Genomic DNA, 54,201 nt, shown 5'->3' with positions numbered 1-54,201 from the left:
GAAAGCAGTTCAGATACTGTAGAAATTATTGTAAATTCTGTAAATAATCCCCCTGTTGTAGATGCTGGACGTGATATCTTTGCAATCCAATCAATTAATGCAATCAGCATTATTCCTCAAATCACTGATAAAGACGGAGATATCCTCACCTACAAATGGGAACAACTTTCCGGACAACAAGTAAGTTTGTCTTCTGTTACAAAAAAACACCTTACACTTAGACCTGTGCTTTTTGATTTTTCACAAAATGAGCCTTTAACATTTAGAATTACTGTTGATGACGGATTTGGAGGAGTTGTAAGTGATACTGTAAATGTAATATTGTTTTCTAGCCAAATTAATAATAAATCTATTTCAATTGAAGCAGGACCTATACAAACAGTTACTGAAGGTCAGACTGTAAGTCTTGATGTTACTGGAAATACATTGAATAACCAACCAATTAGTTATACCTGGATTCAGTTTATTGGAACTCCTGTTAAACTTAGTTCGTTTAATGGAGATCACATTGAATTTACAGCTCCTGATGTTGGTGATTATGAAGAACTGATGTCCTTTCATGTTACTGGATATTCTCAAGGTAATGGATATGCAAATGATATGGCTCTAGTCAAAGTGATTCCATCAAACCATGCCCCAATAGCTGATGCTGGAAAAGATCAAAATGTGCCTCAAAGAACATTTGTGTATTTAGCAGGTAGCGGTATTGATGCAGATAATGACAATATTAGATTTTCTTGGTCTCAAAAATCTGGAATTCCAACTGAAATTTATGAATATACTCAACCTTCTGCATATTTCATTTCTCCCACAATCACATCTTTATCCGAACCATTGGTGTTTGAGCTCAAAGTAACTGACTCTAAAGGAAATTCTGATATTGACGATGTACAAATTACTGTAAGTACTGTAAACAGTCCTCCACGAGCATATGCTGGTGTTGATAAGCGAGTTCATGGAGGGGATGATGTTTCGATCATGGGCACCGCAATTGATTTGAATAGTGATTCTCTAAAAACAGAATGGAAGCAAATTTTTGGTGATGCTGTTTCTTTTGATAAATCTAATTTGAAATTATCATTTACTGCACCTGAAGTTGCTCCGACCTCTTCTAAGCGATTGGCTTTTGAACTAACTGTTACAGATCCACAAGGCCTAACTGACTCTGATCAGGTTGTAGTGTTTGTATCTCCTGAAAATAGCTCCCCAAAGGCTAATGCTGGTGCTGATTTTACTGTAGATGAAAATACTGTCATCAATTTAATGTGTACTGGAATTGACCCTGATGGTAATAGACTTGCGTATTCATGGAGTACTACTTCAAGATCTGAAATCAAACAAAACGATGACCCTAAAACTATGGTGAAAATTCCAAATGTTGTACGTGATTCTTCAATGACATTTACTTGTACTGTATCTGATGGAACCTATTCTGATTCTGATAGTGTAAATGTTTTAGTTCGAAATACTATCAGTGCCGACATTGTATCTGATGCTGGTCTTGATAAAATAGTTAATGAAAATGTAAAAGTTTCATTAGATGGAAGCAAAAGCAATGATCCTGAAAATCAACAACTATCCTTCAAATGGACTCAACTATCTGGAGAATCAGTTAAACTGTCTTCTGCTTCTAGTATTAATCCATCATTTACTAGCCCAATTGTAAATAACGGTGAAATCAAAGTTCTAACTTTTGAACTCAAAGTTTTCGATGATAATGGACGTTCCAGTAATGATACAGTAGTAATCACTGTTGACCCTGTCAATTCTCCTCCAGAAGCATCTGCATCAGCTAAACAATAGAATTCGATCTTTTTCCTTTTTACACTAATTTTGTGTTCATTTTTGTCCTCGAAATAATGACAAAGTCTATGGTCGTACAGAATTTTTTTGACGCCCTTTTGGTTGCAGGAATCAAATAGTGCCTTTCCATATCTGACACAAAGAGATTCTGAAAAGCTTTTAATCTGTAGAGCAAGTTTTTTTGATCATGAATATCACTGAGAAGATTCTTGCTCGTGGAGCAGGAAAGTCGTCTGTTTCTCCTGATGATGTGGTTTTTGCTAAAGTAGACAAGGTAATGATGCATGATGTATCTGGACCTGGTGTCATTAAGGTATTTGATAAACTCAAAAAACAGGGAATTTCAGTAGACAAACTATGGGATTCTACAAAAGTTTGGGTAGCTGAGGATCATTTTGTTCCATCTGCAGAAAAGGTATCAGCTGAAAATATTGTAAAACTATCAAAATTTACAAAACATTATGGGATTGAAAAACATTTCAAGTATGGGATGGGTCAGTATGGAATTTGCCATACCATATCTCATGAAGAAGCAATGGTGATGCCTGGTGATGTTTATGTTGGTGGGGATTCTCATACTAACACTACTGGTGCATTGGGTGCGTTTGCTTGTGGTTTAGGGCATACTGACATTGCTTATGTTTTACTTAATGGACAAATTTGGTTTAAGGTTCCTGAAACTTATTATTTTAAACTAAATGGAAAATTGCCTGATCATGTGATGGCAAAAGATTTGATTTTAAAAATTATAGGCGAAATAGGAACTGATGGTGGTGCATACCAGACAATGCAGTTTGGTGGAAGTGGTATTGATGCAATGTCTGTTGAAAGCAGATTGACTATGTGTAATATGACTACTGAAGCTGGTGCAAAGAATGGTATTGTAGAACCAGATCAAAAAGTGGTGGACTATCTTACTCAAAGAGGTGCAACTAATATGAATTTGATAAAAGGTGATGACGATGCTGAGTATTCTAAGATTTTTGAATTTGAAAGTTCTGAGATGGAGCCAACTGTGGCAAAACCGTTTTCCCCTGAAAATACTTGTGTTGTGAGGGAAGCACCTTCTGTGGAATTGGATAAATCTTACATTGGCTCTTGTACTGGAGCAAAATACGAAGATTTGGAAGCTGCAGCAAGAATCCTTAAAGGGAGAAAGGTAAAGATTCGAACCGAAATTTTACCTGCAGCAATTTCAATTTATCAGCGAGCCATGGAAAATGGATTGTTGAAAATTTTCTTAGATGCCGGAGCTACTGTTGGACCGCCAACTTGTGGTGCTTGTTGTGGTGCCCATATGGGTGTTTTAGCAAAAGATGAAATTTGTATCAGCACTACAAATAGAAATTTTCCTGGTAGAATGGGCCATGTGGAGTCTCAAACATACCTTGCATCTCCTATGGTGGCAGCAGCATCTGCAGTGACTGGTAAAATTACTGATCCGAGGGATTTGCAATGAAGGGTAACGTCATAAAATATGCTCAAGATAATATCGACACTGATGTCATAATTCCTGGTACCTATCTAAAAATCCATGATTATGCTGAACTTGCAACACATGCTATGGAGGGATTGGATCCTGATTTTCATTCTAAAGTAAAAGAAGGTGATTTTATTTTATCTGGTAAAAATTTTGGATGTGGTTCTTCTCGTGAACATGCTCCAATTGCATTATCTCATTCTGGAATAAAGGCTGTTCTTGCATTGTCTTTTGCAAGAATTTTTTATCGAAATGCCGTAGATGGTGCATTTTTGTTACCTATTGAAATAGGTCAGGACGCATATGATGGAATTTCAGAAAGTGATGAAATAGAAATTGATGTGTCTGCTAATGAAATTAAAAATATTACAAAAAATCAAACATACAAAATGAAACCATTTTCAGAAATTATTGGAAAGATAATTGCTGCTGGTGGACTCTTCAAGTATAAGCCAGATCAGGATTAAAATGGGAAAAACTCTTTTTGAAAAGATTTGGGAATCACATGTTGTTGTTGAAAAACAAAATAATCCATCCTTAATCTATATTGATAGGCATCTTGTTCATGAAGTAACTTCTCCACAAGCTTTTGATGGATTACGTATGAATAACAGAAAAGTTAGACGTCCTGATCTTACTATTGCTACAATGGATCATAATGTCCCGACAACTGATCGTTCTCTTCCAATTTTAGATCAAACATCTTCTATTCAAATTAAAACCCTGGAAAAAAATTGTAAGGATTTTGGAATTAAATTATTTGATATCAACAGTTCCAATCAAGGAATTGTTCACGTTATTGGCCCTCAATTGGGAATAACATTGCCTGGTTCTACAATTGTTTGTGGTGATAGCCATACTTCTACTCATGGGGCTTTTGGGGCATTAGCTTTGGGGATTGGAACTAGTGATGTGGAACACGTTTTAGCATCTCAAACTATGTGGTTGGAAAAACCAAAACCTTTTGAAATTCGAGTTGAAGGAAAACGAAAAAACCCTCATGCAGTAACTGCCAAAGACATCATTCTGTCCATTATCAAGAATATTGGAACTGGTGGAGGCAATGGAACTGTAATTGAATATCGTGGTGAGGGGATTTCTGATCTTTCAATGGAACAACGAATGACTATTTGCAATATGTCTATTGAGGCTGGAGCACGTGCAGGTTTGATTGCACCTGATGAAAAAACATTTGATTATCTAAGAAATAGAGAGTATACTCCAAAGAACTATGAGTCATTAGTCGATTCTTGGAAAGACCATCTTAGAACTGACAATGATGCTAAATTTGAAAAAGAATTCCTTTTACACATTGATGACATTGCTCCACAAGTGAGTTGGGGGACAAATCCTGGCATGACGTGTAATGTCACAGATTCTATCCCTTCACCTGATGAATATTCAAAGGGTGATCCAAATCAAAAGAAGGGAGCTGAAAAGGCACTTGATTACATGGCTCTAAAACCTGGAACTCTAATTGAGGATATCAAAATAGATAGAGTGTTTATTGGTTCATGTACTAATGCTAGATTAGAAGATCTTATTGAAGCATCAAAAGTTATCAAAGGACAGAAAATTTCACCACATGTTAAAGCAATGGTGGTTCCTGGTTCTCAAATGGTAAAGAAACAAGCTGAAGAAATGGGACTGGATAAAATTTTCATTAATGCTAATTTTGAATGGAGAGAATCTGGTTGTAGTATGTGCCTTGGAATGAATCCTGATATTTTATCTCCTGGAGAGCGATGTGCCAGTACATCCAATAGAAATTTTGAAGGTAGACAAGGTACTGGGGGAAGGACCCATTTGGTAAGCCCTGTGATGGCTGCAGCAGCTGCAATCTATGGGCATTTTGTTGATGTAAGGGAGATTGATTTGAGTTAATATGGAATCTTTCAAAAAAGTAACTAGTATTGTAACTCCGCTTGATAAAGTAAATGTTGATACTGATCAAATCGTTCCAAAACAATTCTTGAAACTAGTTCAAAAATCTGGCTTTGGAAAATTCCTGTTCTTTAACTGGAGATATGATGAACAGGATAATGAAAAATCTGATTTTGTCTTGAATAATCCAAAATATGAAAATTCACAAATTCTTGTGGCTGGGGATAATTTTGGTTGTGGTTCTAGCCGTGAACATGCAGTTTGGGCATTGCTTGATTATGGTTTTTCTGTAATTATTGCTCCTTCATTTGCAGATATTTTCTTTAGCAATTGTTTCAAAAATGGTGTTTTACCAATCATCCTCGACCAAAAACTTGTGGAAAAGTTGTTACAAGAAACTGGTATGATTGAAGTGGATTTAGAAAACCAAATTATCAAAACACCATTGGATGAGATATCTTTTGAGATTGATTCATACCAGAAAAAAATTCTTTTAGAGGGGCTAGATGATATTTCGCTTACTTTTCAATATGAAGATAAAATTTTAGAATTTGAAAAACAATCTAAAATCCCATCTGTTTTATAATTTTCTTTACTGTTTTTTCGTTTCTTTCTAACACCATTGGAGATTCAGCATCTATCCATTCTTTTTCACCTATATCATAGGAGCTGATTTTCCCTTCTTTTGACAATTCTTGTAGGATGTCAAATGACAGATTAATTTCCTTTTGTTTTTGTTTTGTTTTAATTTTTTTGATAATTTCTTTTCCTAGCATGTATACTCCTAAACATTCTGATAATTGTAATTTCATTACTGGTTTTTCTTTAAATTCTTTTATGATTCCATTTTCCACTGTGGCAAATCCTGTCTCTTCTTTTCTTTTAGTTCTAGTTGCAATACATGCAAAACTTTTCTTCTCTTTGAAAACTTCTTTCATTTTTTTAAGATCAATTGCACATAAATTATCTACAAACCATAATACAAATTCTGATTCATTTTTGAGATTGTTTGCAATATGCAACAAGTCTCCACCCGTTCCACTATGTGAATCTTGAACAAAAGTAATGTTTTTTTGATTCCCATAATAGTTTTTGATTTGTCCTCCTAACCCATTAAAATCTGATATGATAATTACCTCGTCTACAAAACTAAATGATTTTAGATATTTCACAATGTAATCTATCAATGGCTTCCCGTTAATTGGAGTCATTGCTTTTGGAAAATATTCAGTATATGGTTTACCTCTGGTTCCCTTACCTCCTGCAAGAATTACAGCCTTCACAGCCTAACGGTATGATTTCTGCTTTCTTCTTCTTGCACCAGGTCCACCAAATTTCTTTGGTTCTTTTCTTCTGGCGTCTCCACTGACTAGGTATTTATCAAAATCAGTGATTCTTTTTCTAAGATCTTCTCTAGTTGATTTTGGGAAGGGATGATCTTTTGGTTCTTTTTTAGACTTTGTCCATCCTGTTAATGCTCTTGAGATTGCAGTTGCTGTTGCACTTGCTTGACCCATAAAACCCCCGCCTCTAACTCTTACAGAAATATCTATTTTATCTCTCAAGTCCCCTGTAATTTCTAATGGTGCTAAAATTACTTCACGGGCAGTTTCCTGTGGGATCATTTCTACTGGAACGTTGTTAATTCTAACTTTGCCTTTTCCTTTAGTGATGTACACGTGAGCACTAGCTGTTTTTCTTGTTGCAAAATAAATTTCTGTTTTTGGAGTTGTCATTCAGTCCACCCTATTACTCTGCATAATTCTCCTAATATTGTATAGTTTGATGGAGACTTTCTAATTTTTGCTTTTTCAAATTGAATTTTTTCAAGTGATTTAATTTCTTTAGGTGAACCAATGTATGTTCTAAGTCTTTGATGTGCTTCTTTTCCTGATGGTTTTCTATCATATGGAAGCATTTGACGAATCATTTTTGCCATTAATGTGTCTGGTCTTCTATAGTGTATAGGACCGTGTTTGTAATTGATGACACTGTTAATTTCTAAAAATTCTCTATATTCTTTAATCTGATTACTTCTTGTTCCACTCATCATAATTTTTTCACAATTTACAACTGACACTCTGTTTCCTTGCATTAGTAATTTTGCAACATTTGATGCCAGTCTGCCTGCAATATGATCAGTTGCGTCTACAACAATTGGTCTGTCTGTTCTAACAACGACTTCTTGTTTAGACGTATTTGAATTTCTTCCAGCAGGTCTGTTGATTCTCCCATTAGCCAAGTAGTACTACTCCTTTTCCAGTTGGGTTTTGTTCAATCAAATCTGAATAAGTGATTATTTTTCCACCTTTTTCAATGATTTTGTTTGCTGCAGAATTTGAAATTGAAAATGAGAATAATGTAATTTTATGAGAAATGTTGCCTGTTCCGAGGACTTTGCCTGGAAATACTACAATGTCGTTTTCTTTAGTTAATTGACCGATTCTATTCAAATTGAGATCTCTTCTGGCAGCAGATGGTTTTAATGCATATTCTGCCAATTTGGCCCAAATTGGGGCATCATTCTTAGTAGATGCTTTCCTTAGATCTTTAGCCATGTGAATGACGACTTGATTAGTCATGTGAATAATGCGGTTTGAAACCCAAATATAATGTCTATGCTTAGATTATGCTTCAACTTTGTCAATCATTTCTTTGAATTGACCTATTCTATTGCTGACCTCATCTACCCCTGAAACTATGATTTGTTCTGGTTTTAGGGCTCCTGTTGATTCAACAGTTAACATTTTGACGTCTTCTTTGTCGGTATCTGTAAGTGTTGAAATGTTTGCAGAATTCCATTTTGCGTGTTCAGTTCCACGCCCTAGTCTGGCATAACATTCAATTTTGATCCTTTGACCTGGCGCTAGTTGCACTATTGGAATCTTGTCTGAAACTGGTTTAATTGAATCGTCTTCTGAGGATAATTCATTAGAAAGAACTGTTCTCGTGACATCCGAGTCTCCTGAATCTAAAACTAACATTACTTTGCAATTCGAACATCCTGTCTCACTCTGGCATTCACATTTAGATGGCTCGTTGAATCTACTCAAATCTGTAGTTATTGGAATGAGTCCTAATCTGTGTGCTAAACCCTCATCTGCTAATACGGAAGAATTTTCAATAATATCTACGGTGTCAATTGCAAAAACTGGAACTCCGTTAAGGCATACACGTCTAAGTGCATTTGCATACTGTAATGGAATACCTTTAAGTTTTACAGATATCTTTTGATTATCTTTACTAATTACCTCTAAGGATGACAAATCTTGAAGGAAATCTTCAAAGTCCACATAAAAATCTAGCTAGTTTTACGTATAGATAAATACCAAATTACCATAGATGTAATAGAAATGGCAGACTATACGTTGGTTAGATATTCTTTTGAAGGCGAAAAATTTGAGATTATGGTAAAGCCTGATCCTGCACTTGAATACCGGTTGGGTAAGAAAAAGGATGTTTCCTCAATTTTGGTTTCTGATGAAATCTATACTGACGCTAGTAAAGGTACAAGACCTACGGCTGAAAAATTACAACATGCTTTCAAAACTGAAGATCAATCTGAAATTGCTGAAATTATTCTCAAGAAAGGTGATCTGAATCTTACAACTGAACAAAGACGAAGGATGATTGAAGAGAAGAGGAAACAGATTGTCACATTTATTGCCAAAACTTACGTTGATCCTAGAACTCACTTGCCACATCCCCCAGTTAGAATTGAACAAGCAATGAAAGATGCACGAGTCTCAATTGATCCTCACAAAACAGTCGATGAGCAGGTAAAAGATCTTGTAGAACAACTACGTACTATAATTGCTCTAAAATCTGAGAATCTCAAATTGGAGATCATTATTCCTGCACAGTTTGCATCTCAATCATATGCAGTTCTAAAATCTGTAGGTTCTCTAACTTCAGAAGAATGGCAAAATAATGGTTCATTAAAAGCAATACTTGAAATACCCGCTGCGGCAAGACCAAATGTGATAGACAGATTAGGTTCTATAACTAAGGGCTCTGCTTCAGTTGAGGTAGTTCAATAATGGATAATAAAAGAAAATACGTTATTCCAGGCGATGTTGTAACTACAGGCCCGTTTAGACCTGAACAAAATGTAGTCTTAGAAGGCAATAAAATAATTTCCACAACTGTTGGCATATCTGAAATTTATGAAGACTCTGTTAGAGTTATCCCATTAACTGGAAAATATATTCCTAAAATAGATGATCTTGTAATTGGCAAAGTACTTTCTCATACATCCTTATCTTGGGAATTAGATATCAATTCGTGCTATGTTGGATTCTTACCTGCTCAAGATGTTTTTGGACGAGATTTTTCTGCTCATGCCGATGAACTTGCAACTAAACTAAAATCAGGTGATCTAGTGGCAGCAAGAATAGCCAATTTTGATAGAACAAGAGATCCACTGGTTACAATTTCTGATAGGGATTTAGGTCACATCGATTCTGGTGACTTGGTAAAAATCTCTCCAAGTAAGGTTCCACGTCTAATTGGAAAAAGAGGTAGTATGATTCAGATGATAGAAATGGCAACAAATGCTGCAGTAACCATTGGTCAGAATGGCTGGGTGGTTGTTTCCTGTGAATCTCCAGAGGGATTATTAAAGGCTAAAAAAGCAATTGAAATGGTTAATGAAAAGGCACACGTTGCCAATTTGACTGACCAAATTAAAGAAATGTTAGAAATGAAGGATGAATCATAATGGGCGGACGAGACGCAACAATGGTCCTATTGGACGAGAATGGTATTCGTTGTGATGGTCGTAAAATAGATGAGCATCGACGAATTATGATTAGAGCTGGTGGACTAAAAAACGCTGATGGTTCTGCTTACATTGAATTTGGTGATAACAAAATACTAGTTGGTGTTTTTGGTCCAAGAGATGTTCATCCAAAACATATGTCCAATACTGATACTGGAATTTTAAGAGTTAGATATCATATGGAACCATTCTCCGTTGGCGAAAGAAAAAATCCTGCACCATCAAGAAGAGAAATTGAAATTTCCAAAGTAATCAAAGAAGCTTTAGAACCTGCAGTGATGTTGGAGAAATTCCCAAGAACTGCCGTTGATGTATTTATTGAAGTGTTACAAGCCGATGGTGGAACAAGATGTGCTGCATTAACTGCGGCATCTGTTGCATTAGCTGATGCCGGAATTCCAATGAGGGATATGGTTGCCGCAATAGCTGCTGGCAAAGTTGCAGATACTATCGTCCTTGATGTTAACAATGAAGAAGATCAAGCAGGTCAAGCAGATATGCCAATTGGATACATGCCAAGTCTTGAAAAAATTACACTGTTACAATTAGATGGAGTTTTGACTCCAGAAGAATATAAAAAATGTGTAGATGTTGGAGTACAAGGTTGTAAACTTGTTTACGAATTACAAAAGAAAGCGCTTACTGACAAATACTTTGGAAAAGGAGGGGATTAAAATTGACATCTGTTTCTGTTATTGATGGATTAAAGAAAGCACAAATTCTTGAATTATTAGAACAAGGAAAACGTGTTGATGGGCGTGCACTAGATGAGTCTCGTGAAATTATTATTGAAACTAATGCAATCCCTAAAGCAAATGGTTCAGCAAGAATTCGTCTTGGTGACACTGAAGTGATATGCGGAGTAAAAATTCAACCAGATAGACCTTTCCCGGATACTGGTGACAAAGGTCTTTTCATTTGTACAGCTGAACTCTTACCGTTATCACATTCTACTGTGGAGACTGGTCCTCCACAACCACATGTAATTGAATTGGCAAGAGTTGTTGATAGAGGTATTAGAGAAAGTCACATGATTGATGTTTCTCAATTAGTTATAGAGAAAGACAAATCCGTAATTGGCGTATTTGCTGATAACGTTGTTGTTGATTATGATGGAAATCTTTTTGATGCATGCTCTTATGCAGCTACTGCCGCATTGCTTACTACGAAATCCCCAAAATGGAATTGGATTGATGACAAACCAACCCTTGCTGAAGGTGAAGAGACTGCATTACCGATTTCTACAATTCCTGTATCTGTAACCATGGGAAAAATTGGCAGTCATATCCTAGTTGATCCAAATGGAGATGAATGGGATAGTATGGATGCCCGTATTACAATTACAAGTGATTCTGATGGAAATATTTGTGCTCTACAAAAAGGTGGCAGTGATGGATTCACACAAGATGAAATTAATCAATGTGGTGAAATATCTGTAAGAGTAGGCGCAAAAATAAGAGAAAAATTAAAAGCAGCCCAAAACGGAAGTCAATAAAATGGTCAAACACTCTAAAGCAAAAAAAGCCCTTAAGGGATTGGGTGCTCGTTACGGAATTAAACTTAGAAAACAATATTCAAAAGTTCATTTCACTTTAAAAGAAAAAAGAACTTGTCCTGAATGTGGTTCAGAAAAATTTGGACGTGACGCAGTTGGAATTTGGTCTTGTAAAAAATGCAGCTATAAAGTAGCCGGAACTGCATATGACATTAAACTTTAGTGCAAAAATTATAGTTGATGCAAAAGACAAGTCAAAAGCAATTTTTGATTCTGTAAACACTGATAATGAATTTTATCCTGAAAATCCTGTAAATACTAAGATAATTTTTGATAAAAAAATTATCATTACATCTGAAACTGAACAATTGGCCCATCTTAGAGCGAACTTGAATTCTACACTACGATTAATTCAAGCAAGTTATGATTCAATTGAATCGGTAAAGATATAACGAAACAAATTTTTTGATTAATCATGTCAGCAGGACAAATGCCACCATGGCTTCAAGAACAGCTAATGAAAATGCAACAATCCCAACAGAATTTACAATCAATTATGACTCAAAAACAACATCTTGATATTGAAAAAGCAGAAACTGAAAAAGCTCTTGAAGAATTAAGAAAAGTTGCTGATGGCGATACAGTTTTCAAACAAGCTGGTACTATTTTGATTAAATCAAAAAAACAGGAATTAATTGATGAATTAGAAGAGCGAATTGAGCTTACTAAAACACGTTCAACAGTTCTTGAAAAACAAGAAACACGTCTTAAAGAAACTCTCAAGGAACAGGAAATAAAAATCACTGAAATGATGAAAGGCGGATCTGCAAATGCTCCTCCAAATTCTCCTCCTGTGGAAGACAATCCTAGAAAATAATTCGTTAGACTAATTTCATATAAGATATTAACAATTCTTTCCAGATGATATTGTGAATTTAGAAAATCTTCGAATAATTGTAGATGAACGAGAAAGAAAAAGTGGAATTCCTGATCTACTCAAATCAATTGGAATGAACATCGAAATGAAAACACTTCCTATTGGTGATTATATTGTTGCACCTGAAACAATTGTAGAGAGAAAAAGCATTCGTGATCTTATGGCTTCTGTTTTTGATGGTCGACTTTTTGATCAATGCACTAGGCTAAAGGAACATTTTGAACATCCTATTGTTCTCATGGAGGGAAACGTTGATGAAATTGAAGAGATTACTGAAAACCCACTAATCTTTTACGGTGCCCTTTCTACTGTTGTTTTAGATTTTAAAATTCCTGTAATTCCTACTCCTAGTGCTGCTCATACTGCAAAATTGTTAGTGTCTATGTGTTCTAGAACAGATGCTCCAAAAGGACCCTATTTGAAAAAGATCAAAAAATCTTCTGATTTGGAAAAACAACAACTTTCAGTTCTCTGCAGCTTGCCTGGAATTGGTGAGAAATTTGCAGTTAGAATGTTGACAAAATTTGGAACTCCTTTGAAAGTTTTTAGTGCTACTGTTTCTGAATTGTCAAAAGTTGAAGGTCTGGGTGAATCTCGTGCAAAAAAAATCAAAAAAACTCTTGATACTAAAAGTAAATTCCTTAAAGCATCAAATCAAAAAACCTTACATGATTCATGATTTTTAATTTAAATTCAAAATTATTTTATCAACTAAAGATCCACTTTATGGCATTAAGTTAAACTGAAACTGATTTCTCTTTGAGTAATTTTCTTTTTAATGGTGTTCCGCACATGGGACATTCTTTTCCTGTAGTGTGATTAGTTCTGCAACCGGGGCAATAGTGAATCCACTTGCCTACATCCTCGATTCCTTTAGTCATGATTGAACGTATTTCCAAACCTAGATTCTTTGCAACATTTGAAATCGCAAAATCGTCTGTAATTATTTGACCTTTCACTTCAATACCTAGAGCAATAATTGAAATATCTTGCTTTGATAATTGAGGAAAATCCCCTGTATCCTTTGATGCTCTAATTGCAGTTTTTGTAGATTCTGAATCTGGCTCTCTAATTTTTAATCTGTTAGTTTCAAGCAAGGTTCCTAATGCATCATGATTTTTCTTTATGTGTTTAATTTCATCATAAACTAATGATGTTGTGTAACAATCTTCTGATGATCTAAATGGAACTCCTGCATAAAATGCACTAGCGTCTAAAATTCTAAAATCCAAGTTTACTCATCTGTCTCAGTCCTCGTTTCTTTAATCTTAAAAAGACTGCATGCTTTTTGTATTTTTTGATAATGATTGGTTCTTCATATCCTACTGCTTTGACAACCTGTGCATCCATTGCAATGTTACAATCATGAGAACAAACAATTTCAATTTTTTCATCTGGAACAACCAGTGATGCTAATCGATATACTGGTGCAACAGGTGTTATGATTAAGACATCTAGGCTTTCATGTAAAATTGGGCCTCCTAATGAAAATGAGTGCCCTGTAGATCCACTTGGAGTGGCAATGATTACTCCGTCCATTTTTTGTTTGACTGTATCGTCTTGAAATTTAATCTTAATCTCGGCAGTTTTAGTCAAGTTTGTTCTAGTGATGTAAATTTCATTTAGAGCTGGCGGAAATTCTTTCCCTCCGCAAGATGCAACAACTCTAGTTCTCTTGTCTAAAAAGAAATTATCTTTTAAAATTTGGTTTATTGCTTCATCAATTTCTTCAATTGTAATTTCTGCTAAAATCCCTCTGTTTCCCCCTACATTGATAGTTAGAATTGGTGTTTCATTTTCCAAGTTTCTAAATACTCTAAGTGTTGTACCGTCTCCTCCCAGTGTTATTACTAAATCTAATTTTTCCTTTTTTAATTCCTCTAATGTATCAATTTGTTTTGCACCTTCAACTTGAATTGGTGAAATTGTAAATACTGTTGATTTTATTGCTAAAAGCTTTTTTGTGACATCTTTTGCAGCCTGCTCTGAATCCTTGGATCCTACTTTGCTAACAACTGCTACTTTTTGTAGTTTCAAGCAGTTCTTCTGAACTGTGTTTACTTAAAAATGATATTTTTCTTACTCTTTGGAAAAACAAATAAGTATGAAAACAAATCCGTACAAATTATGAGTTACGCTCACCCTGAAGTTTTAGTAGATACAGAATGGGTATCACAAAATCCCCCTAATGAAAAAAGGAAATTAGTTGAGGTTGATTATGACCCTGTAAATGGATATCAAAAAGGTCACATTAAGGGCGCTAGTTTAATTTGGTGGAAACGTGACATCAATGATCCTGTTACCCGGGATATTATTAGTAAAAAAGAATTTGAAGCATTAATGGCCAAAAATGGAATAACTGCAGATACTGAAGTAATTCTTTATGGTGATTTTAATAATTGGTTTGCTGCATTTGTTTTCTGGGTTTTCAAAATTTACGGTCATGAAAATCTAAAAATTATGAATGGCGGAAGAAAAAAATGGGAATTAGAAAATAAAGAATACACTACTGACGAACCACAACTATCTCCATCAACTTATGTTGGACAGCCTCCAGATGAAGGACTGCGCGCATATCTTTTTGATGTAAGTAGATCATTAGGAAAAGAAGACACTGTTCTAGTTGATGTACGATCTCCTGCAGAATTCACTGGCCAAATTACCGCCCCTCCAGAATATCCTATGGAGCATGCACAAAGAGGAGGTCATATTCCTGATGCAAATAATATTCCTTGGGCAACTGCAGTAAACGATGCTGATGGAACTTTCAAAGCAGTTGAAGAATTAAGACAAAATTATGAACCCAAAGGAGTTACTCCGGACAAAGATGTAATTTGTTATTGTAGAATTGGTGAACGTTCTTCACACAGTTGGTTTGTATTAAAATATCTACTTGGATATCCAAAAGTCAGAAACTATGATGGTTCCTGGACTGAATGGGGAAACATGATAGGAAATCCTGTGGAAAAATAAATTGCTTTTAGATCTCCCTGTTCTTAAGACGGGTACTTTCTATTTTATCAAAGACGGTGAATCTGATATTATACTTGAGGATAAAACAAAACGTGGTCTTGAAATTAAAGAAACATCTCTTGATGAAAAAATTAATGTCAAAGCCGATAAAGGGATGATTCATGATATGGATGGAATAGGGCATTGGGTTCCAATTAGGTGGTATTTTGAAAAGGATTCTTTTGATCTGTCACAAGTACTGGTTCATGCCGAAGCAATGGAAAAAAAATACACTGAACTTAGAGAACTCACATGTCCTGATGACGACTGATAACCTTTTTAAATAAAATCAAATCACTACAGACAGATGTCTTTACTCCTTAAAGATCGAGTATGGTCAATGGAGGCTCCAACTGCAAAACGCGGTGTTTACCCATTACATGGATTCAAACTTGGACTTTACAGATTGCCAATCAAACTCGAAGAACCTACTGAACTAAAATCTGTTCACGATGGTCTCAAAAAGGCATTTGAAATGGATATGTATGCTGATAGGATTTTTGCAACATATCGTTGGAAAGAGCAAAACATGGATGATCCTGATGCAAAAGGATACGAGGAAGTTGATTTGTCAGTTACAGTAGAAATTGTCACTGGTGAAGTTGTAGATATTATTTATCAAATTTTTCCAATTGAAAAATTTGGAGACCCTAATTGGGTAAAAGATTATAGAAAAAAGGCTGATCATTTTGCTAAAATGGTCATTGACACTATTTTACGAAATACAATTTTAGCTGACAAAATGGTTTCACATTTTGTTAAATCTGAAAAGATTTCTGAAGTTGCTGCAATTCAAAAACTGGAAGAATTAACGCCTCTTGCAAAAATTGTTCTTGGTGCAAAACCAAAACCAGTTGAGGCAAAAGAAGATGATGAAGAAGGAGAAGATGATGATTCAATTGAAATTCCTGATGGGGCAAAACCTGGTCCGATTGATGTTGATTATAAATCCAAAATGAAACAGACTGCAGCATATGAAGCTCCTGAACACACAATCAAAACTTGGGGAAGACGAGGTACAAGTAATGGTATCATGGGTGTATGGGGTGAATTCGTTTCAGTGGATTATGATATTTGTATTGCAGATGGTGGATGTATTGAAGCATGCCCTGTTGGTGTATACGAATGGTTTGACTCTCCTGGAAATCCTGCATCAGATAAAAAACCATTAATGTCAAAAGAGCCTGATTGCATTTTCTGTCTTGCATGCGAAGGTGTATGCCCTCCACAAGCAATCAAAATTTATGAGCAAAAATAATTTTAATTTCTTTCAATTTAAATAACAACTAGTAATTCTGTCGAATTAGGGATATGGCAATCAACCCTTTCACTTCATTTGTATTTGATCTGTTTATTTTATCTGCTATAATTATTACAGCTTATACTGTTAATTTCTATTATCTAGCATTTCTTTCAAGAACTAGAAAAGAACCTCATCCTACTGTTGATTGGGGAACTCCTACTGTTACTATTCAATTACCGATTTACAATGAAAAATATGTTGCAAAACGGTTAGTTGATGCAGTTTGTCATTTGGATTATCCGAAAGACAAAATGAAGATAATGGTTTGTGATGATTCTGACGATGACACTGTTGAATTACTTGAGGATGTGGTTAATGATTACAAGAAACAAGGATTTCAAATTGAACATATAAGACGTGGAACAAGAAAGGGCTACAAAGCTGGTGCTTTGAAACATGCAATGAAAACAACCGATTCTGAACTTGTTGCAATATTTGATGCTGATTTTATCCCTCCAACTTGGTTTCTTAAACGAGCAATACCTCATTTTGCAACATCTGATATTGGTTTAGTTCAATGCAGATGGGGACATGTTAATGAAAATTATTCTACAATAACTCAAGTGCAAGCACTCAGTATTGATTTTCATTTTCTTGTGGAACAAAAAGCAAAAAGCAATTCTCATCTTTTTATGAATTTTAATGGTACTGCGGGAATCTGGAAACGTGAGTGTATTGAAGATGCTGGAGGTTGGCATACAGCTACCCTTGTAGAAGATCTTGATCTTAGTTATCGGGCTCAAATGAAAGGTTGGAAATGTTTGTTTTTACCTGATATTGTAGTTGATGCTGAATTACCTGCCCAAATGAATGGGGCTAAACGTCAACAATTCCGTTGGGCAAAAGGATCAATACAATGTGCAATAAAATTACTTTCTGATGTTGCACTGAAAAGGAATGTTGCAATTGAAGCAAAAGTTCAGGCCTTTATCCAACTAACTCGTCACATTGTTTATCCGTTAGTGTTGATACAATTTTTGGCATTGCCTATACTGTTGGCAGGACAAGTTAATCTCTATGTGGTAAGTGTTTTACCTGCATTGACAATTGCAACATATCTTGCCATGGGGCCTGGTGCATATGTGATAGTTATACAGGGTATGTATAACAAGTCATGGAAATCAAAAGCAAAATTACTTCCAGCATTGCTTGTTTATAATGCTGGTATGTCTGTCAATAACACGGTTGCAGTTTTTGATGCAATTCTTGGTAAAAAAAATGAATTTCATCGAACTCCAAAATATGGTATTGTAACAAAAAAAGATGATTGGAGAGATAAAGCATATAATTTACCATTTACACAAACAACTCTTTTGGAAATATTTTTTGGAGTCTATGGGATAATGGGAATTTTCATTGCGATATTCTCAAACAATCCTGTGTTTGTACCAATAATTGCTCTTCAAGCAATTGGATTTTTTTACATTGCATACATGAGTTTGTCTCATGCTCGATTTAAAAGAAATAAATCAAGTGATAATCGACCAAGAACTAAGAAGGAAAAAATGGCAAATACTGTTTACAAACTTTCCATGATTGGAATACTTGGAATAATTATTTTTGGAGGATACATGGCAATTTCTGGATATAATTCTGATATTTACCCTCTTGACCGAATTAGAGGAAATCTCGATGGAATCGTATCTTCCTCAGATCCTATTTTAATTCGTGAACATTTGATAGCAATTCAATCCGATTTGGATATCGTCATGTCCAATCTACCTGAAACGTTCGATTCTGAAGGTAAAATTATTTCAAAAAATCCTGTTTGGATATTTGGAACAGAATCTACTAATTTTATTAGAATTCAAAATAACATAGATGCCATGTTTGCAGGAGTTGATGAAATTTCAAATATTCCTAAAGATAACTCTGCATACCACACTGGCATGCTGGATATCAATGAACGTGCATTGCTGTTGAAAATCAACATCATGGATGCAACTCCATACATGTATGTCAGTCCTGCAAATATGATGTTTAGTGCTATTTGGATTGCTGCAATTATTGGAATCTTTGCTATATTAAAACGAAAGAAAGAACAGCTTCAAAAAGAAGATGAAACAGGCGTTTAAGAAATATTTAGATCTTTTCTAATTTCATCTACTGCTCTAATCCCATAGATGTCTCTTACTTGCTGAACTCTAATTGCTTCTTTTAACATGTCTCTGCCAATTGCATTTGTTAAAATCGAATAAACATCGCTAAATCTTACTTCCCACTTGTCTGCACAATCTAGGATTTTACTTACGGCCCACTGTCTAACTTCATGAGGTAATGGGATTTTTTCTCCAGATTCTATTGAAATTCTGTCAAACAGGTTTACAATGGCTGCTGTCTGTGATGCCATTTTCTCGATATCTTTCACTACGCCATATTTTGACTCTGCATTCATTCTGATGTTTGATTGGTATTCAGAAAGTTTTAACAAAGCCATCATTTCTTTTGATGAATCACTAGATGCCTTGCTGGTGACCTGTCTGATTGTTTGTACCTCTTGAAAGAGTTTATCTGATTTTTTGTGAAATTCTATTGTTGATTCATCTTGTCTTTTTAGAGTATCTGATACTGATGATATTTTTTGTTCTATGCTGTTTGTTTTATCAAATACATTTTGTTTGAAATTGGAAACTTCTTCCTGGACTGATTTCAGCCCTTCCCCAACAAACGCTGTGGAATCTGCTCTTTGAGCTAGTGCACTAATTTCAGTCTCTATTTTATCGATTTTACCTCCTAGTTCTTTGATAGATTCTAGGCTCAAATTATCTACTGAATTTGCTTTTGATGCTATGGAATCAAATTGTTGTTTTAGACCGTCAATTACTCCTCCTAATGAATCAATTTTTGATGCTTTAGATGAAATTGCATCGATTGTAATTTTAATCGCATCTAATTCCGCATGAAGATTTGAACTAGATGAGACTCCTTCAGAAATTCTCCCTAGTTCCTGTTTGAGGCTTTCAATAATTTGAGAACCTGTATCTAATTTTGCAGTTTTTCCTGAAATTTCATTAATGGTGTTTTTTAGACTGTCCATTTCAGAACCAATTTCTAAAAATGAATCTGTTTTTCCAGACACTTTTCTCAAATCATCTCTTACTTCATCAATTCTTTGAGCAATTTTGATAATCATTTGAGAGTTATTTTGAATTGAATTTATGCTATCTTCAACTTGCTGTGATAATTCTTGCGGCTTTGATGATTTTTGTAATTCTGAAATTCTGCTGATTTCTTTTTCTAATTTGGATGTCTGGTCATTAATTTTATTTACTAAATTTGATTGTGATCTGACTTGATTTAACCCTGCGTATAGTTTTTGGGTATCATCCTCTATTATGTTGATTTGTTTTGATTGTTTTTGAATGTGCTCTAATGTTGATGTTAATGTGTCAATCATCCCTTTCATAGAAACTAATACTTTTTGGTTTTCTCCAAAGATTTTTGACATAATTTTGATCTCTTTTTGTAATGCTTTGTTTGAATCTGAGACTGATGCTACTTTTTTTAATAATATTGACGGATTAGGCTCTTTTTTTACCTTGACTGTAGTTTTCTTCTTTGTAACTTTGGCAGCCATATACAATCATTTAAAATTTAAAGATAAAAAAGTTGGGTGTAAAATAAAAAATGTAAAGAGTTACTTGTTTACAACTTCTGGTTCATGAAGTAATTCATGAAATGTCTTTTCAGCCAATCCATTTGCTGTTTCAATAAACCCTCTTGGACAATATTCACATTGAATCATATAGTACGGTATGGTACCGTACTATTAATAGAATGGTGATTACAAAGTAACCAATTATGCAGTCAGATACCCCAGGTCATATCTCTTCATTTTATTCAGTAGACCTAATCATCACTCTGCACATCGATTATGATATTTGGGCTTAAAGAGGTTAAAGATTTTGAAAATAAATGAGCCTGACCTTGAGGGGTGAACATTTCCAAATATATAATTCACAATCGTTTTTAAACAAATTCGTTTACTGACAACATGCAAAACATTCTGCTTCAGCTAGATTCTAGTGGAATTCAAAACTCACTTAACAATACTGTAACTAGTTTAATAGAACAAATTACTCCTGAACTACCTCACACAACTTTTGTTACCGATTTGGCATTTATCATGATTATTGGCGCTGTTGTAACTCTTGCTTTTTTCAAAATTAAACAACCCTTGATCATTGGTTATCTTTTTGCTGGGATGCTGATTGGACCTCTATCTCCATTTTGGTCTTGGGTGTTGCCTGATGGAGGTCCGCCGACTGATGTTTTAGAAGGTGTTGGAATTTTATCTGATATTTCGGCATTGAATCTTTTTGCTGAAATTGGTGTCATTTTACTTCTTTTTGTAATTGGCATTGAATTCCCATATGCAAAAATTAAAAGTATTGGCAGGGTTGCTATCGGTGTTGGAACTATAGGCTTATTTTCAACGTTAGGCGTATTGTTCTACACTGCTACTGCACTTGGATTGAACTTCATGGATGCTCTGTTTATTTCAGCCGCATTGTCTGTGTCCAGTACTGCAATTATAGTAAAATTATTGGAAGAGATGGGCAAAATAAAAAAAGAATCCTCCATCATGGTTCTTGGTGTTTTGATTGTAGAGGATGTAATAGCTGTTATTTTGATTTCTTCATTACAGTCTATCGCTTTGGTGGGAACTGTATCTATTGAATCCATCATTGTTGTTGTATTGGTTGCAACTGGTTTGATTGTAGGTACATTCGCTATTGGAACTCGTGTAATTCCTCCTCTTATCGATAGAGTTGCAGCTGCTGAAAATCGTGAAATTTTACTTCTTAGTGTACTTGGTGTTTGTTTTGGTTATGCCTTATTTGCAAATATTGTGGGCTTGTCTGTGGCAATTGGAGCATTTCTGGCAGGGGTTTTGGTTGCCGAGTCCAAATCTGCAGAGGTTGCAAAATTACTTTCTAGTCCAATCAAAGACATGTTTGTTGCAATATTCTTTATTTCTGTTGGAGCCTTGATGGATGTTTCACGACTTGAAAATTATATTTTTGTAGCAATTGCTTTGATTGCAGTTGCGACTGGAATGAAATTTGGAGGTAACATGATTGGAAACTTTATTTTCAGACAGAAACGTGGTAAGGCACTTCGTACTGCCTTTACTTTGGCTGCACCTAGAGGTGAATTTTCAATTGTAATAATTAAGGTGGGTGTAGACATAGGTGCCGTTAGTGCTTTCTTGTTTCCTTTAGTTGGTATAATTTCAATTATTACTGCATTCATTTCTCCCCTGCTGATGAAGGCAGGTGACAGAGTAATTCCAGTATTGGAAAAAAAAGAAAATGTCTGATGAACTCAAGCGATTCCTAGATCAAGTACACACTGGAATCACTACTTTTGATTTTGAAGGAAATGAGACTCCTTGTATTGAATTAGATGAGAAAAAATATGATGAGATGTTATCAAAAGTCGCTGGACAATCTTTGTCCATTAATACTGATTTGAATATTTTACACGATGGATTGGGCAATGTGTTTGTTGAAGTGAAATTGACTTTTTCAAAAGGTAATATCGTTGAAACATTCCTTGTAGATGCAAAAACCAATCTTGCTTTTTTTCAATCTCTTGCAAACACCTCGATGCTTGCTCTCACTTCTCCAAAATCTAATTATGGTAAAGACAATGTGTTTATGATTCAATTACCTCGTCCAGAAAAAGCCCATGATGCCTTGGAGATTATTCAGGATGCATTGATTCCAAAGAATAAGTGAAAAGTGGTGCAGTTACCGGGATTTGAACCCGGGTCACGTACTTGGCAAGCACGAGTACTAACCAGACTGTACTATAACTGCAACAACCCTCAGGGCTGAATTTGGATATTAAACTGTTTTTAACTATTTCGATTAAGAATCATCGTGGATGAAACGCTTCTAAAGAAAATAGAGCAAAAAATTCAAGACTCTATATCAAACAAAGATGAAATCAAACAATTAATTCAATCACTTTCAAATATTGATGATTCAAAATCTTTTGCTTTGGGTATTGTTGTAGGTCGAATTTATAATGCGTTTTATTATCAATCTAAAAGAATTCTAGATAGAGAGCCCACAAAACAAGAATTTGAAGAATTTTTAGAACTGGTTAAAAATAAGAAATCTGATTTTGATAATTTATGGTGATACTTTGTTCCAGTCAATCACTTTGATTAGTGGTGTTCCTGGTAATTTCACACATGAGCCATGAAGTGCTTTTTTTGCAGCTGTTAAATGAGCATCGCCGTTTACATATAATTCCATTATGCATTGTCCTTGTTTTACTCTGGCCCCTAAACTGGTTGCTTTGCCCCATGATCTTCTCATTCCTTCTGAAACTCTATCTGCACCTGCAGTTGCAATCTGTTTATTTTCTCTAAGAAGATTATGTGGATAAATTCTAAGTCTTGAATAATACCCTGATTCACCAGTTGTTTTTTCTAGTGTTTTGTTTGCTGCCAATCTTGTAGATTCGATGGCCATATGTCTAATCTGAATTTTTTCATTTAATAATAATTGAACACAATACTGATAGGTTCCTCTCTTGCCACCTTGAAATTTTGCAATTTTGATTTGTGGTTTACCTTTGATGTATTCTTTTCTGGTAAAGACTTGACCTTTTCCATCTCGATAATTTGCACCATGCATGATAATCTCAAGCCAAAACGCCCATATTTTAACGGTTAGCAGGACATCTGCCACATTCTCCAATGCTTATATGGAAATCCTTTGATTTCCACTTCATTATGGAAGATGCCCCATTAGTTTATGGAGAATTAGTTTCAGATCGAACATGTATTTCTGATAAGAATATGGTCCATGAATTAGATTTGAAGGGCTTTGGAGAAATTGAAAAAGAAAAATTATTCCTAAAATCATTTGAAACTCTTTATTTGTTGTATACCAAAAGATTGATTTTAAAAAAGAACAAAAAACAGATTGATTTTGATTTTTTTATGAATTTTTGTCAAAGAACTGATTCTGAAACTCTCACCAAATTTTTAATTTATCGTGATCTTCGAAATAGGGGATATGTTGTGAAAGACGGGTTTGGATTTGGTTCTGATTTTAGAGTTTATGAGCGAGGGCATTACGGTGAAAAAGGAGCAAAATTCCTAATCTTTGGTCTCAATGAAGGCCAACAAGAAAAAATGGGAAATCTCCAAAAAAAAGTTGAAGAAATAACGCAAATGGGAAAAGACCCTATTATTGCAGTAATAGAACGTCGAGGTGAAGTGATTTACTATAAAATCAACAAAATGAATTTTTATGAAAACAAATCTAGACTCGAAGAATCTTTTGATCTTTAATCCTTCATTATCCATTCTGAAGAATATTTTAAAAAATTATTTTCTTCAGCATACATAAAATCATACACTTCCACATGATTTGTTTTATTTTGCCACAAGTCTTCAAAATCTTTTACTTTTCTTTCAACTCTGGATTTATCATTCCATGATGTAAACACATCCACTGATTCAAAATCTCTAGTTTGAGCTGAAAATGATTCTTTCGATGTTCCTGTAAATGCCACTGTTTGATCCTCATCATCTCTAAAAATACCAATCCTTTCTGAAAATGTATCTGCAATTCCTTCTGAATTTGGAATTGCAATTTTTAACTCAACCTGTCCATTATTTACAATGTCTTGAAGTTTTTGAATTTTAGCATCTTTGATTAATTTTCCCTCAAATGACTTTGTATATTTTTCAGAAAAGAGTTTTGTAAATAAATTAAGATCAGCAGTTCTAAATCTGTGCCCTGTGATCATTCTTAATTTTGCTTTTCCTTCTGCAAACCTGTCAAATGCTACAGAAAACGTTGATAGTGTTTGAATTGATAAAAAATCTACACATCTGTCATATTCAATGCAATTACTTAGGCAAGGAAGGAAAAATTCTGAAACAATATCGTCTTTGTCTGAACGGTACTCTTCTTTTAATTTAATTTCTCTTAGGCCCAACAAACTTCAGTAAGAATTTTGTTATTTAAAGAATCAATTTTTGAAACTAAATGCTCCCATCGGGTTTTGTCAGATCAGTTCAACACCCGGCACTTTTGTTTATAAAGAAAAACTAATTTTCATATTTTTCTATATCTATTTTCATCCACAAAATAGTGTTGAATCTGATCTCCTATTCATCCAAGTAAAGATTGGCAAAATTATTTCAATAACAAAAGAATGATTCATTCGCGAGTCTTTTAAGCAAATCTTGTATATCTATGTCATGTCAACCCTAGTACAATACAAACATGATTCAAACCCTGTTTCCCTTGTAGAAACTGAATCTGAAAAACCAATTTCATCTAGAATAACTGCATTGGATATGGTTGGTCTTACGTGGATTTTCAAAACTGAAGAAGAATTACTTGCAGAATTCAGGTAATGATTTTGAGTCATACCATTTACTCTTACAGTATAACATAAGAAATCATCACATGTGTTTTTGAGGCAAAATAACAGTAAATGTTGTGGGGTTATTTGTTACATCTATTTTGCCACCATGTGCCTCTACAATTTGTTTACAACTAACTAAGCCCAAACCTGTACCTTCTTGTTTTGTAGTAAACAAAGGATCAAATATTTTTGAGATTATTTTTTCAGGTATGCTGGGTCCAGAATTCTCAAATGAGATTAAAACATTCTCCGTATCTCGAGTTATTTTGATGTCTATTTTTCCATAATTGTCCATTGCTTGTATCGCATTAAGAATAATATTTACAAAAAGAACACGTATTGATTCAAAATCACAATAAACTGGAACATTGTTTTTGGATTTAGTCACAGATATTTTTTTAGGAATGGTTATTCCTGTAAAAGAGGAATCCAAAATTTCAGATATGTTATTTAAATTAAAATTTAGTTTCTTGGCAGTCACAAATCACAACACGTCATGTATTTGATGCTCGATTCGATTTATTGCAGTATTTATCGCATCAAATTTGAGAGTTTCTTTTTCAAACATTTCAGGATATTTTGATTTTAAAATATCTACTGAGGTTTGTATGACGGTTAAAGGATTCCTAATATCGTGTGCGAATCGAGAAGAAAGTTCTCCAATTGCTTTTAATTTTTCATCTTTGATAATTTTGTCAGTCTTTATTTCATCAATTGGGAAAATTTTGTCACATGTTATGTTGAATTTCATATGATGTTTTTCTATGGATTCTATATTGGGTGCAGAACAAACACAATGCAAAATATCTTCATCTTCATTAAACAACATTTGATGTACCGTAACACCAAATTCGTCTGCCTCATCTTCCAATCCTGTGATTAATTGCTCTCGGGTATGACTTCCCAATTTGTGCATATCTAAGAAAATAGGCATCACTACACACCATGCAAGGGTGTTAAAAAATGCATTCTTAGAAGAGACAATGACAGTAATTATTAGAATATCTCTATTTTCTAACATCTAAAGTTACTATAATTTCAGTTTCATCGGTATCGAGATTATCCTCCAACGTAATTTTTTTTTCTACAAGTTTGAATTCTTCAATTAAAGAACCATCCTCGTTAAATGTTCTAACCAGTCTACTTTTTGGGAGAACTGATACATCACTAGCATCGTGATATACTTTGATTGATTCATCATTCTTTATTATTATCTTCATTCTATTCATCTAGGTAAAATCAGATAATAAAAAGTAAGATTGTGTTACAATGCATAAAATTTCATAATCCTAAACAACATTCCCTTTCTGGAATCTAATGATGGCAATTTGTTTTAAATTTACTTTGATTTTGACTCTCTTTTAATATCCCCTACAATTTCTTCCAACAAATCTTCAACTGTGATTATTCCTGCTAATTTATCATCATTATCAACAACTATTGCCATATGCATATCCTTTTTCTTTAATTCTATGAGAAGATTACTAATCCTATCACTTGAAAAAACAAAAAATGGTTTTCTCGCTATTTTTTTTATCATAGTTTCTGGATATTCTTTTTCAGGGATTCTGGAGATATCCCATATGTGTAATATTCCAACAACATTGTCAGATGTTTTCTCAAACACAGGAATGCGTGAAAACCCTTTCTCTTCAATTTTGGAAATTACTTTTGATAACTCTAATTTTCCATCTAATGAAAAAACTTGATCTTTTGGAGTCATGACATCTTGAATAGGTTTATCATCAAACTCTAATGCATTGCGTACAAGATCACGTTCTTCTTTTTCTATTGCTTTTTCGATATATCCCAAATCTATCACTTCTTTGATTTCTTCTTCCGTAATGGGTTTTGGTCTTTGCGAGTAACCTCCGGAGAATTTCAATATGGACATTGTCAAATATTCTAAAGATTTCACAAAGGGATACATGATGTAACTGAAGTAAAGCAATACTCTGCTGAATCTAAGAGATGCTTTCTCAGGATTTACATTACAATATGTTTTAGGTAATATTTCTCCAAAAACTAAAATCACAAACGTCATTATGCCAATAATTATTGCAACTCCTTGACTTCCAAGTAATTTTATAGCGACATCAGCTGCTAAAACTGAAGATGCAACATTGACCAAAGTATTTCCTAAATTAACACTTGATGTCATCATTGCTGGATTCATCTTTAATTTGTAAAGAGGGGAAGATCCTGGAATTTTTTTCCTGTATAATTGAATTACTTTTGATCGTCTTACGCCTACAATTGCAATCTCAAGACCACTGAAAAGAGCGTAAAAACATATCAGAATACCAATTATGATAATCTCAATTTCGACAAATTCCATATTGAAAATATTATTTTTCTGAAAGGTTAAAGGATGCTTCGAATATCATTCATGAAAATAACTCTACCCAATAACTATCTTCTAGATTTTTATTTTTAATTATAATGGTCTTGATTTTCCTTACTTTGTTTTTGAATATTGGATTTTAAAGAAATTTTTGCAAAGAAAGGAATTGATTATCCTCATGAATACAAATTATTGGAGATTTGTAATCCCCAAGCTGCAAAACAAGCATTGGATTCAGATCCTGATATGGGATTATTGCTTCCATGTACTATGGCAGTTTACGAGAAAGATGGAGAAAATTATATCATCTTGGCAAAACCAACTTCATTACTTGCTGTCACATCAAATGTAGAGTTAGAATTGACGGGAAAGGAAATTGAAGAAAAATTAATCAAAGTAATGGACAATTTAAAACACTCCTAATCACAAGTGATTAAATCTAAAACATTAGGATTGAACCCTTTGAATAAAGATATTAGTCAAGAAAATTGACTATAGGAAATTGAGAAAAATTGAAGTTATTTGTTATGACCAACAAAGTCAAAGTATAGAATTTACTTTTAAAAAATATAAAATTCCTTTTCATTCCGAATTAACCATGTCTGACAATCAAAAATTACTACGATATACTGGCATATGTCCTGATTCACTAGCAAATGGATTAACTAACGAATTAAATAAAATAATAGACACTAGAACAAAAGATCTCTATGTCACAAGTTTTGTAATCGAAGCTACATTATCAGATTATCTTACAAACTATACCACAGAACTTGAAACAAAACAAGTCAAAATTAAAAAGAAAAAACTAATTGAAGAATATGAGTCACTAATTGAACCAAGCGTAAAATTTAACAAAAATCTTCTTTTCATGATTATTATTGCTGCGAGTGTTGCAGTTGTGGGATTATTTGCAAATAATGCATCTTTGGTAATTGGTGCAATGCTGATATCTCCATTATTGGGACCGATCTCTGCTTTTTCATTCAACACAGCAGTTGGCAAAACAGACAAAATGTTCAAGGCATTTATCTCAGGGTTAGCTTTGTTAGTGGCAGTAATTGGCACAGGTGCATTATTAACACTAATTGCAATTCAATTTACGGATCTACCCTTAACTGACGAAATTTTATCCAGAACTGAAATGTCGCCTGTGTTTCTGGCAGTTGCAATAGCACTTGGATTGGCAGGTGGAATTGCACTTTCTACAAACATTCCTGGAATTCTCGTTGGTGTTGCCATTGCAGCTGCTTTAGTTCCTCCTGCAACTGTTGCAGGTATTGGAATTGCATTATGGGATTATGAGATTTTTTTTAATGCGTTTACACTTACTGCGGCAAATATTATAGGATTAGTTCTAGGCATGATGATTGTCTTTTTTATTGGTGGAGTAACCCCGAGAAAATTCTATGAAAAAGAAAAAGCTCAAAAACATATGATAATCACAATATCTATTTTCATTGGACTGAGTATTTTATTGGGATTTTTAACTTTAAAACCCGAAATCTAAAAATATTACAGATATACTTTTTTCCTTCTTGAAATCATATTTGACAATCATATTTTGATATTATTAACAAAAGAAAACGATAGTTATCTGATGACTTCTATGGATAAAATGGGAATGATTATTGCAGTAGCAATAGTTGTTGCCGCAGTTGGCTTTACCCTGACTGGTGGAAGCGGTGCACCCTCTGATATTCCAGCAAAAGTTGCGCCAGTTATAGATCAAGCAAAAGATATCAAAAAAGACTTAGAGCCTACTGTTGAAAAAATTAAAGAGATAGCAAAAGAAAGTAAAGAAATTTTGGATGAAACTAAAACAGCTACGGAAAAAGGAATGAAGGTGGCTGAAGAGTTGGCTAGTCCCAAGGCAACCGTTAGACTAGTAAGCATTCCTAAAGGAACATCTGTTACTGGATGTGAAGAGGTTGACAAATGTTATGATCCTTCATCTCTAATAATTTTCAAAGGGACAGAAATAATTTGGAAAAATGATGATACATCCGCACATACAGTTAGCAGTGGGGATATTGTTAACGGACCTGATAAAAAATTTGATAGTGGGTTGATAAAATCTGGTAAGACCTTTACACACAAATTCGATGAATCTGGAAAATATACTTATTTCTGCATGATTCATCCTTGGGCAAATGGTTCAGTCACTGTTAAATAATGTGAAAAATTGTCCGTGACTCAAAATGCTATCTAAAGATGTAATTAATTCTCTCAAAGGGAATTATCTTATTGGTTAAAGTCTCTGATTTCAAATTGAATTGGAACAGATTTGACTAGGATTGGAGAGACAAAAACAAAAAATTTGCATAAAGTGGTAATTGATTATGCCCCCTCTCTTAAAGATCAACTATTGTCAGATTTGTAGACAAATTCTAGTTGTAACTATAGATGTTTTTTTCATTGTGGGTTGAATGGTTCAAAGTTGAATGTGTTGAAATTTTTAATTAAAAGAATTTATCCACATCATTTTTTGAATTTTTTAGTTTCCTTTCTTTCGTTATTAATTCAATATTTCTTGTCTTATCATCATTCATGCATCTTTATTTATTTCACCCGTCTTAATGTCAATCATTTCCACATTTGGTGTGACAAAGATTTTGCCTGTAGTGGAATTTTCACGAATGATCTTGACTGCATCATCTTTCATTTCATTATTTATGACTAGTTCAATAACGTATTTTTCTGTAAATTGAGGTTGAAATATCATGGATCCTTTCCCAGCGTGAATTTCTGGAGGTGGCTTTTTCCCTCTCCCTCTTTTCTTTATCACTGTAAGTCCGCCCACATTGATTTTTTTTAATGCTTCACTGATTTGCATCACTTCATTGTTTGTAAGATAGACATCAATTCGAATCATAAACACAGTTTAACAAATCCAAATATAACTATCATATTTGATTTTCACATCTAAAAACAACTATGATCTTTCACATGATGTGGAATATCCAACTTATGTTGTAAATCTCGCTTAAAATATGGGGTTGTTAGCAAAAAGATCCCATTAGAGCAATAGTAAATCAAAACTAAATCTTATCAAAATTAGTTGGATTTACATTAAGGATATTAAAAAAATAATTAAAGGAAACATGTTATGGTTGAAGAATTTTATTCGTTATTAGCATCATTATTTATCTCGGTGACATTGTTACTCGTAATCCGATACATAATTCGCAAAAAAATGAAAAATTTTGTTGGTACCCAAAAAATAATAGGCTTTGTTTCGTTTATAATAATAGTATCAGAATCTATCTATCTTGGCTCATCATTAGGACTATTTGAAATCGCATTGGAGGCTATTACCTCCATTGGAGTGGGGATGGTGATATTTGGAATTGCATTACAACATCAATTAAAAAATGTAGCCGCAGGAATTGGTATTTTTTTTAATCCTGATATAAACGTCGGAGATTCTATTACCATCAAAGAGGTTAATGGTGTAATCATAGAACTACATTTAACAAAAATTGTTGCTTTGAGTGAAGATGGTGGCAGAATTATAATTCCAAACCAAAAACTGGCAGAAGATTTTGTAATTGTATACAATAAACAAAGAAAATTCTAATAATAGTTTTGAATCTATTTTCATCTCTAATTATGACTGAATCCAATGACTTTGAATTTTGAGGATATTTGACCTTGATCGAACAAAAATTCGACTGATAATTTTTAATTATTTTTGGTCTTATTTACAACCACATGAAAGGATTATGTTCAAAATGTTATTCCTCAGGTGTTTCTTTATTATTGGATGAAGAAACTTCAGAAGCCATTTGCAAGAATTGCAAAAATTAATTATTTTTTATCTCTAACGAGTAAAAGATGATGAAAAAATAAAAAATTATGGGGATGAGCCTGTGCCGCTGACGCTTCTATCCCACGCATCTACCATTGGATTTTGCCTTCTTTCAAGTTCTTCCAAGTATCCGTTCAATTCCATTGCGGGAACATTAAATGTGGCAGATACTGTATCTCCTACTTGTGCAGTACATTCAGGTACAACCACGCTAATTCCATATTGTGATTCACCAACACAACCATGTTCTGTAACTGCTAACACTGTTACATCTTCAGTAACTTGAATTGGCATAATATTCCATGGTGTGACTGTAAAGATTATGACAACTGCTAAACCTGCTATCAATAAACCAAGTAATGTACGTCGTGATAATCTTTTTTCTGTTTGTTTTGTTGACATTTACTATCACTATACATGCACGTTTACCAGATAAAAGGACCGAACATTTTTCTTATATTTGAAATCATACAACTATTTCTAAACTGATTTGATCTTTAATTTACAGCTGTTACAATAACCGTGCAATTCGAAATTACTTTTCAAAATTAGATATTTTGATTTTTTTGCAGCCTTGACTTGAATCTCTAAAAGAGATTCTTCATCAACATCATCAATTTTACCGCAATTCATACAGACTAGATTGATATGCTCATTAGTGTGTGCGTCAAATCTTGCTTCTCCTTCAACTTCTATTTCATTGACTAGTTTCTTTTCTTTGAGCAGATCTAGTGTTTTGTATACTGTTGATAGGCTTACCATGGGATATCTTTTTCTTACAACTTTATGGATTAGAACTGCACTTGGATGATCTTCTGTTTTCAAAAGATAATCTACTATTGCCATTCTCTGAGGCGTGATTCTTAATCCCTCATCTCTTAATGATGCGACGATCTGATCCAACTGTTGCATGCTATAATTCACACATTCTACCATTTAATATCTATTCCTTATTAAGAATGAATCCTAATAGATAATAACACTTAATTAGGAACCATTCCTAATAATAATATGCAAATACAATCATTTGAAGATAAGCGATTAGAGTCAAATAAAAGAACTGTAAACAATGCAATTAGAATTTGTGTAACTTGTGGAAACATTGCCGTAAAGATCCAAAACCATGGTATCTTTTGCAAAGATTGTGGTTCATTTTTTGATATGGAGAAAAATCATGATGAGTGAGAATTCTTGTAGAAGTGTTTGTGGGTATTATGATGCAAATGCTGAATTTAGAAATTCAGGAAATAACACGTTTAGAAAATATTGTGCAGTTTGTGATTTAGATCTAGTTTCGAGATATTCTAACTGTCCTTGTTGTCACAAATCCTTTGAGGCCCGTTCATAATGGTGTATATCTGTAAAGGAGTATGCGATAGCTTGAAAGGCAAGAGAATTCCAAATGGTTCAAAATATGAATATGGGCAAAAGAGATGTTCATTGTGCAGTATTTTTATGACTGTTACTGGATTTAGATGCCCGTGTTGCAGTGCTCTTTTGAGAACAAAATCAAGGAGCAAGAGATAATGGGCAAAAGAATTACTGTTGTACTTGATGATGATCTTTTGAAAAAACTCAGATTCTTGCAGGCAAAGCGAATCAAAGAGACTGCTTCAACTGTGAGCTTTTCAAGGATCGTAAATGAAACTTTAGAAAAAGGATTAAAGTAATTTCAAACTCATTTTTATGTCTCTTTAACTAATCTGTGAATGGTTCTGATATGCCTTTGTAAGTGACCTCCTGCTAGGTGTTTTTTACAGTGGGGGCATTGAGTTCTTTTGACCATTGATGACATTCATACTTTTTATGAAGTTCATATATACATCTTTTCTAAATCCTTAAAAAATCCATCTAGTTTAAATTACAATGGTGAATGATCTATTGAATCCAAATTTGATAATAAGCAATACTTGTGTGATATTTGAAAGATCTTGAATTCTTAGTTTTAAATTAAATTTGTAATTCTTTTAATGCCATTCTTGCAGCAATTCTAGCAGTCTTTGATGCCATTAGTGCTTTTGCAGTTTCATTTTCTGCAACTTTAGCTGCACGAATTGATGACTCTATCTGTATATTGTATGTTTTTTGATATCTATTTCCTAATTGTGGATTGATCATTTTTTTTGATGTAGCCAATGCGGCATTAGCTGATTTTCTTGATGCAATTGCAGCATATTTTGCATTTTTAGTATGGGTGATGGTTTTTGATGTTTCTTTTTTGACTGCAGCCAATCTAGATTTTGCTCTAGATTCAGCTAGTTTTGCTCCTTTCATCGCTTTATCTGTACTTGAAATTACACTTTGCATAATCTTGCTTAATTCTTTAATATGTTCAGGATGAATATCTGATTTTTTTGATAGAATTTTTTTTGATGTGTCTCTAACTATCTTTGCATTATGGATTGCTCTTGTTGCATTTTCGATATGAGCATCTATATTCATACTGTATTTCTTATCATAACGATAGAATTTATGCTTATGTAAAATTGAATTATTCTTTTTTTCTTCAGAATCATGAATTACTTGGCATGTGCAGTATTACAATGTCTATGAATATGGATGTTCAAAAATACCAATAACGCTTATCCATTGTAATCAATTACAACACTTGGAAATATGTCCACTGTATTGACATGATTTACATTAAACAATTTGCTATTAAACTCATTTGTGATTAGAAAATAAAAATAATAAAAAATACCCATAGGACTTTTAAATGATGAAACTAAAAAATAACATGGTAAGAATTACTGAATGTTTCAAGTGTGGTGTAAAAGAAAAAGATGCAAAATTAGTTTATGGTATAGACAAACCTGTGCTATGTGAAAAATGTTCTAAATCATTGTGACTTGAAATAATCTAAATTTTTTAATATTAAAAGAATTTCTTGAACTATCTTATCATGGTTTGATGAATTTTCTGCAGATAACAATATGAGATCTTTATTCATGTTCACTGTAATCCACTTTACATTATCCCTAGATTCTACAGACCAATTTGTTTTACCAAGTTTCTTGTCAAAGACGTGATTCATTTTGGCCTTTAGTAGTGCTTCTCGATGTACCAACTTAGTCTCAGACATATTTAGCTGGGGGGCTATTCCTTTTTTTCTGTCATATGCCTTGAGTCTTCCACATTTGCACAATATCCCTACAAATCGTAATGATGAATCTGTGCTCAATATCTTACTGCAAAGATGGTTTTCTGGTCTCAGATTCTTTAATTCTTGCACTGTTTATGTTGATTTTAAAAAAGTAAATTCTAAAAAATAATTTTCTTGACTAAATGGTGAAATGCCAATTTTCTCGATTAGATTTATCAATATTTTTACAATAATGGTGATGACGATTAGAAATTTAGTTTGTTAGATTTTTTGCACTCTGGGGTTGTTCCACATCTGTGATTTGACACTGTTGCCTTTTCAAACTCTATATTCATTGATTCCATTGATGGGTTTTCATTATTTAGGTGGAGGAGTTGGAGATGTCTGGATTGTGAATTTAAAATAATTAATATGCCTGAAAATCAGTCATTATAATTCTACACAAAATAAAATGGCTGATAAAATTTATGATTACTTTATGCTTTGTGAAAATATTAAAAAAATTGATGAAAACATAACGTTTGCCGGAATTATTAATGATAGGGGACGATTAGTTGCTGGAGGATTGCGTGAGGGTGCAACCTCTCTTAGAAGTCCTCAAGATGATGAAAGAACCTTTACGACATTGGCCCTAAATGTAAAAATGCGTGAAGAATTTGATAAACAGCTTGGGCATGTAAATTTTGCAATGTCTGTAAGGCAAAAAGTGACATCCTTTAGCATGATACTTGGAACAGATATTTTGTATGTCACAGCATCTCCTGAAATGGAATATTCTTTAATTCCTCAAAAAATATTTCAAATGGTCTCAAGCATTTGAAATATGGTGAATCCTCGTGGATTATGATGATGAAAGATTGGGACAAATTGTCCAATCTTTGGACGATGGTAAACTAGTAGATAATCCTTGTAGGAAACCATTATTCATTTTAGGAATTAGCTTAAAAGAGAATAGTAGGAATGATCAGTACGATCTAAATACTATTTTTAATACTACATTCATTGGAACTGTCACCAAACAACTAATCGTTGTTGGTCTTAAGATCCAATTTTTATTAATTCTCTAATTATGTGTCTCATTTTCTATCTAAAATGATAGAAATAGGATGGTATTAATTTACAATTGCAGAGAACTAGTAATATGACATTTCGTAAAGTGGCTGTTGCAATCATCACTCCGACCCACACCAAGAAATCTTTTGAACTTGGTCTCGAAATGGCTAAAAAATTTGATTCAGAACTGACCGTGATAGAATGCATGTATAAAACTCCGCCAAAATTTTATTTTTTTGAAACAAAGTCTGATAAAAAAACAACACAAAATCAGATTGCAAAACTTAAAGCAGAATTAGAAAACTGGAAGGAGGTTGCTCAGAAACAAGGAATTCCAATCAAGACAAAATTGGCATTGACTGACAATATTTCACATTGGGTAGTTGACTATGTAAAAGAAAACAAGATTGATTTGTTAATTGTGGACTATCCGAAACTATCTATGGAAGAAATTACCCTTTTTGATGACATCATAAATGTAATTCATCATAAGTCTCATTGTCATCTTTTAACGACAAAACCCTCATAGACTTTAGATTTTAGAATGTATCTGATTAGAAAATTATGTTACAATGATTTCTATGCTACGATAGACTAACCTGCGTCCTCTTTTAACCTCAATTTGGTGACTGAATTTCAGCGGAGTTGAATCATTAATTCCCGTTAGGGGCATTTGCCATTTTGGTTAAATTCTCTGATTTCAAACTTCTACGATCTGACCCTGATATCTTTTTGTTTTGATTTTTATAAAATTAGTATTTCCTAATTAGCTGTTTCTAATTTTCGAATAGTTTTTAAATTTATTTTACTATAATATGTCTCATGGAAAACAAATCTTGCAAAATATGTACTTCTAGATTAGAAGTAGAACGTAGATGCAAATTCTGTAATGAGCCAACTAGACTCTTTTGTCATACTTGCGGAGTAATGGCAGAAAAAATTGCACATCCTGCATGTATGATAATTGATGTTAATAGAATGCTCATGCAATCAGAAATGCATCACTAATTTTTTCTTTTTGCAATTTTTATCTTGATTCTACAAAAATCACATCTACAAGATCATTATTACTTCGTTTGGTAACTGTATCTCTGTTTGCACCATGATAATTTTGCAAATGCGACTTTCTAGTTTTTATTCCATATTCTCTGCATAATCTGCAAAAATAGGTCACTTGTCTATCTGCTCTTGGTTTTGACTGATTTTCATATTCTAGTGTCGCAGTTTGCATGGAGAAGTTGGCGAAATTCTGATATTTTAATATTGTCAGTAATATGACATTATTGTCATATATAGAGAATATGTGCAAAAAATTAATATAATGTAATGTGTATTACATTAATTCGGTGATTAAAAGATGTTTGATGACCAATTCGAAAAAACATTTCGAAGATTATCTGGCCCCTTTTTTTCAATGGGAGATGTCTTTGAAATTCCAGATGGAGCCCAAGTCCAAACAATTGGACCATACTATTACGGCTATCAAATGACCGTGGGACCTGATGGAAAACCTATTGTAAAAGAATGGGGTAATACAAAGCCAACCACTGCAATTAGTGATTCTGGCATACGCGATGTGTATGTGGATGAGGCAGTTAATGAAAAAGATCGTGTTCTCAAATTCGTAGCTGAAATGCCGGGGATAGAAAAATCGGACATTCAGGTCAATGTTGCAGATGACATTGTGTAAATTTCTGCTGAACGCGGAGAAAGAAAGTATGGAACAAAGATTCCATTAAAGTACAACATTGATGAAAATTCTGCAAAAGCAAAATACACAAACGGTATATTGGAACTGACATTCTCTCTTGCCGAAGAAAAACCAAAAGGCAAGATTGTGTCAGTAGAATGACTGGGGGTGCCATGAAATGAAAAATATTTCATCAATCCACCAATTCAAAGAGTCTGTCAAATCTTCAATGGAAAAAATTTCTTCATATCCTGAAGAAATATTTTCTAAATGGAGGATTGGGAGAAAAAACTTTCCTTGAGGTGAAAAAAATGCCAGACACTTTGTGTAGGTCTTGTGGCGGCGAGTTGGATGTGGGAAAGCAATGTTTTCGTTGCAATCAACCTATCCAACTTGTTTGTATAAAATGTACAAATCCTACAGAAGTCAGATTCCACAGTCGATGCATGTACCGTGAGGAGATACTATGTCATACAGTAGCAGCTCTTGCATGACTCATAGCGTACATGACTCAAACATGTGGGGGATCCCCCCTCACATGTCATAATTTTTGTGAGTATGCGCAACAAATGTTTTGGAGGTAACTCGAGATGAATATCAAAATCCCCAAGATTGTTCTTGGGATTCCAATTATCATTTTAGCAGCAATAATTATCGATATTGCTCTAGACCGTACAGATGCTGAAACATTAACTTCCACACATTCAATGAATTCTGAATTTGAGACAAATCCAAGAAATAATGAATCTGAGATGCTTTCAAATAATTTGTACTCTGGACCATTTGCTATTTTAGATGGAACATATGGTGTAGATGACACTGTGCTTCTAATTGGAAGTGAAATTCCATTGGATTCAAAGGGCAAAATTGTATTTATTCGTCCTGATGGAAAAACTCATCACAAATATCCTTTTGATGGCTCAAAGAGTGCAGTAAACCACTATTTCACACCTGTATCTTCAAGTGATTTGGAAGAATGTTCAAAGTGTGAATTCTTTGGAACTTGGATAGTTTCTTTTGAATCTGATTCTGGGCCTTTTTATGCTCCAATGAGTTTTAATGTAATTGGAGAAGATTTTGAAAATTAATTTTGCATTAAGAGTTTAGAATCAAAGGATTATTTTTTAGGTATGATTTCTACGTCGTGGTTAAATACAAATTTTGTATAACAGATTTGTGCTTCAATTAAAAAACAAAAACATACTCAAAAAAATTCAAAGTAAATGGGATCAATTAGAGTCCCCTGATCAAGAATGGGAATTAGAAGAATAATAATTTTAAAATGAGAAAATTTGTCTAATTAATTCTCATAATGGGAATTATCTATCTGGTTCAGTTCTCTATCTGATTAAATGTCTTAATTTCTATAATCCCCTTTGTGGATTTGATGTGTTATTTACAATACAATGTAATGTTATAGTACATCTGTTTTTTGAATTTCCCAAAACCTGAAAGTTCTGCATATCTATAAGACCCTCTTTTTTTGATTCCGGATATGAATAAAATGCAAGAATTTTGCAAAGAAATTTTGGAAATTGATCCTAAAATCCGATTTGTTGGGATATTACATGAAGATAAAATCTTTTATAAAATCCGAAAAGGGGTGTCCTCTCTTTTAGAGAAAAGTGAAGTGGAGCAAAGTGTTAGAAGTGCTGTTTTGAGATGGGATACGCGAATTGCTCATAATAAAAAATTGGGGATTCCTGACTTTTCGCTTACAAAATATGATCAAATTTACAGAATCACTCTTCCTCTATCTGATGATGATTTGATCTTCTTTAGTACTGATCTTGACTGTGATGTTCTTGACATAATTCATGTAGTTCAAAATGTAAAGGAAGAATTGAGATCTCAGATTATATGAAAAATTATGGTCCGGAGCAAGATTGGAAGGATTAGTTGCTGACTTGAAGGATTTATTTTTATCATATCTTAAAACTTGGAAAGGGAAAAATAATGAAGCAATAAAAATTCTTGAGAAAGAACAGTCCCTAAATCAAATTCATTAATTAAACAAGTTTTTCTAAATGCTTTTTCATTACCTGTAGTTGCATTATGTGGAACCAGTATATGGTCACAATTTTTGTTAGTCATTATTTTCAAATAAATTATTCAAAAAATCTCTTTTATTCTTATCTATTATATTTTGAATCTCTTTAACCTTTTTTTGAAGATCAATTTTTGGTTCTGTGAATACAAGAAGAATATAATTACAAATATTGATTGTTATTATGGAAGTTTTCTCTCTTTGAATTGTAGAGCATCTAAATGCTCCAAATGAATCATCAAAATCATTTCTAAAACTAGATTCTAGTGCAAATCGCATGTACATCATTTGTCTGTTTTTTTCTTTTACCATTGGGATTGTCTCTCTCTTGAACCCTCCTGCATACAAATTTCCACTATTGCTAATCAGGCCTGAAAATCTAACGTGTTGTAAATCAAGTATTTCACCGCACAAATTTTGCATCTGATTTTGAATTATATCTTGAGTTACTGTATTCATTATGGTATGTATGGTTTTTTATTATTTATAAAAAAAGATTTTAAATTTCTAGTGCTAACAAACTAAAAATCAATTATGGGATCACAAATACCATTTAATCTATTTTCATCCCTCATTTGGTGGGTGAGTCTTCGTGGAGTTGAACTGTCAATTCTCATTAGGGGCTTTACCTAATTGGTGAAAATCCCTGTGCTCCCATCGGGATTTGAACCCGAGTCTTTGGCTTGAGAAGCCAAAATGCTTAACCGGACTACACTATAGGAGCTTGATAGAAAACAAATTAAATCTTAATTTAAAGGAAATGTTTTGACTTTGAGTGAACTTGTAAAACTTTGTGAGTTAATTCCTTTATAGAAAAATCAAAGTTAGAAAATTATATGAATATGCAAAAATTCATTGAAGAAAATGGATTATCTGGTTCCCCAATTGGACTAGGTGGATGTAGGATTTCTGATCTGGCTTTTGATTCGTGTGATTACGATCTTTTTGTTTTTGATGATAAATCCGAGTCTGAAAAAACAATTCAATTTGAAGGCAAATTTGTAATTATTCACCATGCATCTTTATCTGAAAAAAATTCTGAGAAACTTCTCCAGTACCACCAATTGGAAATTCTTCAAGATGAGTCTTGGGATCTACGAATGATGCTTTCTAAGATTGGAGAAAAGCATACCTCGCTGTTTTCTGATTTTGCAAAAAATTGTTTAATTGAATCTCAGTTTTGTTGTCAAAAAACGCTGGAAGCAATTCAAGTATCTGATGCATTTGCTCCTTGTTGGCAAAAATGCGCCACATATTATTTAGCTAAAGCCATTTCGTCAATTAATCATCTGCGCCCTAGTCCATCTCACATGCTTGATTCACTTCGAAAATTAAAGAAAAGTAATCTCAATGAACATATCTCTATTGTAACTCAAACTGTTGGAATTGAGCGGGCTACTCCGATATTGCTTGAAAGAATGTTAAAATCAACAATTGGATTTTCAGATTTAATAGAAAAAAATAATCATTCTCAAATCATTCAAGAAAAACATGATTTTTTTGTAAAAAATTCGATGCTTTCTGATTGCTATTTCTATTTGGGATATGTGAATGCCGAAAACTTTATGAAAATAAAGGACACTTTGTCTAGGGGGCAGGACCTTTTTCATATTCTAAAGGTTGCCTTTGATGTCGAGGCCGATTCAAATCTTCTCCAAAAGCAATCCGAGATTGTGCAAAAATCATGTAACGATATGCTTGGAATTCTTTCAAGTGCGTAATATTCTCTATATGTGTACTAACCTTTTAAAATAAGTAAAATTACTGATTTATCATGGTAGATCAAGCATGTGGATGCGAAGCTGACAGCGGCGATCCAGATTACTCATGTGATTGTGCAATGCAAGGTCATTGTATATGCAGTTCTGATTGCAAATGTAATACAGACGTTTGTAAAGCAGCAACTAAAGATTATTGATTGGATTAAAGTTCCAATACTTATTTTTTATTTTTTATTAATCGTCTTCATCATCAAAGCCCCATGATTTTACTAATTCTTTCTGGAACTTGTCAGCTTGTTTTTCATCCAGTGAAAATCCGCAGTTCTTATGAGTGGGAACTACGGTCATTCCATCTAATTTGAATTCCACTTCAAACAAGTGGACTTTGGAACATTCACACATTTCTGGAATTTCTGTACTTATTCCTCTATATTTGCTTATTTGAATAATATTTCACTGCCTATTTTTGGCATTATTTACATATGTGAAAAACGTTTAACTATCCGTTTTGACAATTTTTTTCAGATTTGAAAGCAACATTATTACTAATTTCAGCAATTACTGCATTACTTTTTGTATCGCTGGCAAGCCCTTCAGCTTTTGCACAATTTCAATCTGGGGGAGTCAGCTCTGATACCATTCCTAAAGGTAGTACATGGTATCCTGGCGAAGGTCTCAAACAAGGCGATTTCTTTTCTTATTCTATGTGTTATGTGGATTACAAAGAATGCACTACATTTGAAATGGATATGTGGATTAAAGGTGACAAACAAACTGGCAGTGAATCTGTATGGTTAGCTGAAGTTGCTGTATTTGATGGAAATAAAATAATTGTAGGTGAAATGGAACTTGGAAAAGTTGCCCCCGAACCAACTGGCGGAAGTCCTGAATTAGGGCTTTATCGTGGAGCATTCAAATCTTCAGTAGTTTGGCTATCTGCATTTGCAACAGCTAATGATGATGCTTACGGAAAAGGACCAAAAGAATTCAGTGCTACTTCCTGGGGTAAGATTGGAAACATTGGAGGCGAGCAAGTACTTCCAATGAAAATTGAAACCATTACAGTTCCTGCAGGAACTTGGGAAACAGTTCAAGTGGGATGGAAAACTGGCGGTGTTACAAGCAAGGTCTGGGTTGTAGATGATTTTCCATTTCCAGTAAAAGCTAAAACCTATACTCACGTGTCAGAAGGAATAGCTCCTATAGAATATGAATTTGTTTTATTAGACCATAAAGAAAATGTTCAAACATCTCCTATTACTCAATACACATCAACTGAAAGTGTATTTGCAGGTGCTGGATGTGAGACCAACTTTGACAAATCAGTTAGCATAAAAAAGCCTACACACAACTTTGATTATCAACTTAATATTTTCTATGGTCCTGAAGATTTAGTTAAAGGATGTGAGACACAATGGCTCATAAAATTTATCAGCAAATATGATGACACTGAATTTTTAAATCAAGTTCAATATGATTTTCTTGTCGTGGATGATAACTTGACTCCATTAAGATCTATTGCTCAAGAGGAGGGTAGAGATTTCCTTTATTCTCCATCTGGACTGGCCATACTTGATTTTATTGTTAAAGAAGATCCTGGCACTGCAAATTATGTTGTATGGATTTATGGTTTGTCTCCTGAAGGTATTGTACCCAATGTCGCATCTGATTATATAAAAATCTCTGTGCCTATCTTTGCCAGTGATGGTTCCACCCCTGTAATAATTCCGGATCCCGCACCTCAAAAAATTCCCTCATGGATTAAGAATAATGCTGGATGGTGGGCTGAAGGTGCAATAGATGACAGTTCTTTCGTTCAAGGAATCCAATTTTTGATAAAAGAAGGCATTATGAAAATTCCTCCAACCTCTCAGGGTTCCTCTGGCGGAAGTAACGAAATTCCCTCATGGATTAAGAATAATGCTGGATGGTGGGCTGAAGGTGCAATAGATGACGATTCATTTGTAGGCGGAATTCAGTTCCTTATTGAAAAAGGAATCATGCGCGTATCTTCTTAAATTTGTCTACATTCAAATTGTGATTATCTATTAAAAATTATGAATCATCATGGTGGGTCTTTTCAATCATCCTAAACGCCATATCAAGAAATTGCTTAAAAACGGTGAATATGACGAGGCTATTGCATTTGGAAAAAATTTAGAAGCACAATATTCTGATGATCATGATTTTATGTTTATCATGGGAAGTGCTTTTCTTATTGTAGATGATGCACAAAGGGCATTACCGTATTTTGAAAAAGCATTTGAATTAGACGATGGTGATGTTGAGACTTTGACTCTTAAAACCAATGTGCATTTAGCATTGGAACAAAAAGATGAAGCCCTTGCTTGTTGTAAATATATTGTAAAACTTCAACCAACAAATACTGAAGCTCAAGAATTAATTGAAAAACTTGAGAGTATTTGATTTAGAAAATCATTCTTTCTTTTTCATCTCATAAGCATTTTCCATTAACCAATCACAAAATGCTGTAACTTTATCATCAAAGTCAGTCCAAATGTGAACTGAGTGAGGCAAGATGTCTATTTTCCAATTATCTGTAAATACTCTTACACCTTCTTTATTTTCATACATGTATGCATCTTCTGTTTTGACATCTCCTAGCATTTCAATTGCTTTCTGTTTGATGATCTCTCTATCAATTGGAAATCTTTTCCTATCGTAATCTATGATCAAACTCAAATCTCTTTTACCATAGTTTTCAAATTCTTCGATTCTGCCTTGTTTTGGAAAGTTCACAATTAACTTGATGTTGTATTTTTTCCCAACCTCTTTCCCGATTTCTACAATTCGTGTATATGCCATTGCTGGATTTTTTTTTAACAGAAATCTAATTTGTGCTAGATCCTTTTTTAGTTCAGATTGTAAATCTGTGACCACTTCTGAAAATATCATATTTGCCATCTGAAAAATTCCTATTATAATCATTAATTCCAGTCAGGATTGGTTTTTTTAGAACATCCAATAGTTCAGAATATGGCAATGCCTATGGATTATGATGGAATGAGAACTGATGATGCTTCGCTGAGAACTGATAATGTGGATGACTACAAGCGAACATGTATTGATTTTATCGAGGATATCTCTCATGATTACGAGGCCTGGGTTGACTATTACAAATTACCTGAAGATGAAGATAAACGAAGACGTGCTGGAATCTGTGCTACTATTACTAGAACAAATGAATGGATTGCAAAGGTTGCACAATCCATCAAGGCAGTTGATGTTGTAATGAATGATGGAATACAAAAGATGGCAGAATCCACTGCTGGTAAACCTTTTGACATTGGAGTTTTTGTAAATCACAAATCAAGCTATACTGAAACAAAACCTGGAGTTATTGATGTAAATGTAAAGGCAACTGGGAGAGATGGAAGAAAGACAAAGCTTGGATTTCACTTTAAAGATGATCGATTTAGAATTGAATCCACATGTAATGCGTATTTGGATGAATCAAATTTACCTGCTTCTGAATTTGAAATGCTTGATTTAAACCTGAAACTTTATGCAGAAAATGCAAAACCCCGTGATGTGATTTCATTTACTGTGACAGTAAGTGAAGTTGAAAATGATATTGAAATTGATAGAAGAGGACACACGACAATAGTTCATCTGATATGATCTAACGCATTATTTGTTCATCTAGATATTCTATGAATTTCCCAGTATTTTCAAATTTGATTGAGTTTATTTCTTTTAATTCCTCAAATGAATTCATCTTTAGATAGTCATTAGATGCAGTATACAACACATCATCAATGTAAAATGTTCTAGCATAATTCATTCCATAGTATCGCGAACTGTCATCTGAGTGAGTGACTGTTCCTTTGAGTTTGATTCCCTCTGATTTGTCCAAATCAAGTACATAGAATCCACTCCAGCGATTGTATTCTGGTGCAAACATCTTACTTGAACTCTCTTCCAGACTTTTGATATCTCCGCTAATTGGAATAGATAGCACTCCTCTTGATTTATCAAAGAAAAATGCCTTGTGGTTGTACAATGCTTCAGATTGAGTCGAACTGTCTCCAATAACTATGTCATCTAAGACCTTTGGATTATTCACATCTGCCACATTGAACAATGCTATTTTGATTCCTAATTGCTGAACCCTTCCATTGTCTATTTCTTTGGTGTCTCTGCCTACCCCAATCACATGCTCCTCATCATATGGGTGCAAATAGTTGGAAAATCCTGGCATCTTCAATTCTCCTAGGATCTTTGGTGTGTCTGATGACAAATCAATTACAAAGAATGGATCAATTTGTTGAAATGTTACCAGGTACAGTCTATCCCCCATGAATCTTGCAGAAAAGATGCTTTCATCTGGTGCAATCTCTTCTAATTGACCCACAATCTCCAAGTTTTCATTTAACACATAAACTGCATTTGATCTGACTGTTCCTTCGTATTGGGTGTAAATTTCACTAGTGGTTGCAACTCTGAATCTGTCTCCGCTTTCATCCATTGAGAACTGGTTAAGTAATCTGCCTGGGACTGTGCCCTTTGCAACATATTCTATTTTTTCTTCATCGATTGATATTTTGTGAATTATTGTTTTTCTTGCATCTTCCTGGATTTTTCTATCGTATTCGTTTAAGGCACTTTTGATTTTTTCAAATAACACTTCCTTGTCTTTTTTGTTCATTTCGTTGTATGATTTTTGCATTAATTCTGAGATTGCATTCCATTGTGCAGATGAATTCTCCCATGATGCATCTTGAATTGATTTGATTTCATCTTGAATGTCTTTTGGCAATAGCGGTACAACTACATCAAAGAATCTGTCTCTTGATGAATTCTCATAAAATCCATATGGCATGTTTTGCTGATAAGTCAGGTAAAAGTTGTCTTTTGAAACATAAAATGATCCAGTATATCCCATGAGGAATGTCTCTGAATTAATTGTATCATCAAAAATGTTTATTGCAGTTAACGTGTTAAAGTTTGAAAATTGCTCTACGTTATCAAAGTAAAACGCTTCTGGAGTCATGATTCTGACCGAGTCTTCCATGATTATTGGCAATCTTGGGTACTGATAGTCTACGTTGCTGTTTGTTACAAAGTATGCGTAATCCCCAATCATTCTTGCATCTCTAAAGTGACCATCGATTGAATAGTCTTTGAGAATGGTTGGATTCTCTTTGTCTGACACATCTACAATTAGTGCATGAGTGACAGAACTGTAAGAACGTCTTGGAACAAAGTCAAATTGTGGTATGATCTCCTCGTCACTTTGTCCGTTGTAAAATATCACTAGTCTGTCTTCATTTAGGAACATGTTCTCAATATATTGTGATTCAATGTCCAGGGCAATTTTGAGAATTAATTCTGCAGATTCTGCAGGATATGCATCAATTATTGAAAGTGTGTTTTGTGATACAATGTATACATACTTTGAATCGTTTTTGAGATAATCTGGCTCGTCTACATTTTGTACCTGAACATTAGTTGTTGAATACTCTGCTCCTCCTGATACTTTGTTTGATGTGCCATCGGCAGGCATTGGTTCTACTGAAGGGGATGGGGCTCCTGTGGTTTCTGCAATCGCCATATCAAATCCTTCATCTGCAAAACTTCTGAGTACTCTTGGATCAAAGCCTTGATCAAATGATGAAGATGTTTCCAGAATATTTTGTAGTTCTTGCTGTGATGATATCTTTTTTATTTCATTTGTTCCTTTGAAATATTCTGACACTGATTTATCGACATAGATAATTTCTGGCTCTGGAATTTGTACGATTTGCGGTTTCTGCTCAAAATCTACTGAATACATGATTCCTGCTGTAACTATTACTGAAATGATTACTGTGATTGGAATTATTATTTTTGGGTTCATTTTCTTTCTTTTCTTTAATCATTGAATTTAGCGATTACTATTGCTTGATAGTTTGAGATAAAAGGATTAGTGAAATTCCAATTTCACCAAACAACTTACATAAACTGGATTTCTACTATCCTTTCTAATGGATGATGAGAATAATGATGGATTTACTGAAAAAATCAAGATTCTTGCAACTGATGATGAAAAAATAAAGTCATTTGGGGAGTTATTTACAAATGACTCTAGTCGTAAAATTTTACAATTACTGTTTAATGAAGAATTGACTGCAACACAAATTGCTCAAAAAACAGACATTTCTCTACAGCTAGTAAAGTACCATTTAATCAAACTTCAGGACTTGGGAATTGTTAAAATATCTAAAATTGAAAAAAACTCAAAATCTCAAGATATGAAAATTTACACTGCATCAAAATTTAGCATTGTAATTGTTCCACCTAATCTTTCTAAAAAAACAAAAGAAAGTAAATTACTAGTTCGTTCGTTTAAGCATATCTACAAAGTTGCAGGACTTGGAATTGCAACTGGTTTTTCTGGTTTAGTTTCATTATCTCAATTTCAAAACAAAACTATTCGTGTAGGTGATTTTACCCTGGACGGTGATATTTCTCCTATTGGAGAATCTGCCAAAAATCTATCTGCTCTTCCAAGTGATGAGTCTGTGGAGTCCATTTCTGCATCTGCACCAATGATTGCAGAATCTGAATCACAAGATATTGCGGAACGTAGCATGGACGTTGTAAATACTGCAGTAAATTCTGACATGAATGTTAATTCTGATTTCTTTTTACCTTTTGTTGCAATTACCATTATTCTGGGTGGTCTGACAGTGTACTATTTGTGGAAATTCAGAAAATCTAGTTCAATGTGACTTCTATTGTAACTCTTTTTTCTTTAGCTCTTTCTTCTCCGGGATATTTTAGAAGAGAAATTTTTTCATTTAGTGTTTCATCTGTAACTAATTTTGCATTTCCAATGAATACATTATCATTGTATTGTATTTTGACAATTGGATTTGCCAAGGAATTTTGAAACCAATCTCCGTCTGGCCTATGCCTTGAAAAGTAAATTTTCCCATTATGGTTAACTGCTCTGAGCATAACTCTATGCTCATTGCCTGTTTTCCTTCCCTTTGTAATTAGGATTGGCCTGAACAATTCATCCTCTATTTCCATGCGTGATTTGTTTCTGTCAAGTAATTTAACCTCATTGATAGAATTTTCTGATATTCGGTATGATAAGCAAATCTGTTGATTTGATGGCATGTCCGTAAAACTTGAAGGAATGCCTGCAAATCTGGCTACTGCAGATACCTTTACTGGAAAAAAAGTCATTGATAGAGAAGGAATCGAATATGGCAAAGTCAAACACATTCACATCAACCAAGACACACTAGTTGTAAACGGTGTCACGATACATCAAGGATTTCGTAGAGATTATTTCCTATCTGATGATTATATAGACAGGTTTTCTGAGGAAACTTTGCTTCTTAGCAGACCTCCTGTGAGAACCGGAATTCCAGTAACTGATATTGATAGACACAAAATTGGCAAAGTAAAGCGATTGCATAAAAATTCAGAAACAAATGAATTGGAATCAATTGAGGTCACTGATGGTTTAATGCATTCTAAAATCCTATCCAAATCTGAAATTTGGGGTGTGGGGGAAAAAGTCATTTTAAGAATGACTAAAGAAGAATTCAAAAAACTTGAATAATTTCTTTTAATTTTCTTTTTTCAAAATAACATTTTTTGTTTAATCTGATTTTTTAGAACAGACATTACACACTGGAATTCCTTCTTTAACTGCTACCTCAACATTTGATGAGTGGCATTTTTGACATAATCCTTTCATGTCTTTAATTGATTATTCGGTCTTTAAATTTTTTATTAGGATCGACTGAATCGACCCTTAGCAATTTATAATTGATGACTGCGATCAATGTGTTGTATTCAATAGAGACAAAATCGCTTACCAAATCATTTGGCGACACAATCGCTGTACATGATATTTCATTTACTGTTGAAAAGGGTGAAATCTTTGGATTCTTGGGACCTAACGGTGCTGGTAAAAGTACAACTATGATGATTCTGACTACTTTGCTCAAACCGACATCTGGAGAGGCATTGATTTCTGGATTTGATGTATCTACAAATCCTAAACAAGTTAGAGAAAATATTGGGTATGTTCAACAAGAATCAACTGTTGATGAATATCTTACAGGGCGAGAAAATCTTCTATTGCAAGCAAAATTAAACCATATTCCAAAAAATGAAATCAACAAACGAATTGACGATGTTTTAGAATTAATTGAACTTGTTGACAAACAGGATCAAGCTGTTGTTACTTACTCTGGTGGGATGAGAAAAAGATTGGATATTGCTGGTGGGCTGTTGCATAGACCTAAAGTATTGTTTCTAGATGAGCCTACAGTTGGATTGGACATTCAAACTCGTAGAAAAATTTGGGAGTACATCAAGAAAATTCACACTGAATTTGATATGACTATCTTTGTTTCTACACATTACATGGAGGAGGCAGACCAATTGTGTGATAGAGTGGGAATAATTGATGGTGGTAAAATACAAGTAATTGATTCCCCTGAAAACATGAAAAATGCGATGGGAAATGAAGTCATCTCTATAGTAATTGGTGAAGGTGGAAATCACCAGTCATTTATTTCTGAGATTAGAAAAATTGAATTTATAAAAAAAATTAACGAAGATGGTTCTAAGCTTACTCTATTTGCATCAAATGGAACTGAAGTGATTCCTAAAATTTTCCAAATTTCCTCAAAACTTGAAATTAAAATAAAATCAATATCTTTAACACAACCAACACTTGATGATGTCTTCATTTCATATACTGGACATGAAATTAAAGGCGATGATGCTGGATTCAATAGAAAACGTGAGCATGCAAAAATGAAGAGGCTACGAGCATGAGCACTTTACTTTATGATACGTATACAATTTTTTGGCGAGAACTAAAACGATACAAAAAATCAAGAAGTGGAGTTTTGATTCGTTTAATCCAACCTGCAATTTGGATTATTGTTATTGGAAATACGTTTTCTGGAACACAGCCATTAATTCAATCAGTAGGGTTTGAAGGTGAGTATATCGAATTCATGGCACCAGGGGTCATTATTCTCACTGCAATTTTTACAAGTATTTTTGGCGGTGTCAATACTTTGTGGGATAGACGATACGGTTTTATGAATAAGGCCCTATCTTCTCCGATATCTCGTTCTGCAATTGCACTGGGAAAAATGAGTGCAATTTCTTTGATTGCTGCATTACAAGCTAGTTTGATTTTGGGAATTGCTTTAGCTATTGGTGTCAATTTCCCTAATCCGATAATGATTGCACCTATAATGGCAATAGTCATTTTATTTTCTTTAGGCTTTTCAGGAATATCTGTGATGATTGCAGCTACGGCAAAATCTCAAGAAACCTTTTGGGGCATGATCAATTTTCTTGGCATGCCCTTATTCATGCTCAGTCCTGCATTATTCCCGTTGGAATTACTCCCTGATTGGCTTGCAGTAATTGCCAAACTAAATCCTGTAACCTACACCGTTTTGCTGGTAAGGGAGTTGATGACGGGAGTTTCTGAGGGTGGAATTCCAATACTATTGAGCCTGGGAGTTTTAGTGGCATTTGTTCTTGCAATGGTGGCACTTGCAAGCTATGTGTTTACACGTGAAGTAAACAAACCATTTTAAGATAAAATTGACAATAATTGCAACATTAGCTAACTCTAGTTATGTTTCTCATATTTTGTTATAATCGATTGTTGAAACTATTTCTTACCTTGGCGATTCTTTTTGCAGTGTTACTGACTAGTTCATTTACACAAACATCTTTTGCATCTGGAGATTATGATTTATTACATAAATGGGGAAAATATGGTCCTACAGAACCTAATAATTTTGCATATCCACAATTCATTGCAGTTGGAGAAGATGGTAGTATCTATGTGAGTGATTTTGGTAACAAACGTATTCAAAAGTTTTCTAGTAATGGGGAATATTTAACCCACTGGGGTAACAGTGGGAAACAATTAGGGGATTTTTACAATCCTTCCGGTATTGCGGTAAGTAATGACTCTGTCTTTGTAGTAGATCGTGATCTAAATAGAATTCAAAAATTTTCTTTGGATGGAGAATTTATTTCAACATGGGGGAAAAAGGGAACTGCTGAAGGGCAATTTCTATATCCTAATGGAATATCTCTAAACAATGGACTTCTATATGTACTGGATACTGGAAATCAAAGAATTCAAATATTTTCTACTGATGGGGAGTTTGTTTCATCATTTGGCTCTAGTGGTTTAGGTCCTGGACAATTCCTTAATCTTTCTGGAATTAACATAGACGAATATGGAAATATTTTTGTCTCTGATAAAGGAAATGGAAAGATTGAGAAATTTTCTGCCGATGGTGAATTTTTAAAATCATTTCCATTCCACTCTTCAAATTATGTATTTTCTCCTGAAGCATTAGAAATTGATCCACATGGTGACATATTTGTTGTAAATTCCAATACTGGTAAAATTTTACATTTATCTCAAAATTCTGATTTGCGTCTCTCCCTCTCTGATCAAAACGGTCCATATCTTAATTCTTTTAAACAAATTACTGGCATGGCAATTGGAATCAATGGTGAATTACTAGTTGTAGATTCTCCGACACATTCAATTCAATCCTTTGAAACAAAGTTTTTTGAACAACCTGCAGAATCTTACTTTGTTACTCCTGCTGAGGTACGGCCTCCATCTAGAGATCAAACCAAACCTGTAATCATTGCCCCAGAATCAATAACAGTTGAGGCTGACGACCTGTTGACTAGTGTATTTCTTGGAGATGCAACAGCTACAGATGATAGTGGAATTAAAATTATTATTAATAATGCCCCTGAGATGTTTTCACCTGGTATCACTAGTATTATTTGGATAGCATTTGATAATGCAGGTCATAGTTCTACTGCATATCAAATTGTCACAGTAAATACATGTGGGCATAATTATTCTGACTATGATCTCATAGAAGGAACTTCAGGTGATGATGTGATTTTAGGAACTAATGGGGATGATCTGATATTTGGATTGGATGGAAATGATCTTATTTCTGGAGGTCTAGGGGATGATTGTATTTTTGGCGGTTCTGGTGATGATATTGTATCTGGTAATGACGGTAATGACACAATAAGAGGCAATTCTGGCAATGATGTCCTAAAAGGACAGTCAGGGAGTGATTTGATTTATGCCAATTCTGGTTCTGATGTGATTGATGGTGGTGCAGACTCTGATCGATGTTATCCTGATTCAGAAAAAGATCTGTCACTAAACTGTGAATAACGGGTTTCTCCTATATAGAATACTGGCACTATCTAGAGTTCTATTTCATAAATAGAAAACCATGCGATATCTTATAGTGTAAAAGTTCTCTTTGAATTTTAATGACTTACAAGAACACAAAAAACATTGCAATCTTTAGTATTGCTGCATTATTCACAGTGGTATCATTTGGATTTTCAAATGCATATGCTGAAGAAAATGTAAAATACGAAATGATTGGCGATATCACTCCTGTACTTACATTCCAGTTTAGAGAAGGAACTGAAACACATGAATTTCCTGTATTCAAAATGGGTGAAAATTTTGCAGATAACTCTGGAGTATCATTTTCCGTAGAAGGAACTGTTACCCATTCACCATTATTGCACAAAGCAATGGATGAATCATACATCTACAGATTTTCTAATGCTGCATTTGATCATCAGTACAAATATTTTGACATTGATGCCGATTTTATGAAAGAAGGCAAATCTATTCTATCTATAGATTATAGAAATTGCAGAATCGATAATTATCAGGTTGAGACTCTGGATTCAAATGATTATGAAAGCTATTTTGCAAAAGTTGGATTCGCTATTGTAGATAAGATTGACTTTGTATGCAGTGGATTGAATTCTAATAATGATGTCCGGCAAATAGCTGCTAACAACTCATTTACTGACTATGGTAAATCTGGATTCAAATTTGCTAATAACATGACCACTTCAGTAACTTTCATGTTTGAAAATGGAATGGAAAAAATCGAATTCCCTGTATTTAATCTAGTTTCAGGCTATGAGGAATCATCTGATAACGTAGTTGCAGAATTCCAGGTAGAGGGAATTTTAGATTATTATCCATTGCTCTATACTGCAATTGATAAATCTCGACAAGTATCTGGATTGTCTACTGCATCTAACATTGATTTTGATGCTCTAGTGGAATTCTCTGATGACGAATCAGTGTTTAGGGGACTTGATTTTACCAGTTGCAGAATATCTGATGCAGAAATCACAACTCAAACAGATAAAGAAGAAGGATTTACTGGAAAGAGCGGATTTGCAATTGTTCACCAATTGACATTCACCTGTTCAGGAATTAATGGAGTGAACATGCATTATGATAAACTTAGAGGAGATGCCCCTACTTGGACAACTGCACACTTGACTAATGATTATGTGGAGCCAATTCAGAACACTGAGAAAGGACTAAGTGTATTTACTACATTTACTTTTGAAGATGGTACTGAAACAATAGAGTTTTCAATGTTCAAACAGAGTGAAGTGCTTTCATCAACTGAAAAAGTAAAGGCCGATAACGGTGACAAAAATGTTGCAGCGGAAGCATTTACCCGAAAGACAACCTATCCAACAATAGAATTACGTGGAATAGTCGGTGATTATCCTATGCTTTACAAGAATTTGGATAATAATCGTAAAATCCAAGGTGTTGCTGGAAGTAATAATAAAGAACTAGTTGACATTGATGTTGATCTAGTTTCTGATGAAGGGGTACTTCGTGGCTTTAACTTTGAGCATTGTAGAGCAATTGACTATTCTGTTTCTACAAATCCAAACAGTGAAGAGAGCTATGTCAAAAACAAGTTTGCAGTAGAAAATATCTTTGAGTTTGAATGTCAAGGATACCATCCAAACAATCCTGCATATGATACAATGTTTAACGTAGAGAAAGCAAATACCGAAAGTTCAACAGAACTTAGAAACACTGACCAATGGGGTCCAGGGTTCACAGTTAGAGAATAATTTCTCTTTTTTTCTTTTTATTTTTTAATTTAATAATTTATTTTATAATGCGATCAATTTTGAACCTGCTTGTGCCTTTTTTCTATGTGGAACGATACTTTGATTTTTATTTCAGCAAATTTTTTTTGAAATGTTCAAATGGATATATTGCAACTTGTTCAATCGAATTTACTTACTCCGATAATTCTATTTTTCCTATTTGGGATTATTGCAGCTAGAATAAAATCCGATCTAAAAATTCCTGAAGCAATTTCGGAATTCTTGCCGATCTATCTTTTAGCAGCAATTGGTCTTCATGGAGGAATTGAGATGAGACACACTGGATTTGAAACTGTCTCTTATACACATCTCCGAGCCCACGAGACAGTC

72 protein-coding genes, 2 tRNA genes and 1 pseudogene (1 of these 75 only partly in view) are annotated in these 54,201 nt (G+C 33.9%); 48 read left to right on the top strand and 27 right to left on the bottom strand.

Annotation, left to right across the window (positions count from 1 at the left end; translation table 11 throughout):
* From ACW9XH_RS09375 to leuD, 5 genes are all read left to right on the top strand, one after another.
* A protein-coding gene (locus ACW9XH_RS09375; protein ID WP_457760395.1) for a PKD domain-containing protein crosses the window boundary here: on the top strand, positions 1-1,803 show its 3' portion. It extends 297 nt beyond the left edge of the window; only the last 1,803 of its 2,100 coding nucleotides appear in the window; the start codon falls outside the window, past its left edge; the stop codon is at positions 1,801-1,803.
* A gap of 187 nt (positions 1,804-1,990) precedes the next feature.
* A complete protein-coding gene (locus ACW9XH_RS09370) occupies positions 1,991-3,262 on the top strand; it encodes a 3-isopropylmalate dehydratase large subunit (RefSeq protein ID WP_457760394.1) in 1,272 nt (423 codons plus the stop codon).
* Entirely contained in the window at positions 3,259-3,750 is a 492-nt protein-coding gene (locus ACW9XH_RS09365) for a LeuD/DmdB family oxidoreductase small subunit (RefSeq protein WP_457760393.1), read from the top strand. Before ACW9XH_RS09370 ends, ACW9XH_RS09365 begins: the two co-directional genes overlap by 4 nt.
* Before the next feature lies 1 nt (position 3,751).
* The gene (leuC, locus tag ACW9XH_RS09360) at positions 3,752-5,167 is read left to right on the top strand and encodes a 3-isopropylmalate dehydratase large subunit (RefSeq protein ID WP_457760392.1); all 1,416 of its coding nucleotides are present in this window, start codon (positions 3,752-3,754) and stop codon (positions 5,165-5,167) included.
* Position 5,168: 1 nt separating this feature from the next.
* Positions 5,169-5,753 carry a 3-isopropylmalate dehydratase small subunit gene (leuD, locus tag ACW9XH_RS09355; RefSeq protein WP_457760391.1) on the top strand — a complete coding sequence of 195 codons (585 nt, stop codon included), beginning with the start codon at positions 5,169-5,171 and terminating at the stop codon, positions 5,751-5,753.
* On the opposite strand, the gene ACW9XH_RS09350 is transcribed toward leuD, so the two are convergent.
* From ACW9XH_RS09350 to ACW9XH_RS09330, 5 genes are read right to left on the bottom strand one after another with little or no spacing between them, the layout of a single operon-like run.
* Positions 5,731-6,450: a nucleotidyltransferase family protein gene (locus ACW9XH_RS09350; protein WP_457760390.1), complete on the bottom strand. Its 720-nt coding sequence runs from the start codon at positions 6,448-6,450 to the stop codon at positions 5,731-5,733. The two genes, leuD and ACW9XH_RS09350, sit on opposite strands and share 23 nt — an antisense overlap.
* Before the next feature lie 3 nt (positions 6,451-6,453).
* Complete coding sequence (rpsI, locus tag ACW9XH_RS09345; RefSeq protein ID WP_457760389.1) at positions 6,454-6,903, bottom strand: 30S ribosomal protein S9; 450 nt, start codon at positions 6,901-6,903, stop codon at positions 6,454-6,456.
* Positions 6,900-7,409, bottom strand: coding sequence for a 50S ribosomal protein L13 (rplM, locus tag ACW9XH_RS09340; RefSeq protein ID WP_457760388.1), 510 nt, complete (start codon positions 7,407-7,409; stop codon positions 6,900-6,902). Before rplM ends, rpsI begins: the two co-directional genes overlap by 4 nt.
* Positions 7,402-7,749 carry a 50S ribosomal protein L18e gene (locus tag ACW9XH_RS09335; RefSeq protein WP_457760387.1) on the bottom strand — a complete coding sequence of 116 codons (348 nt, stop codon included), beginning with the start codon at positions 7,747-7,749 and terminating at the stop codon, positions 7,402-7,404. Before ACW9XH_RS09335 ends, rplM begins: the two co-directional genes overlap by 8 nt.
* 45 nt (positions 7,750-7,794) lie before the next feature.
* Complete coding sequence (locus tag ACW9XH_RS09330) at positions 7,795-8,433, bottom strand: DNA-directed RNA polymerase subunit D (protein WP_457760386.1); 639 nt, start codon at positions 8,431-8,433, stop codon at positions 7,795-7,797.
* Between the two features lie 87 nt (positions 8,434-8,520).
* Here ACW9XH_RS09330 and ACW9XH_RS09325 point away from each other — a divergent pair, with 87 nt between their 5' ends.
* From ACW9XH_RS09325 to ACW9XH_RS09290, 8 genes are read left to right on the top strand one after another with little or no spacing between them, the layout of a single operon-like run.
* Complete coding sequence (locus ACW9XH_RS09325; protein ID WP_457760385.1) at positions 8,521-9,207, top strand: ribosome assembly factor SBDS; 687 nt, start codon at positions 8,521-8,523, stop codon at positions 9,205-9,207.
* Entirely contained in the window at positions 9,207-9,887 is a 681-nt protein-coding gene (rrp4, locus tag ACW9XH_RS09320) for an exosome complex RNA-binding protein Rrp4 (protein WP_457760384.1), read from the top strand. The genes ACW9XH_RS09325 and rrp4 overlap by 1 nt, the downstream gene beginning before the upstream one ends.
* Positions 9,887-10,621 (top strand): exosome complex exonuclease Rrp41, encoded by a 735-nt coding sequence (gene rrp41, locus ACW9XH_RS09315; protein ID WP_457760383.1) that lies wholly within the window; start codon positions 9,887-9,889, stop codon positions 10,619-10,621. Before rrp4 ends, rrp41 begins: the two co-directional genes overlap by 1 nt.
* Positions 10,622-10,623: 2 nt before the next feature.
* Positions 10,624-11,442, top strand: coding sequence for an exosome complex protein Rrp42 (gene rrp42, locus ACW9XH_RS09310; protein WP_457760382.1), 819 nt, complete (start codon positions 10,624-10,626; stop codon positions 11,440-11,442).
* Between the two features lies 1 nt (position 11,443).
* A complete protein-coding gene (locus tag ACW9XH_RS09305) occupies positions 11,444-11,665 on the top strand; it encodes a 50S ribosomal protein L37 (protein WP_457760381.1) in 222 nt (73 codons plus the stop codon).
* Positions 11,649-11,894: a KEOPS complex subunit Pcc1 gene (locus tag ACW9XH_RS09300; RefSeq protein WP_457760380.1), complete on the top strand. Its 246-nt coding sequence runs from the start codon at positions 11,649-11,651 to the stop codon at positions 11,892-11,894. Before ACW9XH_RS09305 ends, ACW9XH_RS09300 begins: the two co-directional genes overlap by 17 nt.
* 23 nt (positions 11,895-11,917) lie before the next feature.
* Positions 11,918-12,319, top strand: a complete 402-nt coding sequence (locus tag ACW9XH_RS09295; protein WP_457760379.1) for a prefoldin subunit beta — start codon at positions 11,918-11,920, stop codon at positions 12,317-12,319.
* Between the two features lie 52 nt (positions 12,320-12,371).
* Positions 12,372-13,058 carry an ERCC4 domain-containing protein gene (locus ACW9XH_RS09290; RefSeq protein ID WP_457760378.1) on the top strand — a complete coding sequence of 229 codons (687 nt, stop codon included), beginning with the start codon at positions 12,372-12,374 and terminating at the stop codon, positions 13,056-13,058.
* A 58-nt stretch (positions 13,059-13,116) separates the two neighbouring features.
* Here ACW9XH_RS09290 and ACW9XH_RS09285 read toward each other — a convergent pair whose 3' ends face one another.
* Positions 13,117-13,611, bottom strand: a complete 495-nt coding sequence (locus tag ACW9XH_RS09285; RefSeq protein ID WP_457760377.1) for an NOB1 family endonuclease — start codon at positions 13,609-13,611, stop codon at positions 13,117-13,119.
* A complete protein-coding gene (locus tag ACW9XH_RS09280; RefSeq protein ID WP_457760376.1) occupies positions 13,601-14,416 on the bottom strand; it encodes an NAD(+)/NADH kinase in 816 nt (271 codons plus the stop codon). The genes ACW9XH_RS09285 and ACW9XH_RS09280 overlap by 11 nt, the downstream gene beginning before the upstream one ends.
* 90 nt (positions 14,417-14,506) lie before the next feature.
* Between ACW9XH_RS09280 and ACW9XH_RS09275 the strand changes: the two genes are divergently transcribed.
* Genes ACW9XH_RS09275 through ACW9XH_RS09260 form a run of 4 tightly spaced genes read left to right on the top strand, consistent with a single transcriptional unit; the run spans position 14,507 to position 18,769 of the window.
* On the top strand, positions 14,507-15,352 hold the full coding sequence (locus tag ACW9XH_RS09275; protein WP_457760375.1) for a sulfurtransferase: 846 nt from the start codon (positions 14,507-14,509) through the stop codon (positions 15,350-15,352).
* Position 15,353: 1 nt separating this feature from the next.
* On the top strand, positions 15,354-15,662 hold the full coding sequence (locus ACW9XH_RS09270; protein ID WP_457760374.1) for a hypothetical protein: 309 nt from the start codon (positions 15,354-15,356) through the stop codon (positions 15,660-15,662).
* 36 nt (positions 15,663-15,698) lie between these two features.
* Positions 15,699-16,649 (top strand): 4Fe-4S dicluster domain-containing protein, encoded by a 951-nt coding sequence (locus ACW9XH_RS09265; RefSeq protein ID WP_457760373.1) that lies wholly within the window; start codon positions 15,699-15,701, stop codon positions 16,647-16,649.
* A gap of 53 nt (positions 16,650-16,702) precedes the next feature.
* Positions 16,703-18,769, top strand: coding sequence for a cellulose synthase family protein (locus tag ACW9XH_RS09260; protein ID WP_457760372.1), 2,067 nt, complete (start codon positions 16,703-16,705; stop codon positions 18,767-18,769).
* Here ACW9XH_RS09260 and ACW9XH_RS09255 read toward each other — a convergent pair.
* Positions 18,766-20,271, bottom strand: a complete 1,506-nt coding sequence (locus ACW9XH_RS09255) for a chemotaxis protein (protein ID WP_457760371.1) — start codon at positions 20,269-20,271, stop codon at positions 18,766-18,768. The two genes, ACW9XH_RS09260 and ACW9XH_RS09255, sit on opposite strands and share 4 nt — an antisense overlap.
* Before the next feature lie 417 nt (positions 20,272-20,688).
* Between ACW9XH_RS09255 and ACW9XH_RS09250 the strand changes: the two genes are divergently transcribed.
* Entirely contained in the window at positions 20,689-22,017 is a 1,329-nt protein-coding gene (locus ACW9XH_RS09250; protein ID WP_457760370.1) for a cation:proton antiporter domain-containing protein, read from the top strand.
* Entirely contained in the window at positions 22,010-22,438 is a 429-nt protein-coding gene (locus tag ACW9XH_RS09245) for a hypothetical protein (protein WP_457760369.1), read from the top strand. Before ACW9XH_RS09250 ends, ACW9XH_RS09245 begins: the two co-directional genes overlap by 8 nt.
* 4 nt (positions 22,439-22,442) lie before the next feature.
* On the opposite strand, the gene ACW9XH_RS09240 is transcribed toward ACW9XH_RS09245, so the two are convergent.
* A tRNA-Gly gene (locus tag ACW9XH_RS09240) sits at positions 22,443-22,519 on the bottom strand.
* Positions 22,520-22,582: 63 nt separating this feature from the next.
* Between ACW9XH_RS09240 and ACW9XH_RS09235 the strand changes: the two genes are divergently transcribed.
* Complete coding sequence (locus ACW9XH_RS09235; protein ID WP_457760368.1) at positions 22,583-22,846, top strand: hypothetical protein; 264 nt, start codon at positions 22,583-22,585, stop codon at positions 22,844-22,846.
* On the opposite strand, the gene ACW9XH_RS09230 is transcribed toward ACW9XH_RS09235, so the two are convergent.
* Positions 22,838-23,347, bottom strand: a complete 510-nt coding sequence (locus ACW9XH_RS09230) for a 50S ribosomal protein L16 (protein WP_457760423.1) — start codon at positions 23,345-23,347, stop codon at positions 22,838-22,840. The genes ACW9XH_RS09235 and ACW9XH_RS09230 overlap by 9 nt on opposite strands.
* Positions 23,348-23,445: 98 nt before the next feature.
* Between ACW9XH_RS09230 and endA the strand changes: the two genes are divergently transcribed.
* Positions 23,446-24,009, top strand: coding sequence for a tRNA-intron lyase (endA, locus tag ACW9XH_RS09225; protein ID WP_457760367.1), 564 nt, complete (start codon positions 23,446-23,448; stop codon positions 24,007-24,009).
* Here endA and ACW9XH_RS09220 read toward each other — a convergent pair.
* Complete coding sequence (locus ACW9XH_RS09220) at positions 24,006-24,662, bottom strand: DNA repair helicase (RefSeq protein ID WP_457760366.1); 657 nt, start codon at positions 24,660-24,662, stop codon at positions 24,006-24,008. The two genes, endA and ACW9XH_RS09220, sit on opposite strands and share 4 nt — an antisense overlap.
* A gap of 265 nt (positions 24,663-24,927) precedes the next feature.
* Between ACW9XH_RS09220 and ACW9XH_RS09215 the strand changes: the two genes are divergently transcribed.
* Positions 24,928-25,086, top strand: a complete 159-nt coding sequence (locus tag ACW9XH_RS09215; RefSeq protein WP_457760365.1) for a hypothetical protein — start codon at positions 24,928-24,930, stop codon at positions 25,084-25,086.
* A 48-nt stretch (positions 25,087-25,134) separates the two neighbouring features.
* Here the strand turns inward: ACW9XH_RS09215 and ACW9XH_RS09210 are convergent, their stop codons facing one another.
* From ACW9XH_RS09210 to ACW9XH_RS09195, 4 genes are all read right to left on the bottom strand, one after another.
* Positions 25,135-25,578, bottom strand: a complete 444-nt coding sequence (locus tag ACW9XH_RS09210) for a sensor histidine kinase (protein ID WP_457760364.1) — start codon at positions 25,576-25,578, stop codon at positions 25,135-25,137.
* Between the two features lie 3 nt (positions 25,579-25,581).
* Positions 25,582-26,118: a histidine kinase dimerization/phospho-acceptor domain-containing protein gene (locus ACW9XH_RS09205; protein ID WP_457760363.1), complete on the bottom strand. Its 537-nt coding sequence runs from the start codon at positions 26,116-26,118 to the stop codon at positions 25,582-25,584.
* On the bottom strand, positions 26,105-26,317 hold the full coding sequence (locus ACW9XH_RS09200) for a hypothetical protein (protein ID WP_457760362.1): 213 nt from the start codon (positions 26,315-26,317) through the stop codon (positions 26,105-26,107). Before ACW9XH_RS09200 ends, ACW9XH_RS09205 begins: the two co-directional genes overlap by 14 nt.
* 119 nt (positions 26,318-26,436) lie before the next feature.
* Positions 26,437-27,435: a hemolysin family protein gene (locus ACW9XH_RS09195; protein ID WP_457760361.1), complete on the bottom strand. Its 999-nt coding sequence runs from the start codon at positions 27,433-27,435 to the stop codon at positions 26,437-26,439.
* 138 nt (positions 27,436-27,573) lie between these two features.
* Between ACW9XH_RS09195 and ACW9XH_RS09190 the strand changes: the two genes are divergently transcribed.
* From ACW9XH_RS09190 to ACW9XH_RS09180, 3 genes are all read left to right on the top strand, one after another.
* Entirely contained in the window at positions 27,574-27,864 is a 291-nt protein-coding gene (locus tag ACW9XH_RS09190; RefSeq protein ID WP_457760360.1) for a DUF302 domain-containing protein, read from the top strand.
* A gap of 175 nt (positions 27,865-28,039) precedes the next feature.
* Positions 28,040-28,951, top strand: coding sequence for a TIGR00341 family protein (locus ACW9XH_RS09185; protein ID WP_457760359.1), 912 nt, complete (start codon positions 28,040-28,042; stop codon positions 28,949-28,951).
* 90 nt (positions 28,952-29,041) lie between these two features.
* Positions 29,042-29,617 (top strand): cupredoxin domain-containing protein, encoded by a 576-nt coding sequence (locus tag ACW9XH_RS09180; protein WP_457760358.1) that lies wholly within the window; start codon positions 29,042-29,044, stop codon positions 29,615-29,617.
* A 372-nt stretch (positions 29,618-29,989) separates the two neighbouring features.
* Here the strand turns inward: ACW9XH_RS09180 and ACW9XH_RS09175 are convergent, their stop codons facing one another.
* Positions 29,990-30,316: a P-II family nitrogen regulator gene (locus ACW9XH_RS09175; protein WP_457760357.1), complete on the bottom strand. Its 327-nt coding sequence runs from the start codon at positions 30,314-30,316 to the stop codon at positions 29,990-29,992.
* Positions 30,317-30,550: 234 nt separating this feature from the next.
* Here ACW9XH_RS09175 and ACW9XH_RS09170 point away from each other — a divergent pair, with 234 nt between their 5' ends.
* Positions 30,551-31,021: a mechanosensitive ion channel domain-containing protein gene (locus ACW9XH_RS09170; RefSeq protein ID WP_457760356.1), complete on the top strand. Its 471-nt coding sequence runs from the start codon at positions 30,551-30,553 to the stop codon at positions 31,019-31,021.
* A gap of 276 nt (positions 31,022-31,297) precedes the next feature.
* On the opposite strand, the gene ACW9XH_RS09165 is transcribed toward ACW9XH_RS09170, so the two are convergent.
* Together ACW9XH_RS09165 and ACW9XH_RS09160 are read right to left on the bottom strand one after the other, a co-directional pair.
* The gene (locus ACW9XH_RS09165) at positions 31,298-31,654 is read right to left on the bottom strand and encodes a hypothetical protein (RefSeq protein ID WP_457760355.1); all 357 of its coding nucleotides are present in this window, start codon (positions 31,652-31,654) and stop codon (positions 31,298-31,300) included.
* Positions 31,655-31,732: 78 nt separating this feature from the next.
* Positions 31,733-32,164: a Fur family transcriptional regulator gene (locus ACW9XH_RS09160; protein ID WP_457760354.1), complete on the bottom strand. Its 432-nt coding sequence runs from the start codon at positions 32,162-32,164 to the stop codon at positions 31,733-31,735.
* A 99-nt stretch (positions 32,165-32,263) separates the two neighbouring features.
* On the opposite strand from ACW9XH_RS09160, the gene ACW9XH_RS09155 reads away from it, so the two are divergent.
* The 3 genes from ACW9XH_RS09155 (at position 32,264) to ACW9XH_RS09145 (ending at position 32,922) form a co-directional block, all read left to right on the top strand.
* Positions 32,264-32,437, top strand: a complete 174-nt coding sequence (locus tag ACW9XH_RS09155) for a hypothetical protein (protein ID WP_457760353.1) — start codon at positions 32,264-32,266, stop codon at positions 32,435-32,437.
* The gene (locus tag ACW9XH_RS09150) at positions 32,427-32,600 is read left to right on the top strand and encodes a hypothetical protein (RefSeq protein WP_457760352.1); all 174 of its coding nucleotides are present in this window, start codon (positions 32,427-32,429) and stop codon (positions 32,598-32,600) included. The genes ACW9XH_RS09155 and ACW9XH_RS09150 overlap by 11 nt, the downstream gene beginning before the upstream one ends.
* A gap of 127 nt (positions 32,601-32,727) precedes the next feature.
* A complete protein-coding gene (locus ACW9XH_RS09145; RefSeq protein ID WP_457760351.1) occupies positions 32,728-32,922 on the top strand; it encodes a hypothetical protein in 195 nt (64 codons plus the stop codon).
* 280 nt (positions 32,923-33,202) lie between these two features.
* Here the strand turns inward: ACW9XH_RS09145 and ACW9XH_RS09140 are convergent, their stop codons facing one another.
* Positions 33,203-33,694, bottom strand: a complete 492-nt coding sequence (locus tag ACW9XH_RS09140) for a hypothetical protein (protein ID WP_457760350.1) — start codon at positions 33,692-33,694, stop codon at positions 33,203-33,205.
* Between the two features lie 274 nt (positions 33,695-33,968).
* Between ACW9XH_RS09140 and ACW9XH_RS09135 the strand changes: the two genes are divergently transcribed.
* On the top strand, positions 33,969-34,100 hold the full coding sequence (locus ACW9XH_RS09135; RefSeq protein ID WP_457760349.1) for a hypothetical protein: 132 nt from the start codon (positions 33,969-33,971) through the stop codon (positions 34,098-34,100).
* On the opposite strand, the gene ACW9XH_RS09130 is transcribed toward ACW9XH_RS09135, so the two are convergent.
* Positions 34,092-34,484 (bottom strand): DUF6659 family protein, encoded by a 393-nt coding sequence (locus tag ACW9XH_RS09130; RefSeq protein WP_457760348.1) that lies wholly within the window; start codon positions 34,482-34,484, stop codon positions 34,092-34,094. The two genes, ACW9XH_RS09135 and ACW9XH_RS09130, sit on opposite strands and share 9 nt — an antisense overlap.
* 322 nt (positions 34,485-34,806) lie before the next feature.
* Here ACW9XH_RS09130 and ACW9XH_RS09125 point away from each other — a divergent pair, with 322 nt between their 5' ends.
* The 3 genes from ACW9XH_RS09125 to ACW9XH_RS09115 all read left to right on the top strand — a co-directional run bounded on the left by ACW9XH_RS09125 (position 34,807) and on the right by ACW9XH_RS09115 (position 36,416).
* Entirely contained in the window at positions 34,807-35,175 is a 369-nt protein-coding gene (locus tag ACW9XH_RS09125; protein WP_457760347.1) for a DUF6659 family protein, read from the top strand.
* A gap of 321 nt (positions 35,176-35,496) precedes the next feature.
* Positions 35,497-35,937, top strand: coding sequence for a universal stress protein (locus tag ACW9XH_RS09120; RefSeq protein WP_457760346.1), 441 nt, complete (start codon positions 35,497-35,499; stop codon positions 35,935-35,937).
* Positions 35,938-36,230: 293 nt separating this feature from the next.
* Complete coding sequence (locus ACW9XH_RS09115) at positions 36,231-36,416, top strand: hypothetical protein (RefSeq protein WP_457760345.1); 186 nt, start codon at positions 36,231-36,233, stop codon at positions 36,414-36,416.
* A gap of 19 nt (positions 36,417-36,435) precedes the next feature.
* On the opposite strand, the gene ACW9XH_RS09110 is transcribed toward ACW9XH_RS09115, so the two are convergent.
* Positions 36,436-36,639 (bottom strand): hypothetical protein, encoded by a 204-nt coding sequence (locus ACW9XH_RS09110; protein WP_457760344.1) that lies wholly within the window; start codon positions 36,637-36,639, stop codon positions 36,436-36,438.
* A gap of 126 nt (positions 36,640-36,765) precedes the next feature.
* On the opposite strand from ACW9XH_RS09110, the pseudogene hsp20 reads away from it, so the two are divergent.
* From hsp20 to ACW9XH_RS09095, 3 genes and pseudogenes are all read left to right on the top strand, one after another.
* Positions 36,766-37,260: pseudogene (gene hsp20 / locus ACW9XH_RS09105) on the top strand (archaeal heat shock protein Hsp20).
* Between the two features lie 428 nt (positions 37,261-37,688).
* Positions 37,689-38,186, top strand: a complete 498-nt coding sequence (locus ACW9XH_RS09100) for a hypothetical protein (RefSeq protein ID WP_457760343.1) — start codon at positions 37,689-37,691, stop codon at positions 38,184-38,186.
* Between the two features lie 407 nt (positions 38,187-38,593).
* Positions 38,594-38,962, top strand: a complete 369-nt coding sequence (locus ACW9XH_RS09095) for a hypothetical protein (RefSeq protein ID WP_457760342.1) — start codon at positions 38,594-38,596, stop codon at positions 38,960-38,962.
* Between the two features lie 222 nt (positions 38,963-39,184).
* Here ACW9XH_RS09095 and ACW9XH_RS09090 read toward each other — a convergent pair whose 3' ends face one another.
* Together ACW9XH_RS09090 and ACW9XH_RS09085 are read right to left on the bottom strand one after the other, a co-directional pair.
* Positions 39,185-39,604, bottom strand: a complete 420-nt coding sequence (locus ACW9XH_RS09090) for a DUF6659 family protein (protein WP_457760341.1) — start codon at positions 39,602-39,604, stop codon at positions 39,185-39,187.
* A gap of 190 nt (positions 39,605-39,794) precedes the next feature.
* Positions 39,795-39,869, bottom strand: a tRNA-Glu gene (locus tag ACW9XH_RS09085).
* Between the two features lie 112 nt (positions 39,870-39,981).
* Between ACW9XH_RS09085 and ACW9XH_RS09080 the strand changes: the two genes are divergently transcribed.
* Both ACW9XH_RS09080 and ACW9XH_RS09075 read left to right on the top strand, forming a co-directional pair.
* The gene (locus ACW9XH_RS09080; RefSeq protein WP_457760340.1) at positions 39,982-40,866 is read left to right on the top strand and encodes a hypothetical protein; all 885 of its coding nucleotides are present in this window, start codon (positions 39,982-39,984) and stop codon (positions 40,864-40,866) included.
* 53 nt (positions 40,867-40,919) lie between these two features.
* Positions 40,920-41,063, top strand: a complete 144-nt coding sequence (locus tag ACW9XH_RS09075) for a hypothetical protein (protein ID WP_457760339.1) — start codon at positions 40,920-40,922, stop codon at positions 41,061-41,063.
* Between the two features lie 37 nt (positions 41,064-41,100).
* Here the strand turns inward: ACW9XH_RS09075 and ACW9XH_RS09070 are convergent, their stop codons facing one another.
* Complete coding sequence (locus ACW9XH_RS09070) at positions 41,101-41,244, bottom strand: hypothetical protein (protein WP_457760425.1); 144 nt, start codon at positions 41,242-41,244, stop codon at positions 41,101-41,103.
* Between the two features lie 149 nt (positions 41,245-41,393).
* On the opposite strand from ACW9XH_RS09070, the gene ACW9XH_RS09065 reads away from it, so the two are divergent.
* The gene (locus ACW9XH_RS09065) at positions 41,394-42,884 is read left to right on the top strand and encodes a peptidase (RefSeq protein WP_457760338.1); all 1,491 of its coding nucleotides are present in this window, start codon (positions 41,394-41,396) and stop codon (positions 42,882-42,884) included.
* Positions 42,885-42,933: 49 nt separating this feature from the next.
* Positions 42,934-43,293 carry a tetratricopeptide repeat protein gene (locus ACW9XH_RS09060; RefSeq protein ID WP_457760337.1) on the top strand — a complete coding sequence of 120 codons (360 nt, stop codon included), beginning with the start codon at positions 42,934-42,936 and terminating at the stop codon, positions 43,291-43,293.
* Between the two features lie 9 nt (positions 43,294-43,302).
* On the opposite strand, the gene ACW9XH_RS09055 is transcribed toward ACW9XH_RS09060, so the two are convergent.
* Positions 43,303-43,782, bottom strand: a complete 480-nt coding sequence (locus tag ACW9XH_RS09055) for a hypothetical protein (protein ID WP_457760422.1) — start codon at positions 43,780-43,782, stop codon at positions 43,303-43,305.
* Between the two features lie 81 nt (positions 43,783-43,863).
* Here ACW9XH_RS09055 and ACW9XH_RS09050 point away from each other — a divergent pair, with 81 nt between their 5' ends.
* The gene (locus ACW9XH_RS09050) at positions 43,864-44,508 is read left to right on the top strand and encodes a hypothetical protein (protein WP_457760336.1); all 645 of its coding nucleotides are present in this window, start codon (positions 43,864-43,866) and stop codon (positions 44,506-44,508) included.
* Between the two features lies 1 nt (position 44,509).
* Here ACW9XH_RS09050 and ACW9XH_RS09045 read toward each other — a convergent pair whose 3' ends face one another.
* A complete protein-coding gene (locus ACW9XH_RS09045; protein ID WP_457760335.1) occupies positions 44,510-46,726 on the bottom strand; it encodes a beta-propeller domain-containing protein in 2,217 nt (738 codons plus the stop codon).
* 127 nt (positions 46,727-46,853) lie between these two features.
* Between ACW9XH_RS09045 and ACW9XH_RS09040 the strand changes: the two genes are divergently transcribed.
* Positions 46,854-47,600: an ArsR/SmtB family transcription factor gene (locus ACW9XH_RS09040; RefSeq protein ID WP_457760334.1), complete on the top strand. Its 747-nt coding sequence runs from the start codon at positions 46,854-46,856 to the stop codon at positions 47,598-47,600.
* Here ACW9XH_RS09040 and ACW9XH_RS09035 read toward each other — a convergent pair.
* Complete coding sequence (locus tag ACW9XH_RS09035; RefSeq protein WP_457760333.1) at positions 47,587-47,904, bottom strand: nitroreductase/quinone reductase family protein; 318 nt, start codon at positions 47,902-47,904, stop codon at positions 47,587-47,589. The two genes, ACW9XH_RS09040 and ACW9XH_RS09035, sit on opposite strands and share 14 nt — an antisense overlap.
* An 88-nt stretch (positions 47,905-47,992) precedes the next feature.
* Between ACW9XH_RS09035 and ACW9XH_RS09030 the strand changes: the two genes are divergently transcribed.
* The 6 genes from ACW9XH_RS09030 to ACW9XH_RS09005 all read left to right on the top strand — a co-directional run.
* Entirely contained in the window at positions 47,993-48,445 is a 453-nt protein-coding gene (locus ACW9XH_RS09030; protein ID WP_457760332.1) for a PRC-barrel domain-containing protein, read from the top strand.
* Positions 48,446-48,675: 230 nt separating this feature from the next.
* Positions 48,676-49,674 carry an ATP-binding cassette domain-containing protein gene (locus ACW9XH_RS09025; RefSeq protein ID WP_457760421.1) on the top strand — a complete coding sequence of 333 codons (999 nt, stop codon included), beginning with the start codon at positions 48,676-48,678 and terminating at the stop codon, positions 49,672-49,674.
* The gene (locus ACW9XH_RS09020; RefSeq protein WP_457760331.1) at positions 49,671-50,456 is read left to right on the top strand and encodes an ABC transporter permease; all 786 of its coding nucleotides are present in this window, start codon (positions 49,671-49,673) and stop codon (positions 50,454-50,456) included. Before ACW9XH_RS09025 ends, ACW9XH_RS09020 begins: the two co-directional genes overlap by 4 nt.
* 89 nt (positions 50,457-50,545) lie before the next feature.
* Complete coding sequence (locus ACW9XH_RS09015; protein ID WP_457760330.1) at positions 50,546-52,090, top strand: 6-bladed beta-propeller; 1,545 nt, start codon at positions 50,546-50,548, stop codon at positions 52,088-52,090.
* 101 nt (positions 52,091-52,191) lie between these two features.
* Positions 52,192-53,832: a hypothetical protein gene (locus ACW9XH_RS09010; protein WP_457760329.1), complete on the top strand. Its 1,641-nt coding sequence runs from the start codon at positions 52,192-52,194 to the stop codon at positions 53,830-53,832.
* A gap of 138 nt (positions 53,833-53,970) precedes the next feature.
* A partial coding sequence (locus ACW9XH_RS09005; protein WP_457760328.1) for a sodium-dependent bicarbonate transport family permease occupies positions 53,971-54,201 on the top strand: 231 nt, incomplete at its 3' end.

This window comes from Candidatus Nitrosopumilus sp. bin_32a (assembly GCF_054095935.1).
This window is presented reverse-complemented; position numbering and strand designations above follow the sequence as displayed.

Excerpts from the sequence above, each read along its gene's own strand:
- ACW9XH_RS09305 (WP_457760381.1), top strand. The coding sequence starts at position 11,444 with ATGGTCAAACACTCTAAAGCAAAAAAAGCCCTTAAGGGATTGGGTGCT.
- ACW9XH_RS09205 (WP_457760363.1), bottom strand. The coding sequence starts at position 26,118 with ATGTTAGAAAATAGAGATATTCTAATAATTACTGTCATTGTCTCTTCT.
- ACW9XH_RS09035 (WP_457760333.1), bottom strand. The coding sequence starts at position 47,904 with ATGGAAATAGAGGATGAATTGTTCAGGCCAATCCTAATTACAAAGGGA.
- ACW9XH_RS09230 (WP_457760423.1), bottom strand. The coding sequence starts at position 23,347 with ATGCATGGTGCAAATTATCGAGATGGAAAAGGTCAAGTCTTTACCAGA.
- ACW9XH_RS09080 (WP_457760340.1), top strand. The coding sequence starts at position 39,982 with ATGAATATGCAAAAATTCATTGAAGAAAATGGATTATCTGGTTCCCCA.
- ACW9XH_RS09260 (WP_457760372.1), top strand. The coding sequence starts at position 16,703 with ATGGCAATCAACCCTTTCACTTCATTTGTATTTGATCTGTTTATTTTA.
- ACW9XH_RS09140 (WP_457760350.1), bottom strand. The coding sequence starts at position 33,694 with ATGAATATAGATGCTCATATCGAAAATGCAACAAGAGCAATCCATAAT.
- ACW9XH_RS09160 (WP_457760354.1), bottom strand. The coding sequence starts at position 32,164 with ATGCAACAGTTGGATCAGATCGTCGCATCATTAAGAGATGAGGGATTA.
- ACW9XH_RS09185 (WP_457760359.1), top strand. The coding sequence starts at position 28,040 with ATGTCTGACAATCAAAAATTACTACGATATACTGGCATATGTCCTGAT.
- ACW9XH_RS09245 (WP_457760369.1), top strand. The coding sequence starts at position 22,010 with ATGTCTGATGAACTCAAGCGATTCCTAGATCAAGTACACACTGGAATC.
- ACW9XH_RS09325 (WP_457760385.1), top strand. The coding sequence starts at position 8,521 with ATGGCAGACTATACGTTGGTTAGATATTCTTTTGAAGGCGAAAAATTT.
- ACW9XH_RS09145 (WP_457760351.1), top strand. The coding sequence starts at position 32,728 with ATGCCCGTGTTGCAGTGCTCTTTTGAGAACAAAATCAAGGAGCAAGAG.
- ACW9XH_RS09255 (WP_457760371.1), bottom strand. The coding sequence starts at position 20,271 with ATGGCTGCCAAAGTTACAAAGAAGAAAACTACAGTCAAGGTAAAAAAA.
- ACW9XH_RS09125 (WP_457760347.1), top strand. The coding sequence starts at position 34,807 with ATGGCTGATAAAATTTATGATTACTTTATGCTTTGTGAAAATATTAAA.
- ACW9XH_RS09295 (WP_457760379.1), top strand. The coding sequence starts at position 11,918 with ATGTCAGCAGGACAAATGCCACCATGGCTTCAAGAACAGCTAATGAAA.
- ACW9XH_RS09195 (WP_457760361.1), bottom strand. The coding sequence starts at position 27,435 with ATGGAATTTGTCGAAATTGAGATTATCATAATTGGTATTCTGATATGT.
- ACW9XH_RS09135 (WP_457760349.1), top strand. The coding sequence starts at position 33,969 with ATGATGAAACTAAAAAATAACATGGTAAGAATTACTGAATGTTTCAAG.
- leuC (WP_457760392.1), top strand. The coding sequence starts at position 3,752 with ATGGGAAAAACTCTTTTTGAAAAGATTTGGGAATCACATGTTGTTGTT.
- ACW9XH_RS09335 (WP_457760387.1), bottom strand. The coding sequence starts at position 7,749 with ATGACTAATCAAGTCGTCATTCACATGGCTAAAGATCTAAGGAAAGCA.
- ACW9XH_RS09045 (WP_457760335.1), bottom strand. The coding sequence starts at position 46,726 with ATGAACCCAAAAATAATAATTCCAATCACAGTAATCATTTCAGTAATA.
- ACW9XH_RS09060 (WP_457760337.1), top strand. The coding sequence starts at position 42,934 with ATGGTGGGTCTTTTCAATCATCCTAAACGCCATATCAAGAAATTGCTT.
- ACW9XH_RS09175 (WP_457760357.1), bottom strand. The coding sequence starts at position 30,316 with ATGATTCGAATTGATGTCTATCTTACAAACAATGAAGTGATGCAAATC.
- ACW9XH_RS09010 (WP_457760329.1), top strand. The coding sequence starts at position 52,192 with ATGACTTACAAGAACACAAAAAACATTGCAATCTTTAGTATTGCTGCA.
- ACW9XH_RS09215 (WP_457760365.1), top strand. The coding sequence starts at position 24,928 with ATGTCAACCCTAGTACAATACAAACATGATTCAAACCCTGTTTCCCTT.
- ACW9XH_RS09120 (WP_457760346.1), top strand. The coding sequence starts at position 35,497 with ATGACATTTCGTAAAGTGGCTGTTGCAATCATCACTCCGACCCACACC.
- ACW9XH_RS09020 (WP_457760331.1), top strand. The coding sequence starts at position 49,671 with ATGAGCACTTTACTTTATGATACGTATACAATTTTTTGGCGAGAACTA.
- ACW9XH_RS09200 (WP_457760362.1), bottom strand. The coding sequence starts at position 26,317 with ATGAAGATAATAATAAAGAATGATGAATCAATCAAAGTATATCACGAT.
- ACW9XH_RS09170 (WP_457760356.1), top strand. The coding sequence starts at position 30,551 with ATGGTTGAAGAATTTTATTCGTTATTAGCATCATTATTTATCTCGGTG.
- rpsI (WP_457760389.1), bottom strand. The coding sequence starts at position 6,903 with ATGACAACTCCAAAAACAGAAATTTATTTTGCAACAAGAAAAACAGCT.
- ACW9XH_RS09055 (WP_457760422.1), bottom strand. The coding sequence starts at position 43,782 with ATGATATTTTCAGAAGTGGTCACAGATTTACAATCTGAACTAAAAAAG.
- ACW9XH_RS09265 (WP_457760373.1), top strand. The coding sequence starts at position 15,699 with ATGTCTTTACTCCTTAAAGATCGAGTATGGTCAATGGAGGCTCCAACT.
- ACW9XH_RS09110 (WP_457760344.1), bottom strand. The coding sequence starts at position 36,639 with ATGCAAACTGCGACACTAGAATATGAAAATCAGTCAAAACCAAGAGCA.
- ACW9XH_RS09090 (WP_457760341.1), bottom strand. The coding sequence starts at position 39,604 with ATGAATACAGTAACTCAAGATATAATTCAAAATCAGATGCAAAATTTG.
- ACW9XH_RS09040 (WP_457760334.1), top strand. The coding sequence starts at position 46,854 with ATGGATGATGAGAATAATGATGGATTTACTGAAAAAATCAAGATTCTT.
- ACW9XH_RS09030 (WP_457760332.1), top strand. The coding sequence starts at position 47,993 with ATGTCCGTAAAACTTGAAGGAATGCCTGCAAATCTGGCTACTGCAGAT.
- ACW9XH_RS09075 (WP_457760339.1), top strand. The coding sequence starts at position 40,920 with ATGGTAGATCAAGCATGTGGATGCGAAGCTGACAGCGGCGATCCAGAT.
- ACW9XH_RS09365 (WP_457760393.1), top strand. The coding sequence starts at position 3,259 with ATGAAGGGTAACGTCATAAAATATGCTCAAGATAATATCGACACTGAT.
- leuD (WP_457760391.1), top strand. The coding sequence starts at position 5,169 with ATGGAATCTTTCAAAAAAGTAACTAGTATTGTAACTCCGCTTGATAAA.
- rrp4 (WP_457760384.1), top strand. The coding sequence starts at position 9,207 with ATGGATAATAAAAGAAAATACGTTATTCCAGGCGATGTTGTAACTACA.
- ACW9XH_RS09100 (WP_457760343.1), top strand. The coding sequence starts at position 37,689 with ATGAATATCAAAATCCCCAAGATTGTTCTTGGGATTCCAATTATCATT.
- endA (WP_457760367.1), top strand. The coding sequence starts at position 23,446 with ATGGAAGATGCCCCATTAGTTTATGGAGAATTAGTTTCAGATCGAACA.
- rrp41 (WP_457760383.1), top strand. The coding sequence starts at position 9,887 with ATGGGCGGACGAGACGCAACAATGGTCCTATTGGACGAGAATGGTATT.
- ACW9XH_RS09165 (WP_457760355.1), bottom strand. The coding sequence starts at position 31,654 with ATGTCAACAAAACAAACAGAAAAAAGATTATCACGACGTACATTACTT.
- ACW9XH_RS09095 (WP_457760342.1), top strand. The coding sequence starts at position 38,594 with ATGAATAAAATGCAAGAATTTTGCAAAGAAATTTTGGAAATTGATCCT.
- ACW9XH_RS09115 (WP_457760345.1), top strand. The coding sequence starts at position 36,231 with ATGGAAAACAAATCTTGCAAAATATGTACTTCTAGATTAGAAGTAGAA.
- ACW9XH_RS09275 (WP_457760375.1), top strand. The coding sequence starts at position 14,507 with ATGAGTTACGCTCACCCTGAAGTTTTAGTAGATACAGAATGGGTATCA.
- ACW9XH_RS09050 (WP_457760336.1), top strand. The coding sequence starts at position 43,864 with ATGGCAATGCCTATGGATTATGATGGAATGAGAACTGATGATGCTTCG.
- ACW9XH_RS09300 (WP_457760380.1), top strand. The coding sequence starts at position 11,649 with ATGACATTAAACTTTAGTGCAAAAATTATAGTTGATGCAAAAGACAAG.
- ACW9XH_RS09250 (WP_457760370.1), top strand. The coding sequence starts at position 20,689 with ATGCAAAACATTCTGCTTCAGCTAGATTCTAGTGGAATTCAAAACTCA.
- ACW9XH_RS09180 (WP_457760358.1), top strand. The coding sequence starts at position 29,042 with ATGACTTCTATGGATAAAATGGGAATGATTATTGCAGTAGCAATAGTT.
- ACW9XH_RS09150 (WP_457760352.1), top strand. The coding sequence starts at position 32,427 with ATGATGAGTGAGAATTCTTGTAGAAGTGTTTGTGGGTATTATGATGCA.
- ACW9XH_RS09155 (WP_457760353.1), top strand. The coding sequence starts at position 32,264 with ATGCAAATACAATCATTTGAAGATAAGCGATTAGAGTCAAATAAAAGA.
- ACW9XH_RS09370 (WP_457760394.1), top strand. The coding sequence starts at position 1,991 with ATGAATATCACTGAGAAGATTCTTGCTCGTGGAGCAGGAAAGTCGTCT.